Source organism: Polynucleobacter sp. AM-25C3 (assembly GCF_018882335.1).
Taxonomy (GTDB): domain Bacteria; phylum Pseudomonadota; class Gammaproteobacteria; order Burkholderiales; family Burkholderiaceae; genus Polynucleobacter.
In genome coordinates this window covers 1-57,671 of sequence record NZ_JACVOS010000011.1, presented here as the reverse complement: position 1 = coordinate 57,671, position 57,671 = coordinate 1, and the positions used below count along the sequence as shown (strand labels likewise).

Genomic DNA, 57,671 nt, shown 5'->3' with positions numbered 1-57,671 from the left:
AAAAGAGATTATTTCTGAGTGGATTTCTTTTAGGGTCGGGACTGTTACACGCCGTACTCAGCACCGCTTAGGAAAAGTAAATGACCGTATGCATATTTTGGAAGGGCGCTTAATCGTTCTTCTGAATATTGATAAGGTCATTAAGATCATTCGCAATAGCGACGAGCCTAAGGCAGACCTCATTAAAGAGTTCAAGCTGAGTGATCGTCAAGCGGAAGATATTTTAGATATTCGCTTGCGTCAGTTGGCCCGCCTAGAAGGCATCAAGATTGAGCAAGAGTTGAAAGAACTCAAAACTGAGCGTGATGACCTTGAGGGTTTGTTGCAAAGCGATGCCGTTCTTCGTAAACGCATCATCAAAGAAATTGAATCCGATATGAAGGATTTTGGCGATGACCGCCGTACCTTGATTCAGGAAGATAAGCGCGCCGTTGCAGAAACTAAAGTATTGGATGAACCAGTAACGGTCATCGTGTCTCAAAAAGGGTGGGTGCGCGTTCGCCAAGGCCACGAGCATGATGCAACCCAGTTTGGCTTCAAGGCCGGTGATGCGCTGTACGGTACATTTGAATGCCGCACGGTAGATGTCATACAGGGCTTCGGTAGCGATGGTCGTGTCTATACCGTGCCGGTAAGCGAATTACCTGGCGCCCGTGGTGATGGTTCACCTTTAACTAGTTTTGTGAATCTAGCGGCAGGTTCGCAAATGGTTGCGTATTACGCTGGTCAGTCTGATGATTTAGTCTTGATTTCCACTAGATCAGGCAATGGTTTCCTGGCAAACGTGGCCGATATGACTACCCGCAACAAGGCAGGTAAGTCATTCGTTGGTATTGATAGCAAATTCCCAGGTGGCGATGCGCCCCTCGGTGCTGCAAAGGTCACTGCTGGCATGAAACAAGTGGCCTGCCTCTCCGAAGGTTCTAAGTTATTGGTATTCCCATTAGATGAACTCAAACGTCTGCCTACTGGCGGTAAGGGTGTGATCTTGATGGGCTTGGACGATAAAGAGAAGCTTGCATCTGCCATTGCGGTTAGTGCTGAGGGTGCTACGTATTCTGGTGCTGGTCGTGCAGGTAAACCAACGGAACTAAGTCTCGATGCCAAGACCTTAAAGTCGTTTGCTGGCAATCGCGCTCGCAAGGGTCACTTTGTTGAGCCACGACTCAAAGATGGCAAGCTCAAAGCGAATTAACTAACTCGCTGTAGATGTAGTAATAAGGCAAACAAAAAACCCGATCGGTAACTTGATCGGGTTTTTCTTTATCTAGCTTTTCTTGGGGACGGGAACGCCGTACTTAACAGCGATGACTTCTGCCAAGATCGATATGGCGATTTCAGGTGGGGTCAAAGCCCCGATAAATAAGCCAACAGGACCATGCAGTCGATCCACTTGTTCTTGCGTCACATCAAAAGCAAGCAAGCGGGATTTGCGTTTCTGAGTATTTGCTCTGCTTCCCAATGCGCCGACATAAAAAGCGGGGGACTTTAATGCCTCCATGAGTGCCATGTCATCGAGTTTGGGGTCATGGGTCAAAGCAAGCACTGCCGTATGAGAATCTACGCCAATTTCCAAAAGCACGTCATCTGGCATGCCTTTGATGAACTGAATATGCTCACGATTAATGCCTTCGGCATATTCTTCTCGTGGATCAATCACAATCACCTCAAAGTCTGATGCCAGCGCAAAGTCAGCCGTATAAAGCGATAGTTGTCCCGCGCCAATAATCACCATGCGCCAACGCGGACCATAAGTGGTTTTCATGAACTGATCATCACAAATAAAAGCTGCATTACGGCTACCGGACTCCAGCGTCGATTTTCCGGTACTTAAACTCACTGTACGGGAGCTTATTTGGTGATTGGTGATGGAGCTCAGAATCGCTTCTAAGATAGTTAACTCGGGTTTGGGTTCGACCAGCAAGCGCAAGGTTCCACCACAAGGTAAGCCAAAGCGAGCTGCCTCTTGTTGACTCACACCATATACCACCATCTCTGGCGTATTTTGAATCAGGATTTCAGTTCTCACTCGCCGTATCAGATCGTCCTCAACACATCCGCCCGAAACAGACCCCGTTACCTGTCCATCACCCCGAATCGCCAACCAAGAACCTATAGGTCGTGGTGCGGAGCCCCATGTTTGGACTACGGTAGCGATCGCCACTTGATGGCCGGCTTTGAGCCAATCTACCGCAGCTTTTAAGACGCTTAAATCAGTGCTATTCATTTCTTGTCTTCGATATTTTTGTATTTATTATTTTTTTAGTGCCAATGTAATTATTATCACTCTAATGACCAGTTCCAGCCCATCAACTGAAATCTCGAAATTACGCCTAGCTGTTTTATTGCTGGCTGCGGGTGAAGGCAGTCGCCTAGGTTCGCAACCCAAAGCCTTGCTTCATAAAGATGGCCTGTCTCTTTTAGAGCGATTTTCAAAGGCAATCCAAAGATTTAGCCCCGTTGAATGTCTGGCTGTAACGGGTTTTCATGCGGTGGCAATTGAGTCTGAGATTGAGGCAATCAACACCTCTTTAGCTTACCCCATCAAATCAGCTCGGAATTTAACTCCAGAAGTGGGGCAAACCTCATCAGTTCGCTTGGGTCTTGAGTCACTTCAGTCGGAATTTGATGTTTTATTGGTGGCGCTATCCGATCAGCCTGAGATTGGCGCACAAGAGATCCAAGAATTACTAGAAGAGTTTTCTATTCGAAATTCTGGTGAAGAAATTATCTTGCCGATCGTGAGTGGCCAGCGTGGTAACCCTGTATTGTTTTCAAAAAAAGCGGTACAAGAGGTTTTGCTTATACCCAGAATGGTTTGCCGTGCCTACATGGATGCCCACCCGGAAAAGGTGCGAAGCATGAATACCGCCAATCAGGCATTTGTCTTGGATGTCGATACGCCGGAGGACATCCAAAAATACAAATTAAGCTGGGGCTAGATTCTTAAATTTCTGCAATAAGCTCGATTTCAACGCAGGCGCCTAAGGGTATTTGCGCAACGCCAAATGCACTTCTGGCATGCATGCCAGCCTCGCCAAATACCTCAAACAGTAATTCTGAACAGCCGTTAACGACCAAGTGTTGTTCGGTAAATTCAGCAGTGGAGTTGACTAAGCCCATGACTTTGACGATGCGCTTTACTTTATCGAGCGAGCCTAAGTGATTCTGTAGTGTGGCAATCAAATCAATCGCGATGGACTTTGCAGCGGCCTTACCTGTTTCTGTATCCATATCTAAACCCAGCTTACCTACCCAAGGTTTACCATCTTTTTTTGCAATATGGCCAGATAGAAAAACGGTATTGCCAGTAGTAGCGGCCATAACATACGCAGCGGCAGGGGGACCTGGTAGAGGCAAATCAATTCCAAGGGTTTTCAGACGATCGCAAATATGGTTTGTCATAGTGTTTAAATTAAAAAGGATTGAAGTGGAATAAAAATATTGAGGATGAGTAAATCTTACTTTATTACTTTGAAAGTTGACGCATAGCGTTCTCGAGGCCATTCAAAGTCACAGGGTACATACGGTCTTTCATCAAACCCTGCATGATGTCAATTGATTGGCGATATTGCCAAATTGATTCAGGCTCTGGGTTTAGCCATACAAAGTGAGGGAAGTGCTCAATGAGGCGATTAATCCAAGAGGCCCCAGTCTCGCGGTTGTTGTACTCAACCGATCCATTGGTGCTGAGAATTTCATATGGAGACATGGTGGCGTCTCCAATGAAAATCAGCTTGTAGTCGGACCCATACTTATTGATGATGTCTTGGGTTGCGGTGACTTGATCTCGCCGGCGGCGATTGCTTTGCCACAAGTGCTCATAAACACAGTTATGAAAGTAGTAATACTCAAGATGCTTGAATTCTGTTTTGACGGCAGTAAACAGCTCGGAGATACGTTGAATGTGATCATCCATCGACCCACCTACATCCATTAATAGCAGGACCTTCACTTGATTATGGCGCTCAGGTCGCATTTGAATATCGAGCATGCCGGCATTGGCAGCAGTGGAGTGGATGGTCTTATCTAGATCTAACTCCAAGCTAGAACCCTCTCTAGCAAAACGACGCAAACGACGTAACGCTATTTTGATATTGCGTGTTCCTAGGCTGAGATCGCTGTCATAGTCTTTAAATTCCCGAGCTTCCCACACTTTAATGGCTGTTCGATTGCCGGCACTCTCGCCACCAATCCGAATACCTTCTGGGTGGTAGCCACTGTGACCGAATGGCGATGAGCCGCCAGCGCCAATCCATTTATTACCTCCGCCATGCCATTCTTTTTGCTCCTTCATGAGCTCTTGCAGACGTTTTTGCAATTCCTGGGGTCCACCCAATTTCTTGAGTGCCGCCTTTTCCTCGTCGGTTAATACGCGCTGCAACTTTTTTTCGAGCCAATCAAGCGGGATGTCTGGTGCGAGGGCGATGATTTGTTCAACGCCCTTGAAATAAGCGCCAAAGACCTGATCGAAGCGATCAAAGTGCTGCTCATCCTTTACTAGGGTCATGCGGGCCAATTGGTAGAACTCATCTATCGAAGGCTCAATGACGCCTTCTTTTAATGCTTCGAGCAAAGTTAAAAATTCCCGTACCGATACAGGAACTTTTGCTTCTTTTAAATTAAGGAAGAATTGAATCAGCATGACTCAGTCTTTATCGCTTGAGATCAGCGGTGATTGCGATTCATCATGACTAAGCGTTCAAATAAGTGAATATCTTGTTCATTCTTTAGAAGCGCGCCATGCAATGGCGGAATGGATATTTTTTCTTCACCGCTGTAGAGTGTCTCAGCGGGAATATCCTCGGCTAACAATAGCTTTAACCAATCAATTAATTCAGAAGTGGATGGTTTCTTCTTTAGCCCAGGCAATGATCTGATTTGGTAAAAGGACTTGAGAGCAGCTTCGAGCAATTCGTGTTTGATATTGGGGTGATGAACATCAACAATACTTTGCATGGTTCCTGCATCAGGAAATGAGATGTAATGAAAAAAGCAACGACGCAAGAATGCATCTGGTAATTCTTTTTCATTATTGGAGGTAATGATCACGAGAGGGCGATGCTTGGCTTTGATGAGCTCTCTTGTTTCATATACGTAGAATTCCATGCGATCAATTTCTCGCAAGAGGTCATTCGGAAATTCAATATCCGCTTTATCAATTTCATCAATTAATAGCACTACGGGTTCATCAGCCTCAAATGCTTGCCAAAGAACACCTTTAACAATGTAATTACGAATGTCATTTACTTTGGCGTCACCTAACTGGGAGTCTCTTAAGCGACTCACGGCATCGTATTCATAAAGACCTTGTTGAGCTTTGGTGGTCGACTTAATATGCCATTGCATTAAAGGCATATTCAGGGCTGCGGCCACTTCTTCGGCCAGCATGGTTTTGCCAGTTCCAGGCTCGCCTTTAATCAACAAAGGGCGCTGGAGTTGAATCGCGGCATTGACTGCGAGTTTGAGGTCGTCTGTGGCTACATAGCTCTGTGAGCCATCAAAACGGGATTTAGTCTTTGTCATCGGTGCGAGCAATCAATTTGTCATTAAATAGCGTTCAAGTATAGGTAAAAGGGCTGGTATTTTCAGTGTTTTCACTGATTTCAGCGTCTGAAGTGGAGGATCTCTGCCTGTCTCCGCTATACTCTCTCCAAATTGATCTAAATCAAACTCGTTAATGATGATTTCCATGAAAAAACACCTCATTCTTTCCCAAATGGCTCTTTGTGCTACTTTGGCTTTTGCTGGTTTTGCCGCTCAAGCTCAAGATGTCAAAGGCTCTGCTCAGGCTGGACAAGGCAAGGTATGGCTTTGCATTGGTTGCCATTCCATTCCTGACTACCGTGCTGACTATCCTTTAGTTTATAAAGTGCCGATGTTGGGTGGCCAGAACGCCGCTTACATCGCTAGCTCTTTAGCCGCTTACAAGAAGGGCGAAAGAAAGCATCCAACGATGCGTTCAATTGCTGCCAGCTTGTCTGATCAAGACATGGCTGATCTTGGCGAATACTATGCTGTGCAAACTGCCAGCTCACCAAATAACCCATTGAAGTGATATTTAGAGGCATGTTTATGAAATTCGCACTAATTACCGCCATTTTGTTATCTAGCATCGGCGTAGCTCATGCTGCTAGCGCTGATAAAGGTCAGGCACTTGTTGAGAAGGCTAATTGCGCTTCTTGCCATGGAGCAGGCTTAAATACCCCAATCTTGCCCGCTTATCCAAAATTAGCTGGTCAGTATTCTGATTACCTCTACTACGCTCTGAAGGCATATAAGGTAGGCAATGGAAATGCGCAATACGGCCGCAATAATGCTGTGATGGGCTCCCAAGTTCAGACATTCACCGATGCTGATATGCACGATATCGCTGCTTATATCGCAACTTTGCCAGGAAATTTCGTAGTTAAGAAGTAATTTCAACTACCTTAAACTATTGCATTAAAGGCTTAGCTTAATCAGCTAAGCCTTTGTTTTTTATGGATTATCAGTTAATCCGCTGATTACTTAACTGCTTCAAGCCCGCGAGCTAGGTGCTTTCGCATAGCAGTCTCAGCTGCCAGGGGATCTCTTTTCAGGATGGCCTGGAGAATCTCCCGATGCTCAATAAGTGAGCTCAATAATCGTCCACCCCGACTTAATGAATCGCGTCTTTGGAGCTTTAATACCTTGCGTAAGTCAGCAATCACGCCATTCATCCATTTATTACCGGCGATTTCTTGTATCAAATCATGAAATTTGACATTAATTTCAAAGAATTGCTCTGTATCGCGGTCTGCAGCAGCCTTTTCTAGGCGGTGGTGCAGGTTATCTAATAGCGTTAACTGCGCCTCAGTTGCCTTCAGGGCGGTTTCTTTGGCTGCTTGTCCTTCTAGGAGGGAGAGTACGGTAAAGATTTGCTCTAAATCCCGTCTATCTACCTCAGTAACATAGGCGCCTTTATTCATTTTGGTCGTTACTAGGCCCTCAGAGGCCAAAACCTTGATGGCTTCCCGCATGGGCGTACGGCTAATACCAAAGGCAATAGCCAGATTTTGTTCATCTAGCCAGCTACCTGGAGCCAATTCATGGGAAAAGATTTGCTCACGCAGTCGTTCTGCAACGTCTTCGTATAGAGGTCTGTTAATTAGTTTTGCATTCATAATTATGTATACAGTATCTAGACAAATAAAAAAAAGTCAAGCAAAATGATCCTACAAATTTAGTAACAATGTAATAAAGCCAACCGGGAGTGCTTTATGAGTACAAGTGAAAAGAAGTCTGCATCGAATTCATCTAATACTTGGCCTAATGTGCCAGACAGTAATTTAGATGCATGGAAAAAATCAGCCCAAAAGTCGGCGCCCAATGGCGATGTCGATAAATTAGGTTGGAAAACACCCGATGGAATTCATATTAAGGCTTTGTATACCGCCGAAGATATTGAAGGTCTGCAATACACACATTCGTTGCCGGGCTTTGAGCCATTTGTACGTGGACCGCAAGCAACAATGTATTCAGTGCGCCCATGGACCATTCGTCAGTACGCAGGTTTTTCAACTGCAGAAGAATCGAACGCCTTTTATCGCAAAGCACTTGATGCAGGCGGTCAAGGGGTGTCTGTTGCATTCGACTTAGCAACGCATCGCGGCTATGACTCTGATCATCCGCGTGTTACTGGTGACGTTGGTAAAGCTGGTGTCGCAATTGATTCAGTAGAAGATATGAAAATTTTGTTCGATGGCATTCCATTGGATAAAGTCTCTGTATCGATGACGATGAATGGTGCAGTGTTGCCAGTATTGGCTGGATACATTGTTGCTGGTGAAGAGCAGGGCGTGAAACAAGAGTTGTTATCAGGAACTATTCAGAACGATATTCTGAAAGAGTTCATGGTGCGCAATACTTACATCTATCCACCGGAGCCTTCTATGCGCATCATCGGTGACATCATTGAGTACACCGCCAAGCATATGCCGAAATTTAACTCGATCTCGATTTCGGGTTATCACATGCAAGAGGCTGGTGCTAACCAAGTTCTTGAACTGGCATTTACATTGGCTGACGGTAAAGAGTATGTAAAAACTGCCCTTGCTAAAGGCTTGGATGTAGATGGCTTCGCTGGTCGCTTATCTTTCTTCTTTGCAATTGGTATGAACTTCTACTTAGAGGTTGCCAAGCTGCGCGCTGCAAGACTCTTGTGGTGGCGCATCATGAAGTCTTTCGAGCCAAAGAATCCAAAGTCATTGATGTTGCGCACACACTGCCAAACATCAGGCTGGTCTTTAACTGAGCAAGACCCCTATAACAACGTAGTACGAACTACTGTAGAAGCAATGGCCGCGGTATTTGGCGGTACACAATCTTTGCATACGAATTCATTTGATGAGGCAATTGCTTTGCCATCGGAGTTCTCTAGCCGTATTGCCCGTAATACCCAATTGATTTTGCAAGAAGAAACCCATATCACTAGCGTGATCGATCCATGGGCTGGCTCTTACATGATGGAAAACCTCACGCAAGAGATGGCAGATAAAGCTTGGGAAATCATCCAAGAAGTTGATGCTATGGGTGGTATGACCAAGGCTGTTGAAAGTGGTTGGGCTAAGTTAAAGATTGAAGCCGCAGCTGCAGAGAAGCAGGCCAAGATTGACTCTGGTTCTGATGTGATCGTTGGTGTCAATAAATACAAGCTCGGCAAAGAAGATTTGGTCGATGTTTTGATGATTGACAACGATAAGGTTCGCGAGAGCCAAGTTGCTCGCTTGAAAAATATCAAAGCAAAGCGCGACTCTAAAAAAGTAGAAGCTGCGCTAGAGGCATTAACTAAGGCCGCAGAAGACAACACTGGTAATTTGCTAGAGTTAGCTGTTCAAGCGATTCGCTTGCGCGCTACGGTAGGTGAAGTGTCCGATGCATTAGAAAAAGTTTACGGGCGCCATCGCGCCGATACTCAAAAGGTGACCGGTGTGTATGCAGCTGCTTATGACTCAGCAGAAGGCTGGGAGAAATTGAAAGTAGAAATCGCTGATTTTGCAAAAGACTTCGGTCGTCGACCACGCGTGATGATTGCGAAGCTCGGTCAAGATGGCCATGATCGTGGCGCCAAGGTAGTTGCTACTGCTTTTGCCGATTTAGGCTTTGACGTGGATATTGGACCTTTGTTCCAAACTCCGGAAGAGTGCGCTCGCCAAGCAATTGAGAATGACGTTCATGCCTTGGGTATCTCTACATTGGCCGCTGGTCATAAGACTTTGGTGCCAGCCATCATTGCCGAGCTGAAGAAACAGGGTTCTGACGACATCATCGTATTCGTTGGCGGAGTTATTCCAAGACAAGATTACGACTTCTTGTATGAGGCTGGTGTAAAGGGCATTTATGGCCCAGGTACACCGATCCCGGCTTCTGCAAAGGATGTACTTGAGCAGATTCGCAAGTCTGCTAAGCCTCAGTAATTAGAGAACAAGCGAAGAGCCCATCAGCATGCTGAACTCCGTAGACCAAGCTTTGGTGAATGATTTAACTGGTGCGCCCTCATCGGCGCAGCGGCGTGCTTTAGCCAAGATCATTACCTTGCTCGAATCTACGCGTATGGATCATCGTAAGCGTGCAGATGAGGTGCTCAATACCTTATTGCCAAAGACAGGTAAATCCTTTCGTCTTGGGATTTCTGGAGTGCCTGGTGTTGGTAAATCCACTTTAATTGAAACCCTTGGCCTAGATCTCATTGAAAAAGGCCATCGTGTTGCTGTTCTCGCGATCGATCCATCTTCCAGTCTGTCTGGCGGCTCCATTCTGGGTGACAAGACTCGCATGGAGAGGTTATCGGTATTGGATAACGCATTTATTCGACCAAGCCCATCATCCTGCACCTTGGGTGGCGTAGCTGAGAAAACGCGAGAAGCCATGTTGGTTGCTGAAGCCGCTGGGTTTGACATTGTGATCGTCGAAACGGTTGGCGTTGGTCAAAGCGAAATTGCGGTTGCCGGTATGACAGATATGTTCTTGCTGTTGCAGTTGCCCAATGCTGGCGATGATCTTCAGGCGATTAAAAAAGGCGTCATGGAAATCGCTGATCTGATTGTTATTAACAAAGTGGATATCGATCCTGATGCCGCGTTGCGAGCACAATTATTTATCACGAGTTCACTACGATTATTGGGCTTCCAAGGAAATCCTGATCACGCTTCGCACGATCAAGAGTATTGGCATCCCACCGTCATGACTTTAAGTGCATTAGAGGGTAATGGCGTACCTGAGTTGTGGGAAAAAATCCTGCATTTTCAAAAACTACAAAATGCCAATGGCAAATTACAAGCTCGCCGTAAGCAGCAATCGGGTGCTTGGATGTGGGATCGAATTGATGCAGGCCTTAAAAATGCTTTTCAGAATCACCCAGCAGTACAAACACTTTTACCCGGCTTAAGTTACGAGGTAAATCAAGGAACCATGGCCGCTTCTGTTGCTGCGAGACGTTTGCTCGAGGCAATGGGGCACGAATTTTTCTAAGGGAGTAGTTATGAAGGAAATCATTCAACAGCTTGAAGCAAAGCGTGAACTTGCCAGATTAGGTGGCGGGCAAAAGCGTATTGCTGCTCAGCATTCCAAAGGCAAGTTGACCGCACGTGAGCGTATTGAGCTCTTGTTAGATGCGGGCACTTTTGAAGAGTGGGATATGTTTGTAGAGCATCGCTGCCACGACTTTGGCATGGCTGATCAAACAGTCCCGGGCGATGGCGTGGTTACTGGTTACGGCATGATTAACGGCCGTTTGGTGTTTGTATTTTCACAAGACTTTACTGTCTTAGGCGGCTCACTTTCCGAAGCGCATGCTGAGAAGATTTGCAAGATCATGGATCAAGCGCTCAAAGTAGGTGCTCCTGTTATTGGTCTGAATGACTCCGGTGGTGCACGTATTCAAGAGGGCGTAGCCTCTTTGGGCGGCTATGCAGAAATCTTCCAGCGCAATGTGACTGCGTCTGGTGTGATTCCGCAGATTTCTTTGATCATGGGACCATCAGCTGGTGGTGCCGTGTATTCACCGGCGCTCACGGACTTCATTTTCATGGTGAAAGATAGTTCATACATGTTTGTGACCGGACCAGAAGTGGTGAAGACCGTGACTCATGAAGATGTGACGGCTGAAGAGTTGGGTGGCGCTGTAACTCATTCCACTATCTCAGGCGTTTGTGATTTGGCTTTTGATAACGATGTAGATGCCATCATGATGCTCCGTCGTTTCTTTAACTACCTCCCCTTATCGAATCGCGAGAAACCGCCGATGATTAATGGGGCGATGCGTACTGAAGAGCCGGATTTCTCATTAGATACCTTGGTTCCAAGCAATCCCAATCAACCTTACGATATGAAAGAGTTGATTGAGAAGATTGTGGATGATGGCGAGTTCTTTGAGTTGCAACCTGACTACGCTAAAAACATCCTTATTGGTTTTGCAAGGATGGAAGGTCGCTCGATTGGTATCGTAGCCAATCAGCCATTGATTTTGGCGGGTTGCTTGGATATCAAGGCATCAATTAAAGCTGCACGTTTCGTTCGATTCTGTGATGCCTTCAATATCCCTGTCGTTACCTTAGTTGATGTGCCTGGATTTATGCCTGGCACCTCACAAGAGTACGGCGGCATCATTAAGCATGGTGCGAAGTTGCTCTACGCCTATGCGGATTGCACTGTACCTAAGGTGACGCTGATTACTCGTAAAGCCTACGGTGGAGCTTATGACGTGATGGCTTCTAAGCATTTACGTGGTGACGTGAACTTTGCTTGGCCTTCAGCAGAAATCGCTGTAATGGGGCCTAAGGGTGCTGTTGAAATTATCTTCCGCGAAGAGAAATCTGATCCAGAGAAAATCACTGCGCGTGAAGCGGAGTACAAGGCTAAATTTGCGAACCCGTTTGTGGCAGGTCGTCGCGGCTACATTGACGATGTTATCTTGCCACATGAAACCCGCAAGCGCATCTCACGCTCTTTGGCAATGCTCAAAGATAAAGAGCTCACAAACCCACCGCGTAAACACGGCAATATTCCCCTTTAAGGCGCCGACAAATCATGACTACGAAAATGTTTAAGAAAATTTTGATTGCTAACCGCGGCGAGATTGCTTGCCGTGTAATGAAAACAGCCAAGAAGATGGGCATCAAGACGGTTGCCGTCTATTCTGAGGCCGATAAAGAAGCGCGTCATGTGCAGATGGCTGATGAAGCAGTTTGCATCGGGCCTGCACCATCACGTGAATCCTATTTAGTAATGGATCGCATCATTCAGGCCTGTAAAGATACTGGCGCTGAGGCTGTCCATCCAGGATATGGTTTCTTATCTGAGAATGAGCAGTTTGCACGTCGTTGCGAAGAAGAAGGCATTACCTTCATCGGACCTAAGCATCAATCGATTGCTGCGATGGGCGATAAGATTGCCTCCAAGAAATTGGCTTTAGAGGCAAAGGTCAATACGATCCCTGGATTTAATGAAGCTATTGACAAGGCTGAAGAAGCTGTCAAGATTGCGCAGGGCATTGGTTACCCAGTCATGATTAAGGCATCCGCAGGCGGTGGCGGTAAAGGTCTACGTGTGGCCTTTAATGATAAAGAGGCTTTTGAAGGATTTACTGCTTGCCGGACTGAAGCTCTCAATAGCTTTGGTGATGACCGCGTCTTTATTGAAAAGTTTGTTGAAGGCCCGCGCCATATTGAGATCCAAGTATTGGGTGACTCACATGGCAATGTCGTGTATTTGGGTGAGCGTGATTGCTCAATTCAGCGTCGCCATCAAAAGGTGATTGAAGAAGCGCCATCTCCATTTATCGATCCCGCAACCCGTAAGGCCATGGGCGAACAAGCAGTTGCATTGGCAAAAGCCGTTAACTACCAATCTGCCGGTACGGTTGAGTTTGTAGTTGGTAAAGACAAGTCCTTCTACTTCCTTGAGATGAATACCCGCTTGCAGGTTGAGCATCCGGTTACCGAAGGGATTACCGGTCTTGATTTAGTGGAGCAGATGATTCGTGTGGCTGCTGGCGAAAAGTTAGCATTTAAGCAAGAAGACATCAAACTAGATGGTTGGTCAATGGAATGCCGTATTAATGCGGACGATCCTTTCCGTAACTTTTTACCATCCACTGGTCGCTTAGTGAAATATCGCCCACCAGAGGAACTTGATGGTGTGCGTGTAGATACTGGTGTCTACGAGGGCGGTGAAATTCCGATGCACTACGACTCCATGATTGCTAAGTTAATCGTGCATGGCAAGGATCGTACTGAAGCAATTGAAAAGATGCGTGCTGCACTCAATGATTTCGTGATCCGCGGTATTCATTCGAACATTCCGTTCCAAGCAGCTTTGCTACAGCATCCACGCTTTGTATCTGGTGATTTCACTACCGGCTTTATTGCTGAAGAGTATCCAGATGGATTCAAAAAGGATTCTGTTCAGCCAGCCGATCCGAAGCGCTTGGCAGCACTAGCAGCATTCATGCGCTATCGCTACCTTGAGCACATCAAGATGATTGATGGTCAATTGGCCGGTCATGAGATGACGATTGCCAAGAAGTTTGTTGTGGTTACTGGCTCTCGCGTCGGCTCGAATGAAGATATCCAAGAGATTCCAATTCGGGTTGAACTCAAAGAGGGTGTGTACTCTGTCTATATTGAGGAAGCGGGTGACGTTAGTCGCTACAACATCGTTAGCAATTGGCGTCCAGGTGAGCTTTGCTTACGCGCAACGATTAATGGCACCCATAAGATCACTGCGCAAGTGGAGCGTAAGGGTGTTAAGTATGTCCTCGTTCTGGATGGCGCTCATTACGAATGCATGGTTCTGAGCCCGCTAGGTGCTGAGCTACAGCGTCGCATGTTAGTAAAAGTGCCGCCAGACACTTCGAAGCTAGTGATGTCTCCAATGCCAGGCCTGTTGACCAACATCTCCGTTAAAGTGGGTGAGGCAGTAACTGCCGGCCAGAAATTAGCCGCGATTGAAGCGATGAAGATGGAGAACACCTTGGTTGCCGCTCAAGATGGCGTAGTTGCTGAAATCTGTGCGAATGTAGGCGAAAGCTTGGCGGTTGATCAATTGATCATTCGTTTTGAATAGGGCTCGTCATGACTAAACCATTCAAGATATTGGGTATTCAGCAAATCGCTATTGGTGGTGAGAATAAAGATCGCCTCCGCAAGCTTTGGGTTGAGTTATTGGGTTTTGAATACAAAAGCACTTTTGTTTCTGAGCGTGAAAACGTAGACGAAGATATTTGTGCGATTGGTAAAGGCGCTCATGAGATTGAAGTGGATCTCATGCAGCCGTTCGACATTGACAAGAAACCTGCCGTTCATCAGACGCCACTAAACCATATTGGTTTATGGGTTGACGACCTCCCTAAGGCAGTTGAGTGGTTATCTGCACAAGGCCTGCGCTTTGCCCCAGGTGGCATTCGTAAGGGTGCGGCTGGTTATGACATTACCTTTGTACACCCCAAGGGAAATGAAGAATTTCCATTTTGTGGCGAAGGTGTCTTAATTGAGCTTGTTCAGGCTCCACCAGATATCATTGCAGGTCTGAGTTCATAAGCAAATCAAGAGAGTCCCAATTGACCCGTATCTTGGCCATCGACACCTCCTCAGCGTGGTGTTCGGTGGCTTTATCTTTAGATGAAGCAGCGCCTTTAGTTCGCCACCAAAAAGTGTCGGCTGGCGCTAGCCAGCTCTTATTGCCCTGGATTGAGGAATTGCTTGCTGAGAAATCCAGCAAGCTTTCTTCTCTGGATGCTATCGCCGTTGGCATTGGTCCTGGTGCCTTTACAGGGGTTCGCTTAGGTGTTGCTGTTGTCCAGGGTCTAGCGATAGCAGCCAAGCTCCCCGTGCTTCCTGTGGCCAGTCTGGATGCCATTGCTAGCCAATTGGTTTTGAAGCCTAGTTTTATAGCCTGTGGTGCCAAGACATTTGTTGTTGCTGTGGATGCCCGTATGGATGAAGTCTATTGGGCAAACTATCGAGTCGTCCCAAATCAATTGCCACAGCGTCAAGGTGACATTCATTTAACTGCCCCTGAATTAGTAGAACTTCACGGTGTTGAGTATTTTGCGGGTAGCGCCATTACCGAATTCGGTGAGCGCCTATTTGCTTCTAGTTCGAAACAATTTCCTGCGACACATCTAGATGCACAGATTAGTGTGGATGCCCAAGGCGTTTTAGCTTGCGCACAGGATATGTGGCGCCAAGGTTTGCAACAAGATATTCATTTATTAGAGCCGCTTTATATTCGCAATAAAGTGGCTTTTACTTCCGCTGAGCGCAGTCAACAACATGGCTGATACGATCAATTCATTGGAGTCCAATACCGAAGGCGTATCAGAGCTTTCTTTTTTGCCGATGACAACTGCGGATTTAGATTCCGTCTTAGCCATTGAATCTGTTTCTCATATTCACCCGTGGACCAAAGGCAACTTCTCGGACTCACTGGCAGCAGGGCATTGGGCTTATTGCATACGACCCCAATTGGAAGATGCCGTAAAAGGGGGCTATCTGGATCCAGCAATTCTTTGGGCTTATTGCATATTATTTCCAGCGGTTGATGAACTGCACCTCTTAAATATCACTGTATCGCCAAAATTACGTCGTTTTGGTATTGGCAACAAAATGATGCAGGCGATTGAAGGGGTGGCAGCCCAGCAAAAAATGCCTCGAATCATTTTGGAAGTCAGGCCAGGCAATACAAGTGCGCTACAACTCTACCAAGGGCTGGGGTATGAACAAATCGGACTACGCAAAAACTATTACCCCGCAGATAGCAGCAGTGGATTGCGTGAAGATGCATTGGTTCTTGCTAAATCGATTAAGCTGGAGGCATGAATATGAGTACAAATTCTGCTTTCCTTAAAGAAATGGGCATTACCGAGTGGATTTCAAGAGATTCTGCCTCTGAAGCTGTTCAAGCGACAGTTGCGGTTGAGGTAAGCAGTCATCAGCCTGTGGTCGCGGAGCCCAAAGAAAGACCGGCTGGAGGAACTTGGTGGTTTTTTGGCAATAAGCCCCAAGGTGATGCAGATGCACTTTTTCAAAACATCATTCGTGTATTGGGATTAACTCCACAAGAATGGTCTTGGAAGAATCCCGCAGAAAAAATTAATTTAGAGGAGTTGCCTCGGAATGGATCACCGATAGTGGCGCTCGCTTTTGGTGGTGTGGCAGCACAAAAGTTGTCTGGTGAATGCGATGCGCTCCCAGAACTTCGTGAAACCGTTTTAGCTATGCAAGCCGATGGGGTAGAAGAACTACCCTTGATTGCCACTTTTGAATTAAATCAATTGATTGCTAGTCCGAAGCACAGGGCCTTATTTTGGCAAGATCTACTGCTAGCTAAGTCGGTACTGCAAAACAGCTAAGGGGCGAGCTTAGTGCTTGTGTTCGCCAATCAGGTGCATTGAGTCATATTCAGCTTGGTTAGCGGCATGTCGCTTAATGACAAGCCACATGATCAAGCTCACTGCAATACCAAAGCCGATGATCACGGCCTGAACTGGTGCATCCAACCAAATTAATCCAGAGTAGATGGATAACATCATCAATACAGAAATATTCTCATTGAAGTTTTGCACTGCAATGGAGTGTCCGGCAGACATGAGAACGTGTCCACGATGCTGAAGTAGTGCATTCATGGGCACTACAAAAAACCCGGCTAACCAGCCAACTAGGATTAGCAAGAAATACGCTGGCAATAAATTGAGTGAAATCTCAAACTTGCCAATAGTCCAGATGGTCGTATTAGGCAACATATCGGAGTTATAGAGCGCCAAGATACAAACCACCAGACCCATTGCAATGCCGTATGGAAGTACTTTGAGTGAATCGCGAAGAGGTACCCGCCAAGCAGCCCAAATAGCACCCCCAGCCACCCCAAATGCCGAGATTGCCTGAAGAATGGCGCCCTGAGACAGGGTCATGTGCAAAGCCACCTGAGCCCACTTAATCACAATAAATTGCAAAGTAGCACCCGCACCCCAAAATAGGGTTGTTACTGCCAATGAAATCTGGCCGAGCCGGTCATCCCAGAGGGTTTTAAAGCAGATAGCAAAGTCTTTTACTAACTCAATCGGATTGGTCTTTTGTGAGACATAGCGCGCCCCAGTATCTGGAATCCGTAGATTAATCAGGGCTGCCAGCACATAAATCATCATGATGATGAGAATGGCGGATTCTGCAGCCGTATCAATACTGGTCTCTACGACTGGCATATCCAACCCCAGAAGGCTCTGGGAAGCGGTTTTACTAATGAGTACACCACCAAGCACGGTACCCAGGATGATGGAGCCAACGGTTAAGCCCTCAATCCAGCCATTTGCTGCTACCAGCTTTTCAGGCGGGAGTAACTCTGTCAGGATCCCGTACTTAGCGGGAGAGTAGGCGGCGGCGCCAAGCCCAACAATGGCGTAGGCCAGCAAAGGGTGGCTACCAAAGAGCATGACTACACAGCCAATAAATTTAATCGTATTGGTAATGAACATGACATTGCCCTTGGGGCGGGAGTCCGCAAAGGCTCCAACAAAGGCTGCCAGCACTACATAAGAGAGAACGAAGAATAATTTGAGTAAAGGGGTCAGCCAGGCCGGAGCGTTAAGCTGGACCAAGAGGGCGATTGCTGCGATCAGCAATGCGTTATCAGCAAGCGACGAAAAAAATTGCGCCGCCATAATGATGTAAAAACTACGGTTCATTCGTACAATCTAGTCATTAATGTAATTAAAACATGAAAGGAGGGGTGGATATGAGCTCATCGGCTAATCGCTTGATTAATAGGCCAATTTTGGCAACTATACACACTGATGCCTTTCGCCATAATTTAAGCCGTATTCGTGAACTCGCTCCAGCATCCAAAATCTGGTCCGTGGTCAAGGCTAAAGCCTATGGTCATACCCTCGAGGCCGTATTGAAGGGGCTAGAGTCTACTGATGGTTTTGCGCTTCTGGATATTGCCGATGCACAATGGCTAAGAGACCATGCTTGGGGTGGGCGCATCCTCCTTTTAGAGGGGCTCTTTAGCCAAGAAGAGCTTGAGTTGGCAGTTAAGCTCAAGTGCGACTTAGTTGTCCATAGTGAGAAACAAGTCGACTGGCTCGAGGCCTATCAAAATCATTCTGGACACCAGATCAATATCTTTTTGAAATTGAACTCTGGGATGAACCGACTTGGTTTGAAGCCCGCTCATTACCGTACAGCTTTTCATCGTTTGCATGCTGCGGGATATCACCTGCATCACATGACCCATTTTGCCAATGCCGATCAAGTTGAGCGTTCCCCATCTGTTGGTGAACAATTGGAGTGTTTTGAGCAAGCTATTGAGGGCTTGCAAGCCCCAACTTCCTTAGCTAATTCAGCGGCAATCCTTTGGCACCGAAATGCATTGGGTGATTGGATTCGCCCCGGAATCATGTTGTATGGCGTTTCACCAACCGGAGTTCATGCAGACATTGTTCGATCCGAACTTCAGGCCGTCATGCAATTGCGTAGTGAAATCATTGATATCCAGGAATTAAAAAAGGGTGATCACATTGGTTATGGTGGGCGCTATCAATCTCCGGAAGATATGCGCATTGGTGTGATTGCTTGTGGCTATGCAGATGGCTATCCCCGTCATGCTGAAGATGGCACACCTGTTTGGGTTGATGCTGCTGATACCCATGGTAATGGCGCGATTTGCCCTATTGTTGGTCAGGTATCCATGGATATGTTGACTATTGATTTGCGCGAAGCGCCTCATGCAAAAATCGGCAGCGTCGTAGAGCTTTGGGGTAGCGAAGTGCCGGTAGATGATGTGGCGCAGATGAGCGGTACGATCGGCTACGAACTCATTTGTGCATTAGCGCCAAGGGTGTCAGTAGTAATCAAGTAGCGCGCTGCGCAACTTGATTACATCTACCTTATTTGATTTTATTTATTCCAGATCTGCCACCAGCGACGCTCTTTTTGAACGCGTTGACCAGTCAATAACATTTGGCTATCAGGGAAATTCAGTTTAAAGACGCGTGCTGCGTCATTGCTTAGATCCGTCATGCCAAGCTTCTCATAAGACTTGGTAAGAAGGTAGAGCGCTTCTTCAACAGCAGGTGCGCGATCGTAATCACGAATCACCAGTTGAGCTCTATTAGCAGAGGCTAGATAGGCGCCACGTTGATAGTAGAAACGCGCAACAATCACATCAGCCTCAGCCAATGAGTTCACGATGTAGCGCATACGATCCAAAGAGTCCGGTGCATATTTACTATCAGGGAAGCGCTCAACAACTACCTTGAAGGATTCAAAGGCTTCTTTAGCTGCCTTAGGATCGCGCTCACTCAGATCTTGCCCAGTAAACTTACCAAGCCAACCTAAATCATCATTAAAGCTAATGAGTCCTTTAAGGTAGTAGCCGTAATCTAAATTAGGACTGCCTTGATGAAGCTTAATAAAGCGATCGATAGCAACTTGAGCCTGAGCTTGTTCTTGAGCTTTCCAATAACAATAGGCTGCATTAATTTGTGCTTGTTGTGAATATGGCCCAAAAGGGAATCGACCTTCCAACTTATCAAAGTACTTACCGCACTTTGCATAATCAGCGTCGTTCAACTTGGCGGTTGCCTCTGAGTACAGCTTCGTCTCAGACCAAATATCGGTATCGTCTTTTTGGCCATCACTACCAGCGCACCCACTTAATAAAAGACAAGCAGCGCTAGCGCCAACAAAGAGTGACAGAATGGATTTTCTGGAAGATGACCCAACAATGGCAGCAAGCCTTAAACTGGCGTCTGTAATAACGTCCGACATAACTAAAAGGCTCTTTAAGCGTGGCATTGCCGCATACTCCCGATTCGAATCCCATTGATTATATCGATGAAGAGGATTTCATTGCCCTAGAAGTTCCCCAAGAAGTGAGCGGGGAGCGTTTGGATAAATTTCTTGGTGGTGCTTTACCTGATTATTCACGGAATCGGCTGCAGGCCTGGGTTGAGGCTGGAGCCGTTACTGTGGACGGAAAAGTCACGAAAGTCCGCCATTTGCTACGTGGGAGCGAGAGTATTAAGGTATTTCCCCAAGAAATGCCTGAGCAGTTCGCTTTTGCCCCTGAAAACATCCCCCTAGACGTGGTCTACGAGGATGACACCATCATTGTGGTCAATAAGCCTGCCGGGCTAGTGGTTCATCCAGCCGCTGGCAATTGGACCGGAACATTGCTCAATGCCTTGTTATATCGCTTTCCAGAGCTAAAGCAGTTGCCTAGGGCCGGGATTGTGCACCGCCTAGATAAAGACACTTCTGGGCTGATGGTGGTTGCCCGCACCGATATCGCCCAAACATCGCTAGTCAGACAGCTTCAAGAGCGCACTGTAGGCCGTCGTTACCTGTCTTGGGTATGGGGTGACGCTCCATCTCAAGGCAAAGTTCTGGCAACGGTCGGTCGCGATCAACGTGATCGCCTCAAAATGGCGGCTGGATCCGCTCAAGGCAAACCTGCCGCCACCTTATTCCGCCGCCTAGCCAAAGGCCTGTTTTACGAAAGCCCGGTTGCCTTACTGGAATGCCGCCTAGAAACGGGGCGCACCCACCAAATTCGGGTGCACTTGGAGTCATTGGGCTTTCCTTTGCTAGGTGACCCCGTCTACCGCAAAAGGACTCCTGGGGTGGCCAAATCCCTGCCTTTTCAGCGTCAAGCATTGCATGCTTACGCCCTGAGTTTGCAACATCCAACAAGCCAAGAAACCATGACCTGGTTTCGATTGCCTCCCCAAGATTTACTCGATTTACTGCCATTGGTGGGCATGAGTGAATCAGATCTCCCGAAGGAGGAGGCTTTATTGGCCTCTATTAAAAATGATCAGCGCCAATAAGAGAATTGAGCCGAACTGGGTTGCTCCTCCATCCATCAAGGCTTTTTGCAGCACTAGAGCTGGTGGGGTTAGCAAGTCACCATTTGACAGTCTTAATCTTGGATTGAATGCCGGGGATGATCCTCATGCCGTCTTGCAAAACCGGGATATCTTACGAGCCAGCATTCCAGCCGATCCAGTTTGGCTCAAACAGATTCATGGCAGCACTGTCAGTACTCCAGTCTCAAGGCAAGCGCTCGGAATGGGGCCTTTTGAGGCGGATGCCTCCGTTAGCAATATCCCTAACGAAGTATTGGCTGTGCTGACGGCGGACTGCATGCCGGTTTTATTTACCAGCAATAGCGGCAACGTTATTGGAGCTGCGCATGCTGGCTGGCGGGGCCTTAGTGCTGGGGTTTTGGAAAATACTGTCCAAGCAATGTGTGCGCTATCTGCCGGCCTTAGTCCGCAGGATATTTCAGCATGGATGGGTCCAGCTATCGGACCGGCTGCGTTTGAGGTCGGCGAGGATGTGTTGCAAGCTTTTGTAGGACATAGTCAATCACTCCGCTCGAAAGCATTTACACCAATCATTGGGCGGTCAGGCAAATATTGGGCCAATCTTTACCTTCTCGCTCGAGATCGCTTGAGCTCCTTGGGTGTTACTCAAATTACTGGCGGAGATTTTTGCACCTTCACCGATCAAGAGAAATTCTTTTCATACCGACGTGATAAAGAAACGGGGCGTTTTGCTTCTTTGATTTGGATTACTCCCGACGTGTGATCTTGGGGTTATCACTAGCTTAGCTCTAGGGCTAGGGTTAGTGCGTATAACCCTTCCAGCCTGATAGATGGAGAATGGTCACAATAACTTTACGAGATCATTATGTTTGCAGGCATGAATACAGGTGTTGCGCCATCTCTGGCCCCTCATCACATGGCATTAATTCCCCCAGAGCGTTTAACAGAAATTCAAAAAGAATATTTCACTGAAATTGCTCATCTCGCAACCAATCCAGAAGCAATTGAAGTAAAGGATCGTCGCTTCTCTGGAAAGGCATGGCATTCGTCTTGGAGCAAGATGATTGCGGCAACCTATCTATTGAACTCCAAGCATTTGCTTGAGCTTGCTAAAGCAGTGGAGGCAGATGAAAAGACGAAGATCAAAATTCTGTTTACAACAGAGCAAATGATTGATGCCTTGTCACCATCGAACTTTATTGCGACCAATCCCGAAGTTCTTGAAAATATTATTAGCTCTCAGGGCCAGTCAATTCAAAACGGTATCGTCAACTTATTAGGCGACTTGAAAAAAGGCAAAGTATCTCAAACAGACGAAAGCGCTTTTGAGGTTGGTAAAAATATTGCCACCACTGAAGGCCAGGTTGTCTTTCGCAGCGATCTGTTTGAATTAATTCAATACACGCCCTTAACGGAAACGGTATTTGAGCGTCCGTATTTAATGGTGCCACCTTGCATCAACAAGTATTACATTTTGGATCTACAGCCAGATAACTCAGTCGTGCGCTACATGGTCGAGCAGGGTCATACCGTTTTCCTAGTTTCTTGGAAAAACCCAGACGCCACGATGTCCAAGGTAACTTGGGATGATTATGTGGGCGACGGTGTCATCAAGGCTATTGAAGTCGTTAAGGACATTGGCGGCACAGAGCAAATTAATGTGCTCGGGTTTTGTGTTGGCGGAACTTTAACTTCCACAGCATTAGCTGTATTAGCAGCGCGCAAAAAAGATTATGTTGCTAGCCTGACATTACTCACGACTTTATTGGACTTCAGTGACACCGGCATCCTCGATGTTTTCATTGACGAAGGCATGGTCAAGTTACGTGAGTCAACAATAGGCGGCGAGGGTGGGCATTTCGGCATGATGTCAGGCTTAGACTTGGGTAATACGTTTTCATTCCTGCGTCCGAATGATTTGGTGTGGAACTACGTTGTAGAGAACTACTTGAAGGGTAATTCACCGCCACCGTTTGATCTCCTATATTGGAATGGTGACTCGACCAATCTACCTGGCCCAATGTATTGCTGGTATTTGCGTCATACCTATTTACAAAACGAATTGATCAAACCAGGCAAGCTTACTGTTTGCGGCGAGAAGGTAGATCTTGGCAAGATCACAGTGCCAGCCTATATCTATGCTTCACATGACGATCACATTGTTCCTTGGAAATCGGCTTTTGAATCTACTCATATCCTGAAGGGTAAGAATCGATTTGTCTTGGGCGCATCTGGTCATATTGCTGGCGTGATTAATCCACCGGCAAAAAATAAGCGTCACTATTTTGAAAATAATAAGTTAGCTAAGACAGCGGATGAGTGGTTGGCTGCAGCTAAAGATATCAAAGGTAGTTGGTGGCCCAACTACGCGAAATGGTTAGAACAATTTGGTGGCGAGAAAATTCAAGCTAGCAAAACGTTTGGTAATGCACGGTACAAAAAACTAGAAGCGGCGCCTGGTAAGTACGTGAAAGAAAAAGTAAACGCAGCTGCTCAATAATATTTTCATAAGGGGAACTACATGTCTCAAAAGATTGCATACGTAACTGGTGGTATGGGTGGAATTGGTACCGCTATTTGTCAGCGTCTCGCCAAGGATGGCTTCAAAGTCATCGCTGGTTGCGGCCCGAATTCCCCGCGCAAAGATCGCTGGATTGGCGAACAAAAAGCTTTGGGTTATGACTTCATCGCTTCTGAGGGTAATGTTTCCGATTGGGAGAGCACGGTTGCTGCCTTCGAAAAGGTGAGGGCTGAAGTAGGGCGTGTTGATGTGCTCGTTAACAATGCCGGCATTACTAAGGACAGCGTATTCCGCAAAATGACCCCTGATCAGTGGAAAGCGGTCATTGATACCAACCTGAATTCTTTATTCAATGTGACTAAGCAAGTGGTTGATGGCATGGCTGATAACGGCTGGGGTCGAATCATCAACATTTCTTCAGTAAACGGTCAAAAAGGTCAGTTTGGTCAATCCAACTACTCGACAGCAAAAGCAGGCTTGCACGGCTTTACGATGGCTTTGTCTCAAGAATTGGCTGCTAAGGGTGTCACGGTGAATACTGTTTCTCCTGGCTATATCGGCACTGACATGGTTAAAGCTATCCGTGAAGACGTTCTTGAGAAGATTGTTGCTGGCGTTCCAGTTAAGCGCCTGGGAACCCCTGAAGAGATCGCTTCTATTTGCTGCTGGATTGCTTCTGATGATGGTGGTTATGCCACTGGCGCAGACTTTTCATTGAATGGCGGTCTACATACGGGCTAAACCCCTTAAAACATTCTTTTTTAGATGTGTGCTCATCGGCATATTTACCTTTAGGTCAAACTAGGGATAAACTATGCCGATGTTGCATTGCAGTACCGAGAGTTAGGAAAAATACATGGCCACACGTTCCAAAAAAGCCGGCGACAGCCGCTTAATCAAGAAATACCCAAATCGTCGTTTATACGATACCCAAACTAGTACTTATGTCACGCTAGTTGATATCAAAAATTTGGTCATGGCTGGCGATGCATTTAGTGTCGTTGACGCAAAAACCGAAGATGATCTGACTCGCAATATTTTGCTGCAGATTATTTTGGAAGAAGAAGCCGGCGGAGCGCCGGTATTTTCGACCCAGATGCTTTCTCAAATTATTCGCTTTTATGGCAACTCGATGCAAGGTCTCATGGGCAGCTATCTTGAGAAGACCATGCAATCGTTTGTGGATATTCACAATAAATTAGGTGATCAAACCCAGGGTCTGAATTCAGGAAGCACTCCAGAGGCATGGGCAAAAATGCTCAATCTTCAAAACCCGATGATGCAAGGTTTGATGGGTAATTACATGGAGCAAAGTAAAGATCTGTTTGTGAAGATGCAAGAACAAATGCAAAAATCTCCAACGATATTTACTGGTTTTCCATTTCCGGCGCAAGCCAATAAAACAGAAAAAGAATAGTTGTGGCTGGAAAAGTGGGTTTTGTTTCCTTGGGATGCCCCAAGGCATTAGTAGATTCTGAGTTAATTCTGACACAATTAAGTGCCGAAGGATACGAGACAGCCAAGGATTACGCTGGCGCAGATCTCGTGGTGGTCAATACCTGCGGCTTTATTGATTCCGCTGTTCAAGAGAGTCTGGCAGCTATTGGTGAAGCTTTGTCGGCAAACGGCAAGGTGATTGTTACGGGTTGCCTTGGCGCACGTAAAAATGCGGATGGCAGTGATCTGATCCAGAGCATTCATCCTAAAGTCCTTGCTGTGACAGGCCCGCATGCTACTGAAGAGGCGATGCAGGCTATTCATCTGCACCTCCCAAAACCACATGATCCCTTTACTGATTTACTTCCACCGATTGGTGTGAAGCTCACGCCAAAGCATTATGCGTACCTAAAGATCTCTGAGGGGTGTAATCACCGTTGCACTTTCTGCATCATCCCAAGTCTGCGTGGAGACCTTGTTTCTCGTCCGATTGGTGAGGTGCTGCTGGAGGCTAAAAGATTATTTGAGTCAGGCGTTAAAGAATTATTAGTTGTTTCTCAAGACACCAGCGCCTATGGTGTTGATATTCAATATCGCACTGGCTTTTGGGATGGCAAGCCTGTCAAGACGCGCATGTTTGATCTTGTCAATGCTCTCAATCAAATTGCTAGAGAGCATCAAGCATGGGTGCGCCTCCATTACGTTTATCCCTATCCCCATGTGGACGACATCTTGCCTTTGATGGCAGAGTTTGCTGATCATGGCTTCGGGGTTCTGCCGTATTTAGATATCCCGTTGCAGCATGCTCATCCAGATGTTCTCAAGCGGATGAAGCGCCCAGCGAGTGGTGAGAAAAATTTGGAGCGTATCCAGGCGTGGCGTGAGGCCTGTCCAGGATTAGTGATACGTAGCACCTTTATTGCTGGTTTTCCTGGTGAGACTGAAGAAGAGTTTCAATATCTATTGGATTTCCTTGATGAGGCTCAAATTGATCGTGCCGGCTGTTTTGCCTACTCCCCGGTGGATGGTGCAACTGCAAATGAGATAGAGAATCCCGTTCCGGAAGCAATTCGCGAGGAACGCCGTACTCGCTTCATGGCTAAGGCAGAAGATATCTCGATCAAGCGACTTGCTAAAAAAATAGGCAAACGTATTCAGGTCCTAATTGATAGGGTCGACGAATCCGGTGGAATCGGTCGAACTATCGGTGATGCCCCTGAAATCGATGGTTTGGTACGGGTTTTACCCCCAAGCAAGCCATCCAAACGCTACCGCGCCGGTGAAATCATCAAAGCGACGGTAATTAGCTCCCAAGGGCATGACCTAATAGCCGAAACTTGACTATTGGAATAAAAATAGAGTTTGGGTCTGAAGTTAGGGCCATTAATTTGCCTCAAAAGGCACAGCTAAGGGGATTTTTATGAGTCGCGATGTCGTCGTATTAAGTGCTGTACGTTCTGCAATTGGTACATTCAATGGATCATTGAGTAGCCTTGAGCCGTGTGAGCTGGGCGGTATTGTGATGAAAGAAGCGGTTGCCCGCTCTGGGGTAGATCCTGCATTGATTAATTACGTCACTGTTGGCAACACTATTCCTACGGATAGCCGTTATGCCTATGTTGCTCGTGTAGCCTCTATTCAAGCTGGCCTGCCAATGGAATCTGTTGCAATGGCGCTGAACCGCTTATGTAGCTCTGGATTACAGGCAATTGTTACGACATCTCAAGCCATTATGTTGGGTGACTGCGATTACGGTATTGGTGGTGGCGTTGAAGTCATGTCTCGCGGCATGTACGGCTCACCAGCTATGCGTAGTGGTGCTCGCATGGGCGACACCAAAATGCTCGACTTGATGGTTTCTGTGTTGACTGATCCATTTGGTGTTGGTCATATGGGCGTTACTGCTGAGAACTTAGTTGAAAAATGGAAGTTCACACGCGAAGATCAAGATGCTCTTGCGGTTGAATCTCATCGTCGCGCAGCACATGCGATCAAAGAAGGCCGTTTCAAGTCACAAATCGTTCCAATCACTATCAAGACTCGTAAGGGTGATGTTGTGTTTGATACGGATGAGCATTGCAAGCCTGAAACCACAATGGAAACTTTGGCGAAGATGAAGGGTGTCTTCAAGAAAGAAGGCGGTAGCGTTACCGCAGGTAATGCTTCAGGCATCAATGACGGCGCAGCATTCTTTGTATTGGCAGAGGCTGAAGCGGCTAAGAAAGCCGGCCACAAGCCAATCGCCCGTTTAGTGTCTTACGCGATTGCTGGTGTTCCTAATCACATCATGGGTGAAGGTCCGATTCCGGCAACGAAGATTGCTTTAGAGCGCGCTGGTCTGAAATTGGATCAAATCGATGTGATCGAATCTAACGAAGCATTTGCTGCTCAAGCATTGGCTGTGACCAAAGGTTTGGGCTTGGATCCAGCCAAGACAAACGTAAATGGTGGTGCGATTGCATTGGGTCACCCAATTGGTTGCTCAGGTGCAGCAATTGCTACTAAAGCGATCCATGAGCTACATCGTGTGCAAGGCAAATACGCTTTGGTCACAATGTGTATTGGTGGTGGTCAAGGTATTGCTACGATTTTCGAACGTCTTTAAGAGGCGCTCGTCACTACTGATTGCTTGATTTGTTTTTTAGGTAATCAGTAGCAAGGCAGCATCCAAGCCGACTCGGTCAAAAGCCGCGCCGGCTTTTTCTTTAACAATCGGTTTTGCCCGATAGGCAATGCTAATTCCGGAGCCATGCATCATGGGCAAATCATTGGATCCGTCACCCATGGTGATGGAGTTGCTCTTATGGCAATTCATCAGAGCACAAGCTCCTTCAAGATAAGCCGCTTTAGCAGCGCCATCCACAATCTCACCAATGACTTTGCCGGTGAGTTTGCCGTCAATGATCTCAAGGGTATTGGCTTGCGTTTGTTTAAAGCCGAGCTCTTGTTGCAGTTTCTCGGTGAAGAAGGTAAAGCCACCAGATACTAGCAATGTGTGGAGCCCCCTAGCATTTGCTGCAGCAAGCAATTCAGAGGCTCCCGGGTTAGGGCGCAAACGTTCGCGATAAACCGATTCCAACACATCAGCAGATACACCAGCCAAGAGTGCTACGCGTCTACGTAAACTTTCTTTAAAGTCTTTAATCTCGCCACGCATAGTAGCTTCCGTAATCTCGGATACCGCTGCTTTCTTGCCGGTGAAGTCCGCGATTTCATCTATGCACTCAATATTAATCAAGGTGGAGTCCATATCCATTGCCAAGACTTTCACTTCACCCGGCTTAAATCCTGGAGATAAAAAGGCTAAATCAGTATTATGTGCTGCAGCGATATCGCGCATCGCAACTCGTGCCTCAGGCATTAAGACTTGAGTGCAGGTCCAGCGGCTAGTGAAATATTTCGAGTGGGAAAGCACTCTCTCATCAATAGCAATTTGAATACCCAAGACTTTGGCGTGCTCAATCAATGCCGTATTTAATTGTGCAGGAATTGGCGTATTTGCGAGAGCTACAAGAGTAAGGTGCTTAGACATAGAGAGTAGGTGATGGCGAATTAATTGGCTTGAGCAGTGTTGAGCATGGCAGATTCATTGAGGCTTCTGAGTACCTTGCGAATATGGTCTAGACGCTGCTCTAGTTTCTCAAAATCTTTCTCTTTCTGGGGAAGAATTTTTAGCTTATCTTGCCCATTAAGTTGAATGAACTTGGATGACTGAATCAATTGAATGATCTTCATCGGGTCAATCGGTGGATTGGGGATGAACTGAATCTGAATGGATGCCGGGGAAGCATCAATCTTTTTAATGCCAAAACCAGACATCTCCAAGCGCAAGCGATGGGTTTCATAAAGTGATTTAGCTTGGTCAGGCAAGTCACCATAGCGATCTACCAACTCCTCACGCAATCCCATGAGTTCTGAGAAGTCATTTGTGCCGGCAAAGCGCTTGTACATCGAGAGTCGCTCATGGACATCGGGGCAATAGTCATTCGGGAAGAGGGCGGGTACACCTAAATTGACATCGGTTGTTGCCTGTAGTGGCGACAGGAGGTCGGGCTCTTTACCGCTGCGCAAGGATTTAACAGCTCGGTTAAGCATCTCAGTGTAGAGCTGAAAACCAATTTCATGAATTTCACCAGACTGTTTATCACCCAACACCTCACCAGCACCACGAATTTCTAGATCATGCATCGCCAAGTAGAAACCAGAGCCCAATTCTTCCATAGCCTGAATCGCATTTAAGCGCAATTGCGCCTGTTTGCTCAGTGCCTCTGGATCGGGTACCAATAAGTAGGCGTAAGCCTGATGGTGAGAGCGCCCAACACGACCGCGTAATTGATGTAGCTGAGCTAGGCCAAACTTATCAGCACGATGCATGATGATGGTATTAGCTGTTGGTACGTCAATACCAGTTTCAATAATAGTGGTGCATAACAAGATATTGGTACGCTGCGTTACAAACTCGCGCATGACTGATTCCAGCTCACGCTCATGCATCTGTCCATGAGCAACACTAATGCTGGCTTCTGGGATGAGTTCTTGTAATGCATGCTTGCGGTTCTGAATGGTTTCGACTTCGTTGTGCAGAAAATAGACTTGGCCACCACGCTTGATTTCACGCAACACCGCTTCACGTATGACGCCATCACCTTCACGTCGCACAAATGTTTTAATGGCTAAACGCTTTTGTGGTGCCGTTGCGATGATGGAGAATTCGCGCAGGCCTTCCATTGCCATACCCAAAGTTCTTGGAATAGGCGTTGCAGTTAAGGTTAGGATATCGACTTCAGCACGCAATGCTTTGAGCGCATCCTTTTGGCGTACACCAAAGCGATGTTCTTCATCTACGATCACCAATCCTAAGTTGGCAAACTGGGTTTCTTTGGACAGAAGCTTATGAGTTCCAATAATGATGTCAGCTTCGCCTTTAGCTATCGCTTCTAGGGCGGCATTAATTTCTTTAGTGGTTTTAAAGCGGGAGAGTTCAACAATACGAACCGGCCAATCAGCGAAGCGATCTTTCCAGGTAGCCACATGTTGTTCGGCAAGTAGGGTGGTCGGAGCCAAAATAGCTACTTGTTTGCCGCCCATCACAGCAACAAAACTGGCGCGCAGGGCAACCTCAGTCTTACCAAAACCCACATCACCGCACACAAGGCGATCCATTGGTGTGCCACTAGTCATGTCGCCGATGACTGCAGCAATTGCATTGGCTTGATCCGGTGTTTCCTCAAATCCAAAGCTTTCAGCAAAAGCAGCGTAATCGTGGGCGGAGAATTCAAAGGCATGACCCTTGCGGATCGCTCTTGCGGCATACAGACTTAAGAGTTCAGCAGCAGTGTCCCGAATTTGTTGTGCGGCCTTGCGTCTCGCCTTGTCCCATTGGCCTGAGCCTAATTGATGCAATGGGGCGGAGTCAGGATCAGAGCCTGCATAGCGCGTCACCATTTGTAATTGCTGCACCGGGACATAAAGCGTTGCATCTTTGGCGTAGGCCAAATGCAAAAACTCTTCAAAAATAGGCTCTTCTTTAGGCGGCGCTAAATTCAGTAGTACTAAACCTTGATAGCGCCCAATGCCATGGTCTGAATGCACAACTGGATCGCCGATTTTGAGTTCAGATAAATCTTTGAAGAGCATGTCCGGATCAGCGCTCTCACTTGCTTTGCCTTTACGCCTCTGCCGCGCAGTCGTAGTGAAGAGTTCTGCCTCGGTAACCACGATGAGGTTTTCAGCAGGCCAGTTGAAGCCATTAAAGAGTTGGGCAGTAACCAGGCCAAACAAAGCATTACTTTTAATAAAGTCAGCAACACCCTCAAAGCCTTCAGGCTTTAATGGGTAGAGTGGCTTGCCATTCTGACCAGCAACCGAATTACTTTCTTCAAATAACTGGCGAATAGATTCCTTGCGACCATTGCTATCACTGCAAATTAGTACCCGCACTTTTTCTTCTGAAACCAGCGCTCGTAATCGATTGATGGGGTCTGCATCACGACGATGAACTGCAAGATCGGGAACCGCTAAAAATTGTGGCGCCTCTTTTGTTTCCTTTTCCAGCACCAAGCGCGCATTGGGTTTGGCTGCAGTAAAGAATTGATCTACATCGAGAAACAATTCGGCAGGCGGAAGAATGGGGCGATCAAGATCGTGTTTTAAGAATTCATATCTTGACAGCGTATCTTTCCAAAAACCCTTAATAGATTCTTCAATATCACCAGTACTCACAATCCATACGGGATCGCCTGAGCGAGGGAAGTAATCAAATACGCTGGAAGACTCTGCAAAGAAGAGGGGCAGATAGGATTCAATGCCGGCGCTCGGAATTCCTAGGTTGGCATCTTTATAAATTGAGCAGCGTGTTGGGTCACCTTCAAACACTTCACGCCAGCGACCGCGGAAGGCCGTACGTGAAGCATCATCGAATGGAAACTCATGCCCTGGTAGTAAGCGCACTTCTTTAACGGGGTACAGGCTACGCTGGGTATCGGGATCAAAAGCCCGAATTTGTTCAATCTCATCACCAAAGAGATCGAGACGATAGGGCAAGCTTGAGCCCATTGGGAAAAGATCAATCAAACCACCGCGAATACTGTATTCACCAGGGCGCATCACCGCGCTCACAGGATCGTATCCAGCTTGTTGTAACTGAAGCTTTAGCGCTGCTTCATTGAGCTTGTCGCCTTGCCTAAAGAAAAAGGTATGTCCCGATAAAAAGTTTGGGGGGCCTAGTTTTTGTAGTGCAGTGGTGATTGGCACCAAGACAATGTCACAACTGCCGTTCAGTAATTCATACAGAGTGGCAAGGCGCTCAGAGACCAAATCTTGATGCGGGGAAAAATGGTCATATGGGAGAATTTCCCAATCAGGCAATAGGCGCGTTTTGAGTTGCGGTGCAAATGCTGGGATTTCTTCTAAAAGGCGCTGCGCTTCTTGAGCCTGAGCGCAAAAAATCACCATGACGGAGAAGTTAGAGCGATAACGAAGGGCTGATTGGGCGATTAATGCGGCATCTGCAGAGCCAACTAGGCCTGAAAAGGTAAAGCGCTGCCCAGCCCGCGGTGCAGGTATAGGGGGTGCAAGTTTTAATGCATCAGACATCTAGGCTCATTATAGAATCAGGTATGCACGCTGGAAATCAATCTTCGCAGTCTTTGCCACAATGTCACGCCTTGCTACCTACAGCCGGGACGGGATCCAGACTTGGCGGCGCCTTACCCAAGCAGTTTCAGGAGTTAGCCGGCAAGCCTATGCTGGCATATGCATTGGAGGCGTTTATCAACACCCCCGAGATTACCTCCATTTGGGTGGGTGTGAGCCCGGGTTTTATTGATAATCCAATCTTAAGTACGCTTTCCGCTAACTCTTCCTCGGTCCGATTTCTTCCAAGTGGCGGACCGACGCGCCAAGAGACTGTCAGAAATACTTTGGCAGCCATGCTCAAAGCTGGCATTCCGGAAAATGATTGGATCCTAGTGCATGATGCGGCCCGCCCAGGAATTTCACCTGAGCTCATTCAAAAACTGATCGGTGCAGTGAGTCAATCTGGCGAGGGCGGTTTATTAGCCATGCCCTTAGCGGATACTTTAAAAATGGCCGATGCGAATTCCGCAATCGCTGGCAACCCTACAAGAGCGCTCAAGACTATTTCCCGTGATCACCTTTGGCAAGCCCAAACACCGCAAATGTTTGGCCTAAAACGGCTTCATGATGCAATCGCAGAGGGCATTCGCTTAGAGGCCGACATTACTGATGAAGCCAGTGCCATGGAGCTTGCCGGTACAAGCCCATTACTCATTGAAGGGGCAACGCGCAATTTCAAAGTTACGCATCCTGCGGACTGGGAATTGATGCAAGCCATTTTGCAAACCTCAGTGAAGTAATCCCCTTAAGAACATATCACTCCAACCAATGACCTCAAACGCTCCTCACATCCCTCAATTTAGAATCGGTCAAGGCTATGACGTACACGCCTTGGTTGCAGATCGGAAATTGATCTTGGGTGGCGTTCACGTTCCCAATGAAAAAGGTCTATTAGGTCACTCCGATGCCGATGCCTTGCTACATGCTTTGACGGATGCCTTGTTAGGGGCGGCAGGCCTAAACGATATTGGCCAGCTTTTTCCAGATACCGACCCCCAGTTTAAGGACATGGACAGCCGTATTTTGCTCAGAGCAGCCTTGCAAAAAGTGCAGGCTGCTGGCTTTCAGGTGGGTAATGTGGATGCAACCATCATTTGCCAAAAGCCTAAATTAGCTGCTTTTTTGCCGGATATGGTTCGTAATATTGCAGCGGATTTGGCTGTCACACCCAGCCATGTCAACCTCAAAGCCAAGACAAACGAATCCTTAGGGCATCTGGGCCGAGGCGAGGGCGTTGCCGTCCATGCCGTGGCTTTGCTGTACAAGGCTTAAATATCCTCCAAAACCGCCAAGCATTGTAGAATTACGCTCTTTAGAGTGAAGTTCTAGCTCGGTAGCGTTTGCGGAATTCGCGCGAGGATGGCGAAATTGGTAGACGCACCAGGTTTAGGTCCTGACGCCAGCAATGGTGTGGGGGTTCGAGTCCCCCTCCTCGCACCACAAGATAGCTACTTGGCTTGGGCTTCACATATTCCGATTTTCAATAAAGAGACGAGAATGGCTGTGCAGATAGAAAATTTAGGTCAGTTAGACCGCAAAGTGACCTTAGAGTTCGCTCGTGCCGATTTGGCTAAGGCAAGAGAAGCCCGTTTGGCTAAATTGGGTAAGACCATGAAAGCCGCCGGCTTCCGCCCAGGCAAAGTGCCAAAGGCCATGGTTGAAAAACAGTACGGCATGCAAGTGGATTTTGAACTTCAGTTCGACAAAGCCTCAGAGTTGTTCTATGAGCTCGCTCAAAATGAAAAAATCTTATTGGCCGGTCAACCACGCCTTGACCCTAAGAGCGAACTAGAAGCAGACAAGATTGTGTTTGATGCTTACTTTGAAGTGTTGCCAGAAGTGAAAATTGGTGATTTCAGCAAAGCTGAAGTCACTAAGTACACAACCGATATTTCTGATGCAGAGATCGATCGCGCTTTAGACGTATTGCGTAAGCAGCAAGTGCATTACCATCCACGCGGCGATGCTGGTACGCATGGTGATGGTGGTGCAAATACGGCCGCTCAAGCTGGCGATCAAGTTGTGATCGACTTCGTTGGCAAGATTGATGGCGTTGAGTTTACTGGCGGTAAAGCGGAAAACTTTGAATTCGTTCTTGGCGAAGGCCGCATGCTCCCTGAATTTGAAGCTGCGACTTTGGGCCTCAAAGCAGGTGAGAGCAAGACTTTCCCATTAAGCTTCCCAGCCGATTACCACGGTAAAGATGTTGCTGGCAAAACTGCTGACTTCACCATCACCGTGAAGTCAGTGAACTGGGCGCACCTTCCTGCAGTTGACGATGCATTTGCATTGTCTTTAGGCGTTACCGAAGGTGGCGTTGCAAAGATGCGTGAAGAAGTGAAAGAGAATTTGGATCGCGAAACAAAACGTCGCATTACATCGCTGTTAAAAGGTGAAGTAATGGAAAAACTCAATAGCATTTGCGAACTTGATGCACCTAAATCTTTGGTTGCTCAGGAGCAAGAACGTTTGGTTGAGTCTGCACGTCAAGACTTGATGCAACGTGGCATTCCAAATGCCAAGGATGCACCCATTCCTGCTGAAATGTTTGCTGAGCAAGCTCTCAAACGTGTTCGCCTCGGCTTAATTTTGAGCGACTTAGTCAAACAGCAAAACTTGGCTGCTACTGCAGATCAAATTAAAGCTGAGATTGATGAGCAAGCTGCTACTTACGAAGATCCAAAAGAAGTGGTTCGTTGGTTCTATAGCAATCCAAGCCGCCTCAAAGATATCGAGAACTTGGTATTGGAAGATAACGTTATCAAGTATTTCACTTCGCAAGCTAAAGTGATTGATAAAGCCGTTACTTTCGAAGAACTCAGCAAACTTAACTAAGTTCAACTAAGCTTAAGCATCCATTAAATAAAGGCCTGATCACATGAACCAGAATCATTTCCAGTCTGAGAATTTAGAACCCAAAGGTTTGGGTTTAGTTCCAATGGTGATTGAAACCTCTGGTCGAGGCGAGAGGGCCTATGACATTTACTCCCGCTTACTTAGAGAGCGCGTTGTTTTCTTGGTTGGCGAAGTAAATGATCAAACCGCAAACTTGGTCATTGCCCAGCTCTTATTCCTCGAGAGCGAAAACCCAGATAAAGAAATTTCTCTGTACATCAACTCTCCCGGTGGTTCTGTATCTGCTGGTTTAGCAATCTACGACACGATGCAATTCATCAAGCCACACGTCAGTACTTTATGTATGGGCATGGCTGCGAGCATGGGTGCATTCTTATTGTGCGCTGGTGAGAACGGCAAGCGTTATGCATTGCCGAACTCACGTGTGATGATTCATCAGCCATTAGGTGGTGCACGTGGCCAGGCTTCTGATATCGAAATCCAAGCCCGTGAAATTTTGTATTTGCGTGAGCGCTTGAACAAAATTTTGGCTGACCGTACAGGTCAATCGATTGAAACCATTGCTAAAGATACTGATCGCGATAACTTCATGTCTGCAGAACAGGCCCAGCAATATGGCTTGATCGACAAAGTGATCGACAAGCGTCCTTAAACAGCACTAATATCTAGAATCTACCTTGAGCGATAAAGACAACTCCAATAGCGCAGACAAAGTTCTGTATTGCTCCTTCTGCGGCAAGAGCCAGCATGAAGTAAAGAAGCTCATTGCTGGCCCATCCGTATTCATTTGTGATGAGTGCATCGACTTATGTACGGACATCATTCAAGAAGAGCTTGCAAAACTACCTAAAGCTGATGGCGATGATTCTTTGCCGACACCACATCAGATTCGTGAGAATCTAGATCAGTATGTGATTGGTCAGGACCATGCGAAGAAGACTTTAGCGGTAGCGGTGTACAACCACTACAAGCGCTTACAGTATTTGCCTAAGCCTAAAAAAGAGAAGTTGGATAAAGACGGCAAGCCAGAAGTGGCTAGCGAAAAGACGACGGATAAGAAAGAATCTAAAGTTCCTGCTAAGGCAATGGTTGATGGCGTTGAGCTTGCTAAGAGCAACATCCTGCTGATTGGCCCAACGGGTTCCGGTAAAACATTGTTGGCTCAGACTTTAGCGCGCATGCTAGATGTGCCTTTTGTCATGGCTGATGCAACGACATTGACTGAAGCGGGTTATGTTGGTGAAGACGTCGAAAATATTATTCAAAAGTTGTTGCAAGCTTGCGACTACAACGTAGAAAAAGCCCAACGCGGTATTGTTTATATTGATGAGATCGATAAGATTTCTCGTAAGTCAGATAACCCTTCAATTACCCGTGATGTATCGGGTGAGGGCGTTCAACAAGCTTTGCTAAAGCTGGTCGAAGGTACGATGGCTTCAGTTCCACCACAAGGTGGTCGTAAGCATCCAAATCAAGATTTCTTGCAAGTTGATACAACCAATATCTTATTTATTTGTGGTGGTGCTTTTGATGGTCTTGAGAAGGTCATTCAACAGCGTACAGCGAAGACGGGCATCGGATTTAATGCAACGGTACCTGGCAAGGATGATCGTGGTGTCAGCGACCTCTTAATCGAAGTAGAGCCAGAAGATTTAATCAAGTTTGGTTTGATTCCTGAATTAATTGGCCGTCTTCCAGTGGTTGCTACCCTGGCACAACTAGATGAGGCTAGCCTGATTCAGATCTTGACTGAGCCTAAGAATGCTTTGGTTAAGCAATATCAGGCGCTGTTGACGATGGAAGGCTCTGAATTGGAAGTTCGCCCAGCAGCTTTGTCAGCCATTGCCAAAAAGGCCATTGCACGCAAAACGGGCGCTCGTGGCCTACGCTCCATCCTCGAAGGTTCTCTTATGGATGTCATGTATGACTTGCCATCCCTGAAGAATGTGCAAAAGGTAGTAATCGACGAAAGTACGATTGCTGATGGTGGAAAACCCATTTTGGTCTACAAGCAGGGTGACGAATCTACGGAAATGAGCAAAAAAGCCTAATTTTTGTCTTTTTTTGCTGTTTTCACAGGGTTTTCGCTCACTTTTTGCATATTTCCCCCTTGTTTTTCACTTGGTGGCACCCATATAGGTAGTATCCTATTCCTAATTATGTCCGTATCTAGTGGTACGGCATTTTTAGAGTTTTTTACGGAATGACTATTTTGGAGGAATTGCCCCATGCCTGGCCACTTATTACTACCCTCTGAACCCATTCAACTGCCATTGCTCCCTTTAAGGGATGTCGTGGTGTTTCCACATATGGTGATCCCCTTGTTTGTGGGTCGACCAAAATCAATTAAAGCCTTAGAAGCCGCCATGGAAACTGGCAAAAATGTCCTTTTGGTAGCCCAAAAGACAGCCGCTAAGGATGAGCCAGGTGTTGAGGACCTCTATGAGGTCGGTTGCATCGCCAATATCCTGCAAATGCTAAAACTTCCCGATGGCACTGTTAAGGTGCTGGTGGAGGGTGTTCAACGCGCTGAAGTGAGTCAAGTTGAAGATAGCCAAGGCTATTTTGGCTGTGAAGCGACTCCCACATCAATGTCCTCTTTAGATGCTCATGAGACAGAAGCTTTGCGCCGCGCCATCATGGCTCAGTTTGACCAGTACGTAAAGCTGAACAAAAAAGTTCCACAAGAAATCCTGTCTTCACTTGGCGGTATTGATGATCCAAGCCGCTTAGCCGATACGATTTGCGCTCATCTGCCTGTCAAGCTTGAGCAGAAGCAACGCTTGCTTGAAATGACTGACGTAGTACAGCGCTTAGAAAGTTTGTTGGCTGATCTCGAGAGTGAGATTGATATCTTGCAAGTAGAAAAGCGCATCCGTGGACGTGTAAAACGTCAGATGGAAAAGAGTCAGCGCGAATACTACCTAAACGAACAAGTCAAAGCCATTCAAAAAGAATTGGGTGAAGGCGAAGAGGGTGCTGATCTCGAGGAGCTCGAGAAACGCATCAAGGCTGCTCGCATGCCCAAGGAAGCATTGAAAAAGGCAGAGTCTGAGTTGAAAAAACTCAAACTCATGTCACCAATGTCTGCCGAAGCGACAGTGATCCGTAACTTTATTGATACTTTGGTCAATCTTCCTTGGAAGAAAAAAACCAAGATTAACAACGATTTGACCAATGCTGAAAAAGTATTAGATGAAGACCACTATGGTCTTGATAAAGTTAAAGAACGCATCTTGGAATATCTTGCGGTTCAGCAACGCGTTGATCGCGTCAAGGCTCCAATCCTGTGTTTAGTTGGTCCTCCCGGCGTTGGTAAAACTTCCTTAGGTCAATCGATTGCTCGCGCAACGAACCGCAAGTTTGTGCGCATGGCATTAGGTGGTGTGCGTGATGAATCTGAAATTCGGGGACATCGCCGTACTTATATTGGTTCGATGCCTGGAAAGATTCTTTCTAGCTTGACTAAAGTGGGCGTGCGCAATCCTTTATTCCTCTTGGATGAAGTAGACAAGATGGGCATGGACTTCCGTGGCGATCCTGCAAGCGCATTGCTTGAGGTGTTAGATCCAGAGCAAAACCACACCTTCCAAGATCACTATGTTGAAGTGGACTTTGATCTGTCAGATGTGATGTTCGTTGCCACTTCAAATTCTTTGAATATTCCCGGTCCATTGTTAGATCGCTTGGAGATTATTCGTCTGGCTGGTTACACAGAAGATGAAAAGACCAGTATTGCTACCAACTATTTAATTCCTAAACAGATTAAAAATAATGGCCTCAAGAAGGATGAATTAAAGATTGAGGAAAGCGCTGTACGCAGCATGATTCGTTACTACACGCGCGAAGCTGGTGTTCGTTCTTTAGAGCGAGAAATCAGCAAAATCTGCCGCAAGGTAGTGAAGTTGCTTCTCCTCAAGAAAGAAGCTGCGCCAGTGACTGTCGATGCGGATAATTTAGAGAAGTTTCTCTCTGTGAAGATGTATGACTTTGGTCTGGCTGCGAAAGAGAATCAAGTTGGCCAGGTCACTGGTTTGGCTTGGACTGAGGTTGGCGGCGATCTATTAACGATCGAGGCGGCGGTAATGCCTGGTAAGGGCGTGATTACTCGTACTGGCTCGATTGGCGATGTAATGAAAGAGTCTGTTGAGGCTGCAAAAACAGTCGTTCGCTCCAGAGCAAGAGCGCTAGGAATTGCTGATGAAGCCTTTGAGAAGAAAGATATTCATATCCACTTCCCAGATGGTGCAACTCCGAAAGATGGTCCATCTGCCGGCATCGCAATCACGACGGCCCTAGTGTCTGTATTTACAGGCATTCCGATTCGCTCAGATGTAGCAATGACGGGTGAAATCACTTTGCGTGGAGAGGTGCTACCAATCGGCGGTTTAAAAGAGAAGTTGCTGGCAGCGCATCGCGGCGGAATTAAGTTGGCCTTGATTCCAGAGGAAAACGTCAAGGATTTGATTGATATTCCTGATAACGTCAAGAATGCGATTGAAATCGTACCGGTTCGCTGGATTGATAAAGTGTTGGAGCTTGCCTTAGAGCGCAAACCAGTTGCTTTGCCAGATCCAACTCCGGAAGAGCTTGCGAAAAAGGCTGCTGAAGCTAGTAAAGCTACTGAAAAGATTTCGTCTGGAGAGGCCTTGAAGCATTGATGTCTGGGGATATTTGAGGGGTTTTGAGTCGGATTGAACTATAAATTAAAGTCCATTTTGATGAAGAATCTCTCTTTTATTCCCACACTGGGTTACAATCTCGTCTGTATTAATTTGGGGCGCTTAGCTCAGATGGTAGAGCGTCTGCCTTACACGCAGAATGTCGGCGGTTCGATCCCGTCAGCGCCCACCAGTTTCCCAAATCGCATTGGTTTTCATCTTCAAGGCCTTCTAGTTCCTCTAGACCTCACGCCTAGTACACTCCATAATTAACTTCATTTCCTAGCGATTAATTCATGTTTGATTCCGTACGTAAGCACCAAAAAATTCTGCAGCTAGTATTGATGCTGTTTATCGTTCCTTCTTTTGCCTTGTTTGGCATCTCTAGTTATTCCGAATTTATGGATAAAGAGACTGACATTGTTAAAGTTAATGGCAAGCCCATCACAGCACAAGAAGTGGACATGGCTGCAAAACGTCAGGCTGAACGTGTTGGCGGTAATGTACAAATTGCTCAAAGCCTGCCTTTTCGTCAGGCCATTCTCAATGAGTTACTTCAGCAACGCATCTTAGGATTTGCGGTCAGTGACTTACGCTTACAAGTAGGCAAGCAAGAGCTCGTTAATAGCTTGCAAAAGATCCCACAAATACGTGCTTTATATCGCCAAGACGGCACATTTGATGATGCGCGCTTTAAGCAGCTGCTAGCCAGCAATGGCATGAATGAAGAGCAGTTTTATGCAGGCCAAAGTTTTGACCTCAAAATTCAACAGTTAGTCAATTCTGTTGCCCGTACCGAATTGGCCAGTCCAAAGTTGTCTGAGATTATTTCTTCTCTCTATGAAACAGAAAGACAAGTACAGACCCTCCAATTTAATGCTAAAGACTACTTGGCCAAAGTGAATCCTAGCCCAGACGAGCTCCAATCTTTTTATGAGGCTAATGCAAAGCTGTTTGAGCGACCTGAATATATCGATGTTGAATATATTGTTCTTAAGGCAGATCCAAAAGAAGATTCCAAGGCCTTTAATGAAAAGGCAGATCAGTTTGCGAATATCACTTACGATCAAGCTGATAGTCTGAAGCCAGCTGCAGATAAATTGAAGCTCAGCATTCAATCTCAGAAGGGTATTACTCGTGGCGGTGCGCCTGGCGTATCTAAAGATCACCCCCTGGCTAATCCAAAGGTTATCCAGTCCCTGTATGGCGATGAAGCCCTCAAGAACAAGCGCAATATTGAAGCTGTACAAATTTCACCAGGTGTTTTTGTATCTGCACGAGTGGTAATATTGCATCCCGCGCAAATCTTGCCTTACAAAGAAGTTGCGGCTGAAGTAAAGCGTCAGGTTAGCCAACGCGCTGCCGAGAAGCTAGCGATTGCTGCAGCCACTGATAAATTGACCGCCCTGGAGAAAGACCCAAAGAATGCGGCTGGCTTTAGTAGTTCTAGTTGGATTTCACGCAACAAGCCAGGCAATTTGGTGGGGCCTTCTATGGATGAGGTCATGTCTGTTAATGTGGATAAGTTACCGGCCGTAGTTTCTGTTGCCAATCCTGGCGTTGGCACTACGATTTATCGTATTGACCAAGTTCGCCAACCTACATCTGTTGATGCCAAAGCTCACAAAGCGCAAGCACAACAGATTCAGGCATTAGCCGCACAGTCAGAATTTGCGGGCTTTATGAGCTACTGGCGCAATAGTGCCGGCGTTAAGGTAATTAACCCACTCAAATCAGCGAGCTCAGGTAGTGCAGGCAGTTAATTACTGAGGTGATTTCTTGAGTAAGTTACTGTATGGGGCCATTGAGCCCCATACGTTTTTGAAGAGAATACTTTGGGCCTCCACATTGGGGTGCAATCGATCCGCTTGAAATAATTCAGGTTTTAATGCAACGCCTTCCAAGAAAAACGGTAGCAATTCAATACCCTCTTCATTAGCCAGCTTAGAGTAGAGTCCTTTGAATTGCGTGATGTAGGTTTGGCCATAATTTGAGGGGATCTGTATACCAAAGAGCAAAACCCGTGCACCCGATTGCTTGCTCATCTGAATCATCTTGCGTAGGTTCGATTCAGTTTGAATTATCGGAAGGCCGCGCAAGGCATCATTCGCCCCAAGCTCAATCATGACAAGCCCTGGTTTTTTTTGAATCAAGAGCTTGGGCAATCGCGTCAGTCCGCCTGAGCTGGTCTCACCGCTAATGCTGGCATTAAATACAGTCCAAGGACTGTTGTCTTTCTGAAGTTGCCTCTCCAGAAGATTAACCCAGCCGGTTCCCCGTGGAAGACCATATTCAGCTGAGAGGCTGTCTCCCAATACCAAGATCACTGGGTTTGTTTGAGCCCAGGAGCAAATACTCATTAAGAGGCAAAATAGGCCTGTAATTAATTTATTGGCTATTAATGGCTGAATCTGCATTTTTCAATTCTAGAAAATTTCTCACATGAACAACCAGTCTAAATCTATTGCTGCCAAACAGGTGGGCAAGCTAGTTAATACGTCGGACGGTGACCTAGTTATTTTGCACGACATTAGCTTTCAGATTGAGCAAGGTGAAAGTGTGGCAATTGTCGGAGCATCTGGTTCTGGAAAAAGCACCTTATTGAGCCTATTGGCCGGCTTAGACCTTCCAACACAAGGACAAATTGATTTGATGGGTCAAAACCTCAATCTATTGGATGAGGATGGCAGAGCTCGTTTACGCGGCAAGTCTGTTGGCTTTGTATTTCAATCATTCCAATTGCTGCCCCATCTAACGGCCTTGGAGAATGCGATGCTGCCACTGGAAATTGCAGGGCTTTCCCAGGCAGAGGCAAAACAGTCTGCTGGCCAATGGCTTGAAAAGGTTGGCTTAACTGACAGAGCAAATCATTTCCCTAAAACTCTCTCTGGGGGCGAGCAGCAGCGCGTTGCTTTGGCTCGTGCCTTTATTAATAGACCTGCCATCCTTTTTGCAGACGAGCCTACCGGAAGCCTTGATGAGGCCAGTGGCAATAGGGTAATTGAGCTACTTTTTGAGCTAAATCGGGAGAATTCTTCTACCCTAGTTTTGGTGACCCATGATCCAGCCTTGGCTGCGCGGTGCGGACGTCAATTGAGCCTTCAAGGCGGGCGCTTAGCTTAATCAAAACCTTATAATCTTGGGATGTCATCATTCTGTTGCTTGCCCGGGGCAAATGCCCTCTCAGCCTTCCGCCAACAGCGACTTTTAGCCTCGCTCGCCGCCCAAGGAATTCAACTTGAGTCTATTGAGGCTCAATACCTTCATTTCATTTGGTCTGAGTCTGAACTCAATTCCAAAGATAGGGGTGTCCTCGAAAGTCTGCTGACTTACGGACAACCTTTTTTATCTCAGATCAATGTAACCGGCTCCTTATTTAGCAAGGCTGCTGAAAAACAATCCGCTATTGCGATTCCCCGTTTTGGAACAGTTTCTCCATGGGCAAGCAAAGCAAGCGATATTGCTCGCCAATGTGGTCTTCATGTTTTACGTATTGAGCGCGGAGTTCAATACGGGTGGCAAAGTAAAAAATCCCTCAGCGCACAACAAGAGCAATTGGTATTAGCCGCCTTGCATGATCGAATGACCGAGGCGGTTATTTCTGATGCAAACGAAGCGAGTGCCTTATATCAATCTCTTCCTGATCGAGCCTTTGTCCGAATCGCCGTGCTTACAGAAGGCAGGGCAGCTCTAGATAAAGCCAATCAAGAATTAGGTCTTGCGCTGTCAGAAGATGAAGTGCTTTATTTAGTTGAGAATTTTATCCGCTTAGAGCGTAATCCTAGCGATGTAGAGTTAATCATGTTTGCTCAAGCGAACAGTGAACACTGCCGTCATAAGATATTTAATTCGAGCTGGACTATCGATGGTGATGATCAGGAAAAATCCTTATTTGCGATGATTCGCAATACGCATCAACTACAACCTGAAGGTACGATCGTTGCTTACTCTGACAACTCCGCTGTGATGGTGGGTTGCGAGTCAGAAACCTGGGTTCCAAAAGGTCAAGATCGTCTCTACGAAAAAGATACGCGTTTAGTCCATACCCTGATGAAGGTGGAGACACACAACCATCCAACAGCAATAGCGCCGTTTCCTGGCGCATCTACAGGCGCTGGTGGCGAGATTCGTGATGAAGGTGCCACTGGTGTTGGCGGCCGACCTAAAGCAGGTCTTACGGGCTTCTCAGTATCTAATCTGAATATCCCAGGCACAGATTTGCCATGGGAAAGCGAGAAGTATGGCAAGCCTGAGCGTATTGCTACGCCGCTGCAAATCATGATTGATGGCCCATTGGGTGGCGCCGCATTTAATAATGAATTCGGTCGTCCGATTTTGGGCGGGTATTTCCGCGTATTTGAGCAAACCCTAGAAGGGGTGCGTCGCGGTTATCACAAACCCATCATGATTGCTGGCGGTATCGGTAGCATTGACTCTATTCACACCGCGAAAAAACAAATTAAAGCGGGGCACTTATTTATTCAATTGGGTGGCCCCGGTATGCGCATCGGTATGGGTGGGGCAACCGGTAGTTCTGTTACAACAGGCACCAATACAGCTGATTTGGATTTCGACTCTGTACAACGTGGCAATCCAGAAATGGAACGTCGCGCGCAAGAAGTAATTAATTCTTGTATTGCTATGGGTCAAAATAATCCGATTGTTTCTATTCATGACGTAGGTGCTGGTGGTGTATCTAATGCATTCCCTGAACTTGCGGATGGCGCAGGCTTAGGTGCGCAATTTCAATTACGTAAAGTGCCGCTTGAAGAAAGTGGCATGAGTCCTGCAGAAATCTGGTGTAACGAGTCTCAAGAGCGTTACGTACTCGCAATCGAGGCTAAGGATTTAGATTTATTTCAATCTCTCTGCGAGCGCGAGCGTTGCCCATTTGCCGTAGTTGGTGAGGCCACCACTGAGCGTCAATTACAACTGAGTGATAACAAAGAAGTTGCTGGTAGTGATGCCTCCTTGCCAATTGATATGCCAATGGAAGTATTGCTTGGTAAGCCGCCGCGCATGCACCGCGATGTGAAGCGTGTAGCGCAAAGCTTTGACGAGCTTGATGTGACTGATGCCGATTTAGCTCAATGCATCGCCTGGGTTTTACAACAACCGACTGTTGCTAGTAAATCCTTCTTAATCACTATTGGGGATCGCACTGTTGGCGGTCTGAATGCGCGCGATCCATTTGTAGGGCCCTGGCAGGTGCCGGTTGCTGACTGCGCAGTCACGCTGATGGATTACAAGGGTTATCGCGGTGAAGTCATGACGATGGGTGAGCGTACCCCCTTGGCTGTTATTGATGCGCCTGCTGCTGCCAAGATGGCGGTCGGTGAGGCGATCACCAATTTGCTGGCGGCCGATATTCGTCGTCTTGAAGATGTCAAGTTGTCTGCTAACTGGATGGCGGCATGTGGCGCTCCTGGTGAGGACGCAAAGCTCTATGACTCAGTGCAGGCAATTGGCATGGATTTATGTCCTGCTCTGGGAATTTCAATTCCAGTTGGTAAAGACTCTTTATCCATGGCTACCGCATGGCAAGAAGGCGGCCAGGCTAAGAAGGTAGTTTCACCAGTCTCATTGATTATTTCTGCATTTGCAGCAGTACAAGATGTTCGCAAAACCACAACACCATTACTAAAGCTGAAAGATGAGTCTGGTTCTCCCCTAGAAACTGAATTAATCTTGATTGATTTGGGTCGCGGCAAGAACCGTATGGCTGGAAGCATTCTGGCTCAAGTGCTTAATCAATCCGGTAAATCGGCTCCCAATGTAGATCATCCAGAAGATCTCAAGGCCTTAGCAGCCGCCTTGATTGAGTTACGTAAAGAAGATAAGTTGCTGGCCTATCACGATCGATCAGATGGTGGATTACTTGCCTGCATCGCTGAGATGGCTTTCGCATCTCACACCGGTATCTCGATGAACGTAGACATGATTGCTGTCGATGTTGGACAAGAGGCAGATTGGGGTGATGCAAAGAACTGGGCACAGCAAGTATCTGGACGACGTCACGAGCAAACTTTGCGCGCTTTATTCAATGAAGAACTCGGCGCTGTCATTCAGATTCGTAAAGCAGACCGTGATGCGGTATTCGCGGTTCTGCGTAAGCTGGGTCTTAGCGCCTATAGTCATGTGATTGCGAAGCCCAATACCAATGGCCGCATTGAAATTTGGCGTGATGCTAAAAATATCTTTGCTGAGCCTCGCGAGGTATTGCAGAAGATGTGGGCCAATACCAGCTATCAGATTGCGCGCTTGCGTGACAACCCCGATTGTGCCGATAGTGAATTTTCTTTATTAGATGATATTGCTGATGCTGGCATGTCTCCAAAGCTTAGCTTTGATGTTGCTGAAGATATTTCGGCGCCATTCATTAATCAGAATGCTCGCCCTAAAGTGGCCATCTTGCGCGAGCAGGGCGTTAACTCCCACGTAGAGATGGCTTATGCCATGAACTGGGCTGGTTTTGATAGTTACGACGTTCATATGTCAGACCTGCTTTCTGGAAAAGCGAAGTTAGATGATTTCCGTGGCCTAGTGGCTTGTGGTGGATTTAGTTATGGAGACGTATTGGGTGCGGGCGAGGGCTGGGCAAAGACCATTCTCTTTAACGCCCAATTGCGCGATCAGTTCTCCACATTCTTTAATCGCCAAGATAGCTTTGCGCTAGGCGTCTGTAATGGTTGCCAAATGATGAGCAACTTAGCGGGAATTATTCCTGGTGCTGAGGCTTGGCCTAAATTTACGCGTAATCAGTCTGAGCAATACGAGGCTCGTTTGGTTATGGCTGAAGTAATGGCTTCGCCTTCGATCTTTACGCAAGGCATGACAGGCAGTCAACTGCCAATCGCCATTGCTCACGGTGAAGGCTTTGCCAACTTTAGCCAGCAAGGTAATTTAGACGCGCTACAGAAACTAGGTTTAGCGGCTCTGCGTTTTGTGGATCACAAAGGCAATCCTACTGAAACCTATCCAATGAATCCCAATGGTTCTCCTGGCGGTTTAACAGGGGTGACTACGCCTGATGGTCGCTTTACAGTGATGATGCCGCATCCTGAGCGTGTATTTAGGGCTGTGCAGATGAGTTGGGCGCCTAAGGCGTGGTTGGACACTCCAGATGGTGCCAGCCCTTGGATGCGCCTATTCCGTAACGCTAGAGTCTGGGCTAAATAATTCATGTCAGACTCATCTTTGGCCATGGAGCCGGTCACATTTTCTGAAAGTGGGGGCGTTCGTTATCTCCATTTTGGTAGCGAGCTGATTCAGGGTGCCATGCGCATTCGAGATCCAGATGAAATCTATTTGGAATACAACCAGCAGATGATGGCCTGGCTTCTTTTTCTGGAAACTAAGCCTGGCATGCGGATTGCCCAACTGGGCCTAGGAACTGGTGCGTTAACCAAGTTTGCACATCGTTATTGCCCGGCAGTGAAAACCACTGTAGTAGAGCTAAATCCTGCGGTGATTGTTTCTGCACGCAGTATGTTCTTCACGCCTGATGATGATCGTCGCCTAGAAACCTTGCAGACCGATGCCAAGGCATTCGTACAAAACGCTCATTATCACAATTATTTTGACGCAGTCCAGGTAGATTTATACGATGCCATTTGCGATGGACCCGCTGCCAGCTCTTTAGATTTTTATCAAGGCTGCTATGACATTTTGAAGTCACCCGGCGTTTTGACTGTGAATCTGTTCTCGCGTCATAAGAGTTTTGACCTGAATCTGAATAACATCTGTGAAGCATTTGATAATCGCGTGCTCTTATTTCCGGAATCCCATGATTGCAATGTTGTAGCGATTGCCTTTAAAGGACCGCAACTTGATGTGGAGTGGAAAGAGGTTTCTAAGCGCGCTAAATTGATTCTTGAAAAGACGGGGCTGCCGACCAATACCTGGGCTTCCGGCTTAAACCGTGAGAACGCTCATCAAGAAAATAAACTCAACATCTAAATTATTTGGATAAGAAAAAAGGTGATCAACTGATCGCCTTTTTTGTTTCCCCAAACTTCGGGGATTGATTGATGCTTAAATTGTCACGGTATCAGCAACATCGCTGAATGACTTAATCTTGTCAAAGTTCATGTATTTATAAACTTCGCCAGCTTTGGCATTCAATGATTCCACTTGGTCGAAATATTCCTTCGGAGTAGGTAGGCGACCCAAGAGTGCTGCAACCGCTGAAAGCTCAGCAGAAGCCAAATACACACGAGTATCAATACCTAAGCGGTTCGGGAAGTTACGTGTTGAAGTAGATACTGCAGTAGAGCCTTTACGGATCTGTGCCTGGTTGCCCATACAGAGTGAGCAACCTGGAGTCTCCATACGAGCACCAGTAGCGCCTAGTATTCCGTAGTAGCCTTCCTCAGTCAGAACCATCTGGTCCATCTTGGTTGGAGGAGCTACCCATAAGCGGGTAGGCATATCCTTTTTACCTTGAAGAACTTGACCTGCTGCACGGAAGTGGCCAATGTTAGTCATGCAAGAGCCGATAAATACTTCATCGATTTTCTCGCCAGAAACTTCAGACAAGAACTTCACATCATCTGGGTCATTAGGGCAGGCCAAGATTGGCTCTTTAATCTCGCTCATATCGATTTCAATGATCTCAGCGTAGTCAGCATTGGCATCAGCCTTAAGCAATTCAGGCTTAGCAATCCATGCTTCCATTGCTTTGATACGACGACCTAGGGTGCGCTTGTCTTCGTAGCCGTTTGCAATCATCCACTTCATTAAAGTAATGTTGGAGCGCATGTATTCAATGATTGGCTCTTTGCTTAATTGAACTGCACAACCAGCAGCAGAGCGTTCAGCTGAAGCATCAGACAATTCAAATGCTTGCTCAACTTTCAGATCAGGCAAACCTTCGATCTCTAAGATGCGGCCAGAGAAAATATTTTTCTTGTTTTGTTTTTCAACAGTTAACAAACCTTTTTTGATGGCATACAAAGGAATTGCATTGACTAAATCACGCAAAGTGATGCCAGGCTGCATTTTTCCTTTGAAGCGAGCCAATACAGACTCAGGCATATCCAATGGCATTACGCCAGTAGCAGCAGCAAAAGCAACTAAACCAGAGCCAGCAGGGAATGAGATGCCGATTGGGAAGCGGGTATGACTGTCGCCACCAGTACCGCAGGTATCAGGCAAGAGTAAACGATTTAACCAGCTATGAATCACACCATCACCAGGACGCAATGCAACGCCGCCACGGTTAGTCATAAATGCTGGCAACTCATGGTGAGTGCGAATGTCTACCGGTTTTGGATATGCCGATGTATGACAGAACGATTGCATTACTAAGTCAGCGGAGAAGCCTAAGCAAGCAAGGTCTTTTAACTCATCGCGTGTCATTGGGCCGGTAGTATCTTGTGAGCCGACTGTAGTCATATGTGGCTCGCAATAAGTGTCTGGGCGTACGCCTTGACCTTCTGGGAGACCACAAGCACGACCAACCATCTTCTGCGCCAAGCTGAAACCTTTTTTGTTATCAGGTGGGCTAACAGGGATGCGGAATTCAGTAGAGGCTGGTAGGCCAAGGGCTGCGCGAGCCTTTGCTGTGAGTCCGCGACCTACGATCAAAGGAATACGTCCACCTGCACGAACTTCATCCAAAATCACTGGTGACTTGAGTGAGAAAGCAGCGATTTCTTTGCCGTTTTTAAAGGCTTTACCTTCGTATGGACGCAATTCAATTTCGTCGCCCATATTCATATCGGAAACATCTAGCTCAACTGGCAACGCGCCAGCATCTTCCATGGTGTTGAAGAAGATTGGAGCAATTTTGGTGCCTAAGCAAACACCACCAAAACGTTTGTTCGGAACAAATGGAATATCTTGGCCTGTCCACCACAACACGGAGTTCGTTGCAGATTTACGTGAAGAGCCTGTGCCGACCACGTCACCAACGTAAGCAATTTGATTACCTTTTTTCTGGAGGGCTTCAATTTGCTTCATTGGGCCACGCACACCAGCCTCGTCTGGCTCAATGCCTGGACGTGGGTTTTTCAACATGATAGTTGCGTGCAATGGAATGTCTGGGCGACTCCAGGCATCAGGGGCAGGGGACAAATCGTCCGTATTAGTCTCACCGGTTACTTTGAAGACCGTGAGCTTCATGCTCTCTGGAACAGCAGGACGGCTTGTAAACCACTCGGCATCAGCCCAGCTTTGCAATACTTCCTTAGCCAGTGAGTTCCCTTTTTCCGCTAATTCTTGAACGTCATGGAAATAGTCGAACATCAATAAGGTCTTTTTCAATGCAGCTGCTGCAGTAGCTGCGCACTCAGCATCAGAGAGCAATTCAACTAAAGGCTTAATGTTGTAACCACCAAGCATCGTACCCAAGAGTTCCGTTGCTTTAATACGTGAAATCAATGGGGATTTTTCTGTGCCTTTGGCAACAGCATCCAAAAACTCTGCTTTTACTTTGGCAGCCTCATCAACACCGGCAGGTACCCGGTTCGTAATCAGTTCAACCAACTCCGCCTCTTTGCCTTTAGGAGGATTTTTTAACAAACCAACCAGTTCGGCCGTTTGATCTTTAGTCAGGGGGAGGGCTGGAATTCCAAGGGCTGCGCGTTCTGCAACTTGGGCGTTGTAAGCTTCTAGCATCGTGTTTCCTATTGGGTAAGAGTTATCAACAGTAAGGACTAAGCAGGGTTATTTCCCTATCCAGTCTATTGTAATTGCTAATTCATGTCTTATATAAGACTTAATTACTAAAAATATTCTAAAAATACCCCAAATAGAGGCCTTATTCGGGTTTATTTGGATGGCATGGCAAAGTTCGCATATCACCAACTGTCACAGTAGGGGTATTAGTCGGACTTTTGGCCTGGTCCGGTGAGACTAAAAGGCAGTCAATTTGGCAAAAAATAGCCCGTAAAGGTTGCAGATATTTGCCAGTCTCCTCGCGAGCCCTTGGAGCTATTGAGCAAGCCAAGAATTTTTGCTTCCAGGGTCGCTATCGTTATAATTACTTTTTCCAACAGAGCTTAAGCGATGACCAAATACGTTTTTGTCACTGGTGGTGTGGTTTCTTCTTTAGGGAAAGGAATCGCAGCTGCCTCGCTTGCCGCGATTCTCGAATCCCGCGGCCTGAAAGTCACCCTCCTAAAATTAGACCCTTATATCAACGTTGATCCGGGGACCATGAGTCCACTTCAACATGGCGAAGTCTTCGTGACAGAAGATGGCGCAGAAACTGACCTCGACCTTGGTCACTATGAACGTTTTGTATCCGCCAAAATGCGTAAGAGCAATAACTTCACTACTGGCCAGATTTACGAGTCCGTCATTAGCAAAGAGCGGCGCGGTGAGTACCTTGGGAAAACTGTTCAGGTAATTCCTCACATTACCAATGAAATTCAGGCATTTGTTGAGCGCGGCGCAAAAGCGAGCCATGACGGCAATGCTGATATCGCCATTTGTGAAATTGGTGGAACAGTAGGTGATATTGAATCCCTGCCATTCCTCGAGGCAGCTCGTCAAATGAGTCTCCGCCTTCCAAAGCACAGCTGCGCCTTTGTGCATTTGACTCTAGTTCCCTATATCGCAAGTGCAGGGGAGCTTAAAACCAAGCCAACTCAACACTCAGTACAAAAGTTACGTGAAATCGGCATCATGCCGACGGTACTATTGTGCCGTGCTGATCGCCCGATTCCTGAAGATGAACGCTCTAAGATTTCTTTGTTCTCAAACGTACGCGAAGAAGCAGTGATTTCTGTTTGGGACGTTGACACCATTTACAAGATTCCTGAGATGCTTCAGGCGCAGGGAATGGATGATTTGATCTGTCGTGAATTAGATATCCAAGCTAAACCTGCAGATTTATCCGTTTGGGCAAACTTGGTTTACGAATTAGCTAACCCGCAACACGAAGTCACCATTGGTATGGTCGGCAAGTATGTTGAGTTAACGGAATCCTATAAGTCACTAATCGAAGCCTTGCGTCATGCGGGCATTCACAATCACACTCGCGTCAATATCAACTACATTGATTCTGAAGTGATTGAAAAAGATGGTATCGACTGCCTTCAGAATTTAGATGCAATCCTAGTTCCTGGCGGCTTTGGAAAGCGTGGTACTGAAGGCAAAATTGCCGCCATTCGTTTTGCCCGTGAAAACAATATTCCTTACCTAGGCATCTGTTTAGGTATGCAGTTGGCGGTCATTGAGTTTGCACGACACGTTGCCAATATTGCCCAAGCAAACAGCACCGAGTTTGACCCAGAGACTGAGAGTCCAGTTGTTGCTCTCATTACCGAGTGGGTTGATCGTGAAGGTCGTGTTGAGAAACGCAGCAATGAATCTGATCTTGGCGGAACTATGCGCTTAGGCTCACAACGCTGCCCTGTAAAAGCAGGTACTTTGGCTCATGAAATCTATGGCGCTGAAGTAAACGAGCGGCACCGCCATCGATATGAAGTGAACAATCTTTACGTACCTCGCCTTGAGAAATCGGGCTTAATCATTTCTGCTAGAACTCCTAACGAGTCTTTACCTGAAATGATGGAGTTGCCTAGCTCCATGCATCCTTGGTTCTTTGGTGTGCAGTTTCATCCTGAGTTCACTTCGACTCCACGCGATGGGCACCCATTATTTTCTGCGTTCATTAAGGCGTCACTGCTGCATCAAGAAGCCACTGAAAAGCAAGCAGCCTAGGAGATCGAAATGAGTGCATTTAAGTTATGTGGATTTGATGTTGGTTTAAATCAGCGCTTCTTTTTGATTGCGGGGCCCTGCGTGATTGAGTCAGAGCAGTCGGCATTAGATATTGCTGGCGAGCTCAAAGAAATTACCGGCGCACTGGGCATCCCATTTATCTATAAGTCTTCTTTTGATAAAGCCAATCGTTCATCTGGAACTTCGTTCCGTGGTTTAGGAATGGAGAAGGGTCTTGAGATTCTGGCTCGCGTGAAGCGCGAGATCGGTGTGCCGGTATTAACAGATATCCATGACATTAGCGAGATAGAACCCGTATCTAAAGTGGTCGACGTACTTCAGACTCCAGCTTTCTTATGCAGGCAGACGGATTTCATCAGGGCATGCGCTCAAAGCGGTAAGCCAGTGAATTTTAAGAAAGGTCAGTTCCTTTCCCCTCATGAAATGCTCAACGTCATTGATAAAGCCCGTGCAGCAGCTGCGGAAGTGAATCTTCCAGACCAATTTATGGTTTGCGAACGTGGCGCTTCATTTGGTTACAACAACTTAGTTTCAGATATGCGTAGCTTGGCAATCTTGCGTGAAGCGAAAGCCCCAGTCGTTTTTGATGCGACTCACTCCGTTCAGCTTCCTGGTGGCCAAGGCAATGCAAGCGGTGGACAGCGCGAGTTTGTCCCTGTATTGGCCCGCGCCGCAGTTGCTGTTGGAATTAGTGGCTTATTTATGGAGACCCACCCAGATCCAGCTAAAGCCCTTTCAGATGGCCCAAATGCTGTGCCGTTAAATCGTTTGAAAGAGCTACTGGAGTCATTGGTGGCCATCGACGCTGTAGTTAAAAAGCCTGGTTCTTTTTTAGAAGATAGTTTCAAGTAATAACCCATATTTATTTTTACTTAGGAGAAGGTGCATGAGCGCCATTGTTGACATCATCGGTAGAGAAGTTTTAGATTCACGCGGTAACCCCACTGTGGAGTGTGATGTATTGTTGGAGTCAGGCGTCATGGGACGCGCGGCAGTGCCTTCTGGGGCATCCACGGGATCACGTGAAGCAATTGAGCTTCGTGATGGCGATAAGGCGCGTTACCTAGGTAAGGGCGTTCTCAAGGCCGTTCAAAACATCAATATTGAAATTGCTGAATCCATCCTTGGTCTTGATGCTAGCGAACAAGCTTTTCTGGATCACACCTTGATCGAACTCGATGGCACCCATAACAAAGCCCGCTTAGGTGCTAATGCAACCCTAGCTGTTTCTATGGCTGTGGCACGGGCTGCTGCTGAAGAGGCTGGCTTGCCTTTGTATCGCTACTTCGGTGGCTCTGGCGGTATGCAGCTACCCGTTCCAATGATGAACATCGTCAATGGCGGTGCTCACGCAAATAACAGCTTGGATATTCAAGAATTCATGGTGATGCCGGTGGGGGCGCAAAGCTTCCGCGAAGCCTTACGTTGTGGCGCGGAAATCTTTCACGAACTGAAGAAGATTCTGGGCGCCCAAGGTATGCCAACGACTGTTGGAGATGAGGGTGGCTTTGCCCCTAATTTCAAGAGCAATCAAGAGTGCTTACAAACCATCATGAAGGCAATTGAAGGTGCTGGCTACCAAGCTGGTGAAGATGTCTTGTTGGCCTTAGATTGCGCTGCTAGCGAGTTCTATAAAGATGGCAAGTACCACTTGTCAGGCGAAGGCTTGCAATTGACCTCAAGCGAATTCTCAGACTATCTCGGCAATTTGGCTGATCAGTTCCCGATCGTATCGATTGAAGATGGTATGCATGAGAGTGACTGGGATGGATGGGCTGACATTACACAAAAATTGGGCAAGAAAATCCAGTTGGTTGGTGACGATTTATTTGTGACTAACACTCGCATTCTTAAAGAAGGTATTGAGAAGGGTATTGCTAACTCAATCCTCATTAAGATCAATCAAATAGGCACCTTGACTGAAACCTTTGCCGCCATTGAAATGGCTAAGCGTGCTAATTACACTGCGGTGATTTCTCATCGCTCAGGCGAAACAGAAGACAGCACTATTGCGGATATCGCCGTTGGCACTAACGCTGGGCAGATTAAGACAGGTTCTTTATCTCGCTCTGATCGTATTGCGAAGTACAACCAACTCTTGCGTATTGAAGAAGACTTGGGTGATGTGGCTACCTACCCAGGTAAGTCTGTTTTCTATAACTTAAAACGTTAATACCTAGCAACTCTATTTTTTATGCGGATTGTCATCTACTCTATGCTGCTATTGCTCATCGCAATACAGTACCCACTTTGGTTGGGTAAGGGTGGATGGCTAAAAGTGTATGAGATGGAAAAACAGCTCGAGCTACAGCAGGCCAAAAATAGCCTGCTCAGCTTGCGTAATGCTAAGTTAACCGGCGATGTTAAAGATTTAAAAGACGGCACACGAGCCACCGAAGAGCGGGCCCGAGTTGAACATGGAATGATCAAGGATGGTGAATTCTTTGTCCAGATTTTGCCAGCTGAAAAATCGGCGGCTAATGCTGCTGACGGCGTAAAGCCAGCAACTACCAAGCAATAATCACCGCTACTTAATGCCCGCTAGATGGCGGTCTTGTAGCGTCTGCCAATAAATCAGTTTTAAATACCTGCCTGCAATCTACCGCATCAAAGCGATAGGCTTTTGCACAAAAATCACATTCAGTCTCAACGGCACCTTGCTCAGCCAGAATACTTTCAACTTCTTGCTCTCCAAGCATTCTAAGCACATCCGCAACCTTAGCGCGTGAGCAACGACATGAAAAATGCACGGGGCGGGGTGGAAAACTGCGTACGCCATTTTCTGCAGACTCTTCTAAAAAGAGGCGTCGCAAGATAGTTTCTGGAGGAAGGGTGAGTAACTCTTCATTGGTGATGGTCTCGCCCAAAGTCTGGATGCGTGACCAGCCCTCAGCTGCGAGTTGAGGATCTAAATGCGCATGCCCACCAGAATCCGGCAGGCGTTGCAAAAGGAGGCCGCCTACATGGGTATCGTTTGATGCCAACCAAATGCGGGTGTCAAGCTGTTCGGAATTTTGCATATACAGCGCAATCGCTTCGGCTGCGCTGGTAACTGGCTTAATCACAGTTCCACGATGCTCCTGAAGGGCCACAATACCTTGGTAAGGGGGTTGCCCTGGCTGACGATCAGATGGATCCAGGGTGATAACGAGGCGGCCTGTATTGTCGGCATCTAATAGCTCACCTAGGGTGGCATCCGGATTAATTGTAGATGCATCAACAGACAGTTTTACCGTAGCCCGCATGGTGAGGTCAGACTTGCATTCCACCACGAGAAGCTGAATGGGGCCCTTGCTTTGAGCTTGAATAATCAAGGTTCCGTCAAACTTGAGACTGGCGCTGAGAAGGGTGGCAGCGCCAACAAAATCACCGAGAATGCGCCTAACTACGGGTGGATCGTTGCGACGCTCCAAAACAGCCTGCCAAGCGCTGCTAATGGAAACAATTTCCCCGCGGACTGGGGCGCCATCACATATAAATACAAGTAATTCATTCATAAGTGAAAGTATCCACTTTTTTGAGCATTCGGGTGCTAAATGGCAAAATTCAAAGCTGACCTGAGATAATGTCTTTTATGCATATACGTACACGTTTCGCCCCCAGTCCAACGGGCTTTATCCATTTGGGCAACCTCCGCAGCGCCTTGTATCCATGGGCGTTTGCCCGCCATAACAAAGGTGACTTCATTTTACGAATTGAGGATACCGATTTAGAGCGCTCTACCCAAGAAGCAGTAGATGTCATCATTGAAGGCATGGCATGGCTTGGCTTGGATTTAGACGAAGGCCCGATTTACCAAATGCAACGCATTGATCGCTATCGTGAGGTTGTTAAGCAGATGCTCGATGCTGGCCTTGCCTATCCTTGCTATATGAGCGAAGAGGAGTTGAATCGGCTTCGTGATCAGCAAATGGCTAATAAAGAAAAGCCTCGCTATAACGGCCAATGGCGACCTGAGCCAGGTAAAACACTTCCAGCAATACCAGAGGGTGTTTTACCGGTGATTCGCTTTAAAAACCCAATTGGTGGTTCCGTGATCTGGGATGATGCGGTTAAAGGCAAAATTGAGATTAGCAATGATGAGCTCGATGATTTAGTGATTGCTCGTCCTGACGGCACGCCAACCTACAACTTCTGCGTGGTTGTCGATGATCTGGATATGAACATTACCCACGTTATTCGTGGCGACGATCACGTAAACAATACGCCACGCCAAATCAATATTCTTAAAGCCCTTAGTGGAACTCCGCCGGTATACGCCCATTTGCCAACCGTCCTCAATGACTCTGGTGAAAAGATGAGTAAGCGTAATGGCGCAATGAGTGTGCGTGATTATCAAAAAGCAGGGTACTTGCCTGAGGCAATCTTAAATTACTTAGCGAGACTAGGCTGGTCACATGGTGATGCTGAGATTTTTACCAAAGAGCAGTTTGTAAATTGGTTTGATTTAGATAGTCTAGGAAGGTCACCCGCACAACACAATCCAGAGAAATTGCTTTGGCTCAATCATCAATATATTCAGAATGCCGATCCCGTAGTTTTGGCGGAGGCAACAAAACCATTTGCGCATGAGCTGGGTATTGATACTGAAAACGGCCCTGACTTTATTCAAGTGGTAGCGCTCTTAAAAGATCGAGCCAATACCTTGATTGAAATTGCAGAGGGTGCCAAACTTTTCTATCTCCCAGCGCCTACTCATAACTCCGAACAGATTGCCGCAAACATTCCATCGGAAATTATTCCGGCGCTAAAGGATTTGATCGAAGCAATTCAATCCGCAGAACATACAAAAGCGGCTTATGGAGCAGCTTTTAAAGAAGTATTGGCTAAGCATCAGATCAAAATGCCAGCCTTAGCAATGCCTGTTCGCTACGCATTATTTGCCACCACACAGACACCAGCCATTGATTCTGTCTTGGTTGTTTTGGGTAAGGATGAGGCTGTGGAAAGGCTTTCCAAGGTCGTCTAATGCAGAATTTGCGCTTCCTTACAAAAATAGGATAAAATCTTGGATTGTTGTTTTGAATGTCTTGTAGTTGTTTAGCGAGATTACGGGGGTATAGCTCAGCTGGGAGAGCGCTTGCATGGCATGCAAGAGGTCAGCGGTTCGATCCCGCTTATCTCCACCAAGCATTTAAAATAGAGTAGCACTTAGTTTTAAGTAGTAGTCCAGGTCCCCATCGTCTAGAGGCCTAGGACATCACCCTTTCACGGTGAGTACGGGGGTTCGAATCCCCCTGGGGACGCCAAAATTTTTGGCTAGTTGTGAGTAGTAAGAAGTGACACAAGTAGCAATCGATGTACTTGGAGCGGTAGTTCAGTTGGTTAGAATATCGGCCTGTCACGCCGAGGGTCGCGGGTTCGAGTCCCGTCCGCTCCGCCAAGTAAGTTTGGTACGTACCGGACACATGCTTTACGTCCGGTACCGACCACATGGTTTACACCTTTACCAATCACATCCCCAATACTTTGGGACCAAATGGGTTTTCTAGGGCCTGTACCCGAGAAGACTCCATAT

At 46.9% G+C, this 57,671-nt stretch carries 47 protein-coding genes and 5 tRNA genes (1 of these 52 running past the window's edge); 40 read left to right on the top strand and 12 right to left on the bottom strand.

Going from position 1 to position 57,671, the window contains the following annotated elements; all coding sequences use genetic code 11:
• Positions 1–1,195: the 3' portion of a DNA topoisomerase IV subunit A gene (gene parC, locus ICN12_RS08435; RefSeq protein WP_216862174.1), read on the top strand. The gene continues 1,178 nt to the left of window position 1, outside the view; only the last 1,195 of its 2,373 coding nucleotides appear in the window; the start codon falls outside the window, past its left edge; the stop codon is at positions 1,193–1,195.
• Positions 1,196–1,267: 72 nt separating this feature from the next.
• Here parC and ICN12_RS08430 read toward each other — a convergent pair whose 3' ends face one another.
• Positions 1,268–2,227, bottom strand: coding sequence for an XdhC family protein (locus ICN12_RS08430; RefSeq protein WP_216272058.1), 960 nt, complete (start codon positions 2,225–2,227; stop codon positions 1,268–1,270).
• Positions 2,228–2,291: 64 nt separating this feature from the next.
• Between ICN12_RS08430 and ICN12_RS08425 the strand changes: the two genes are divergently transcribed.
• Positions 2,292–2,942, top strand: coding sequence for a nucleotidyltransferase family protein (locus ICN12_RS08425; RefSeq protein WP_216272057.1), 651 nt, complete (start codon positions 2,292–2,294; stop codon positions 2,940–2,942).
• A gap of 4 nt (positions 2,943–2,946) precedes the next feature.
• Here the strand turns inward: ICN12_RS08425 and ICN12_RS08420 are convergent, their stop codons facing one another.
• The 3 genes from ICN12_RS08420 to ICN12_RS08410 all read right to left on the bottom strand — a co-directional run bounded on the left by ICN12_RS08420 (position 2,947) and on the right by ICN12_RS08410 (position 5,526).
• Positions 2,947–3,405 carry a RidA family protein gene (locus ICN12_RS08420; RefSeq protein WP_216272056.1) on the bottom strand — a complete coding sequence of 153 codons (459 nt, stop codon included), beginning with the start codon at positions 3,403–3,405 and terminating at the stop codon, positions 2,947–2,949.
• Between the two features lie 64 nt (positions 3,406–3,469).
• Positions 3,470–4,645, bottom strand: a complete 1,176-nt coding sequence (locus ICN12_RS08415; protein ID WP_216272055.1) for a vWA domain-containing protein — start codon at positions 4,643–4,645, stop codon at positions 3,470–3,472.
• A 23-nt stretch (positions 4,646–4,668) separates the two neighbouring features.
• Positions 4,669–5,526: an AAA family ATPase gene (locus ICN12_RS08410; RefSeq protein WP_216272054.1), complete on the bottom strand. Its 858-nt coding sequence runs from the start codon at positions 5,524–5,526 to the stop codon at positions 4,669–4,671.
• A 166-nt stretch (positions 5,527–5,692) separates the two neighbouring features.
• Between ICN12_RS08410 and ICN12_RS08405 the strand changes: the two genes are divergently transcribed.
• Together ICN12_RS08405 and ICN12_RS08400 are read left to right on the top strand one after the other, a co-directional pair.
• Positions 5,693–6,058: a c-type cytochrome gene (locus ICN12_RS08405; protein ID WP_216272074.1), complete on the top strand. Its 366-nt coding sequence runs from the start codon at positions 5,693–5,695 to the stop codon at positions 6,056–6,058.
• A 17-nt stretch (positions 6,059–6,075) separates the two neighbouring features.
• Entirely contained in the window at positions 6,076–6,420 is a 345-nt protein-coding gene (locus ICN12_RS08400) for a c-type cytochrome (RefSeq protein ID WP_216272053.1), read from the top strand.
• Between the two features lie 86 nt (positions 6,421–6,506).
• On the opposite strand, the gene ICN12_RS08395 is transcribed toward ICN12_RS08400, so the two are convergent.
• Positions 6,507–7,145: a GntR family transcriptional regulator gene (locus tag ICN12_RS08395; protein WP_216272052.1), complete on the bottom strand. Its 639-nt coding sequence runs from the start codon at positions 7,143–7,145 to the stop codon at positions 6,507–6,509.
• 96 nt (positions 7,146–7,241) lie between these two features.
• Between ICN12_RS08395 and scpA the strand changes: the two genes are divergently transcribed.
• Genes scpA through ICN12_RS08355 form a run of 8 tightly spaced genes read left to right on the top strand, consistent with a single transcriptional unit; the run spans position 7,242 to position 16,372 of the window.
• A complete protein-coding gene (gene scpA, locus ICN12_RS08390) occupies positions 7,242–9,437 on the top strand; it encodes a methylmalonyl-CoA mutase (protein WP_216862170.1) in 2,196 nt (731 codons plus the stop codon).
• Positions 9,438–9,465: 28 nt separating this feature from the next.
• The gene (gene meaB, locus ICN12_RS08385; RefSeq protein WP_216272051.1) at positions 9,466–10,491 is read left to right on the top strand and encodes a methylmalonyl Co-A mutase-associated GTPase MeaB; all 1,026 of its coding nucleotides are present in this window, start codon (positions 9,466–9,468) and stop codon (positions 10,489–10,491) included.
• A 10-nt stretch (positions 10,492–10,501) separates the two neighbouring features.
• Entirely contained in the window at positions 10,502–12,034 is a 1,533-nt protein-coding gene (locus tag ICN12_RS08380) for an acyl-CoA carboxylase subunit beta (RefSeq protein WP_216272050.1), read from the top strand.
• A 26-nt stretch (positions 12,035–12,060) separates the two neighbouring features.
• Entirely contained in the window at positions 12,061–14,085 is a 2,025-nt protein-coding gene (gene accC / locus ICN12_RS08375; protein ID WP_216272072.1) for an acetyl-CoA carboxylase biotin carboxylase subunit, read from the top strand.
• Between the two features lie 8 nt (positions 14,086–14,093).
• On the top strand, positions 14,094–14,558 hold the full coding sequence (locus ICN12_RS08370; protein WP_216272049.1) for a VOC family protein: 465 nt from the start codon (positions 14,094–14,096) through the stop codon (positions 14,556–14,558).
• A 20-nt stretch (positions 14,559–14,578) separates the two neighbouring features.
• Entirely contained in the window at positions 14,579–15,301 is a 723-nt protein-coding gene (tsaB, locus tag ICN12_RS08365) for a tRNA (adenosine(37)-N6)-threonylcarbamoyltransferase complex dimerization subunit type 1 TsaB (RefSeq protein WP_255537768.1), read from the top strand.
• Positions 15,294–15,839: a GNAT family N-acetyltransferase gene (locus ICN12_RS08360; protein WP_216272048.1), complete on the top strand. Its 546-nt coding sequence runs from the start codon at positions 15,294–15,296 to the stop codon at positions 15,837–15,839. Before tsaB ends, ICN12_RS08360 begins: the two co-directional genes overlap by 8 nt.
• Positions 15,840–15,841: 2 nt before the next feature.
• Positions 15,842–16,372, top strand: a complete 531-nt coding sequence (locus tag ICN12_RS08355; RefSeq protein ID WP_216272047.1) for a DNA polymerase III subunit psi — start codon at positions 15,842–15,844, stop codon at positions 16,370–16,372.
• A gap of 9 nt (positions 16,373–16,381) precedes the next feature.
• On the opposite strand, the gene lplT is transcribed toward ICN12_RS08355, so the two are convergent.
• On the bottom strand, positions 16,382–17,701 hold the full coding sequence (lplT, locus tag ICN12_RS08350) for a lysophospholipid transporter LplT (RefSeq protein ID WP_216272046.1): 1,320 nt from the start codon (positions 17,699–17,701) through the stop codon (positions 16,382–16,384).
• A gap of 50 nt (positions 17,702–17,751) precedes the next feature.
• Between lplT and alr the strand changes: the two genes are divergently transcribed.
• Positions 17,752–18,876 carry an alanine racemase gene (gene alr / locus ICN12_RS08345; protein WP_216862169.1) on the top strand — a complete coding sequence of 375 codons (1,125 nt, stop codon included), beginning with the start codon at positions 17,752–17,754 and terminating at the stop codon, positions 18,874–18,876.
• Positions 18,877–18,914: 38 nt separating this feature from the next.
• Here the strand turns inward: alr and ICN12_RS08340 are convergent, their stop codons facing one another.
• Positions 18,915–19,787 carry an outer membrane protein assembly factor BamD gene (locus ICN12_RS08340; RefSeq protein ID WP_216272045.1) on the bottom strand — a complete coding sequence of 291 codons (873 nt, stop codon included), beginning with the start codon at positions 19,785–19,787 and terminating at the stop codon, positions 18,915–18,917.
• Positions 19,788–19,807: 20 nt separating this feature from the next.
• Between ICN12_RS08340 and ICN12_RS08335 the strand changes: the two genes are divergently transcribed.
• The 7 genes from ICN12_RS08335 to ICN12_RS08305 all read left to right on the top strand — a co-directional run bounded on the left by ICN12_RS08335 (position 19,808) and on the right by ICN12_RS08305 (position 27,411).
• The gene (locus tag ICN12_RS08335; protein ID WP_216272044.1) at positions 19,808–20,848 is read left to right on the top strand and encodes an RluA family pseudouridine synthase; all 1,041 of its coding nucleotides are present in this window, start codon (positions 19,808–19,810) and stop codon (positions 20,846–20,848) included.
• Positions 20,832–21,611 carry a peptidoglycan editing factor PgeF gene (pgeF, locus tag ICN12_RS08330; protein ID WP_216272043.1) on the top strand — a complete coding sequence of 260 codons (780 nt, stop codon included), beginning with the start codon at positions 20,832–20,834 and terminating at the stop codon, positions 21,609–21,611. The genes ICN12_RS08335 and pgeF overlap by 17 nt, the downstream gene beginning before the upstream one ends.
• A gap of 102 nt (positions 21,612–21,713) precedes the next feature.
• Entirely contained in the window at positions 21,714–23,348 is a 1,635-nt protein-coding gene (phaC, locus tag ICN12_RS08325; protein WP_216272042.1) for a class I poly(R)-hydroxyalkanoic acid synthase, read from the top strand.
• A gap of 21 nt (positions 23,349–23,369) precedes the next feature.
• A complete protein-coding gene (locus ICN12_RS08320) occupies positions 23,370–24,110 on the top strand; it encodes a 3-ketoacyl-ACP reductase (protein ID WP_216272041.1) in 741 nt (246 codons plus the stop codon).
• Positions 24,111–24,225: 115 nt separating this feature from the next.
• On the top strand, positions 24,226–24,786 hold the full coding sequence (gene phaR / locus ICN12_RS08315; RefSeq protein WP_216272040.1) for a polyhydroxyalkanoate synthesis repressor PhaR: 561 nt from the start codon (positions 24,226–24,228) through the stop codon (positions 24,784–24,786).
• 2 nt (positions 24,787–24,788) lie between these two features.
• Positions 24,789–26,147 carry a 30S ribosomal protein S12 methylthiotransferase RimO gene (gene rimO / locus ICN12_RS08310; RefSeq protein WP_216272039.1) on the top strand — a complete coding sequence of 453 codons (1,359 nt, stop codon included), beginning with the start codon at positions 24,789–24,791 and terminating at the stop codon, positions 26,145–26,147.
• Positions 26,148–26,226: 79 nt separating this feature from the next.
• Positions 26,227–27,411 (top strand): acetyl-CoA C-acyltransferase family protein, encoded by a 1,185-nt coding sequence (locus tag ICN12_RS08305; protein ID WP_216272038.1) that lies wholly within the window; start codon positions 26,227–26,229, stop codon positions 27,409–27,411.
• Between the two features lie 36 nt (positions 27,412–27,447).
• Here the strand turns inward: ICN12_RS08305 and serB are convergent, their stop codons facing one another.
• The gene (gene serB, locus ICN12_RS08300) at positions 27,448–28,338 is read right to left on the bottom strand and encodes a phosphoserine phosphatase SerB (protein ID WP_216272037.1); all 891 of its coding nucleotides are present in this window, start codon (positions 28,336–28,338) and stop codon (positions 27,448–27,450) included.
• Between the two features lie 20 nt (positions 28,339–28,358).
• The gene (mfd, locus tag ICN12_RS08295; protein ID WP_216272036.1) at positions 28,359–31,901 is read right to left on the bottom strand and encodes a transcription-repair coupling factor; all 3,543 of its coding nucleotides are present in this window, start codon (positions 31,899–31,901) and stop codon (positions 28,359–28,361) included.
• A 23-nt stretch (positions 31,902–31,924) separates the two neighbouring features.
• Between mfd and ispD the strand changes: the two genes are divergently transcribed.
• The 9 genes from ispD to ICN12_RS08250 all read left to right on the top strand — a co-directional run bounded on the left by ispD (position 31,925) and on the right by ICN12_RS08250 (position 41,223).
• A complete protein-coding gene (gene ispD / locus ICN12_RS08290; RefSeq protein WP_216272035.1) occupies positions 31,925–32,683 on the top strand; it encodes a 2-C-methyl-D-erythritol 4-phosphate cytidylyltransferase in 759 nt (252 codons plus the stop codon).
• A gap of 28 nt (positions 32,684–32,711) precedes the next feature.
• Positions 32,712–33,215: a 2-C-methyl-D-erythritol 2,4-cyclodiphosphate synthase gene (gene ispF, locus ICN12_RS08285; RefSeq protein ID WP_216272034.1), complete on the top strand. Its 504-nt coding sequence runs from the start codon at positions 32,712–32,714 to the stop codon at positions 33,213–33,215.
• 81 nt (positions 33,216–33,296) lie between these two features.
• A tRNA-Leu gene (locus tag ICN12_RS08280) sits at positions 33,297–33,383 on the top strand.
• A gap of 57 nt (positions 33,384–33,440) precedes the next feature.
• Entirely contained in the window at positions 33,441–34,778 is a 1,338-nt protein-coding gene (gene tig, locus ICN12_RS08275) for a trigger factor (RefSeq protein WP_216272033.1), read from the top strand.
• A gap of 43 nt (positions 34,779–34,821) precedes the next feature.
• The gene (clpP, locus tag ICN12_RS08270) at positions 34,822–35,451 is read left to right on the top strand and encodes an ATP-dependent Clp endopeptidase proteolytic subunit ClpP (RefSeq protein WP_216272032.1); all 630 of its coding nucleotides are present in this window, start codon (positions 34,822–34,824) and stop codon (positions 35,449–35,451) included.
• Positions 35,452–35,476: 25 nt separating this feature from the next.
• On the top strand, positions 35,477–36,850 hold the full coding sequence (gene clpX / locus ICN12_RS08265; protein ID WP_216272031.1) for an ATP-dependent Clp protease ATP-binding subunit ClpX: 1,374 nt from the start codon (positions 35,477–35,479) through the stop codon (positions 36,848–36,850).
• A 177-nt stretch (positions 36,851–37,027) separates the two neighbouring features.
• Positions 37,028–39,460 carry an endopeptidase La gene (lon, locus tag ICN12_RS08260; protein WP_216272030.1) on the top strand — a complete coding sequence of 811 codons (2,433 nt, stop codon included), beginning with the start codon at positions 37,028–37,030 and terminating at the stop codon, positions 39,458–39,460.
• A 117-nt stretch (positions 39,461–39,577) separates the two neighbouring features.
• Positions 39,578–39,653: transfer RNA gene (locus tag ICN12_RS08255), tRNA-Val, on the top strand.
• 103 nt (positions 39,654–39,756) lie between these two features.
• On the top strand, positions 39,757–41,223 hold the full coding sequence (locus ICN12_RS08250) for a peptidylprolyl isomerase (protein WP_216272029.1): 1,467 nt from the start codon (positions 39,757–39,759) through the stop codon (positions 41,221–41,223).
• Here ICN12_RS08250 and ICN12_RS08245 read toward each other — a convergent pair whose 3' ends face one another.
• Entirely contained in the window at positions 41,224–41,877 is a 654-nt protein-coding gene (locus ICN12_RS08245; protein ID WP_216272028.1) for an arylesterase, read from the bottom strand.
• Positions 41,878–41,902: 25 nt separating this feature from the next.
• On the opposite strand from ICN12_RS08245, the gene ICN12_RS08240 reads away from it, so the two are divergent.
• From ICN12_RS08240 to ICN12_RS08230, 3 genes are read left to right on the top strand one after another with little or no spacing between them, the layout of a single operon-like run.
• The gene (locus tag ICN12_RS08240) at positions 41,903–42,583 is read left to right on the top strand and encodes an ABC transporter ATP-binding protein (RefSeq protein WP_216272027.1); all 681 of its coding nucleotides are present in this window, start codon (positions 41,903–41,905) and stop codon (positions 42,581–42,583) included.
• A gap of 21 nt (positions 42,584–42,604) precedes the next feature.
• Positions 42,605–46,639 carry a phosphoribosylformylglycinamidine synthase gene (gene purL / locus ICN12_RS08235; protein ID WP_216272026.1) on the top strand — a complete coding sequence of 1,345 codons (4,035 nt, stop codon included), beginning with the start codon at positions 42,605–42,607 and terminating at the stop codon, positions 46,637–46,639.
• 3 nt (positions 46,640–46,642) lie between these two features.
• Entirely contained in the window at positions 46,643–47,419 is a 777-nt protein-coding gene (locus ICN12_RS08230; protein WP_255537767.1) for a spermine/spermidine synthase domain-containing protein, read from the top strand.
• A 75-nt stretch (positions 47,420–47,494) separates the two neighbouring features.
• Here the strand turns inward: ICN12_RS08230 and ICN12_RS08225 are convergent, their stop codons facing one another.
• Positions 47,495–50,080, bottom strand: a complete 2,586-nt coding sequence (locus ICN12_RS08225; protein WP_216272025.1) for a bifunctional aconitate hydratase 2/2-methylisocitrate dehydratase — start codon at positions 50,078–50,080, stop codon at positions 47,495–47,497.
• 390 nt (positions 50,081–50,470) lie between these two features.
• Between ICN12_RS08225 and pyrG the strand changes: the two genes are divergently transcribed.
• Genes pyrG through ftsB form a run of 4 tightly spaced genes read left to right on the top strand, consistent with a single transcriptional unit; the run spans position 50,471 to position 54,674 of the window.
• Complete coding sequence (gene pyrG / locus ICN12_RS08220; protein ID WP_216272024.1) at positions 50,471–52,132, top strand: CTP synthase; 1,662 nt, start codon at positions 50,471–50,473, stop codon at positions 52,130–52,132.
• Positions 52,133–52,141: 9 nt separating this feature from the next.
• Positions 52,142–53,005 (top strand): 3-deoxy-8-phosphooctulonate synthase, encoded by an 864-nt coding sequence (kdsA, locus tag ICN12_RS08215; protein WP_216272023.1) that lies wholly within the window; start codon positions 52,142–52,144, stop codon positions 53,003–53,005.
• Positions 53,006–53,039: 34 nt separating this feature from the next.
• Positions 53,040–54,326, top strand: coding sequence for a phosphopyruvate hydratase (eno, locus tag ICN12_RS08210; protein WP_216272022.1), 1,287 nt, complete (start codon positions 53,040–53,042; stop codon positions 54,324–54,326).
• 21 nt (positions 54,327–54,347) lie between these two features.
• Positions 54,348–54,674 (top strand): cell division protein FtsB, encoded by a 327-nt coding sequence (gene ftsB, locus ICN12_RS08205; protein ID WP_216272021.1) that lies wholly within the window; start codon positions 54,348–54,350, stop codon positions 54,672–54,674.
• Between the two features lie 10 nt (positions 54,675–54,684).
• Here ftsB and hslO read toward each other — a convergent pair whose 3' ends face one another.
• The gene (hslO, locus tag ICN12_RS08200; RefSeq protein WP_216272020.1) at positions 54,685–55,650 is read right to left on the bottom strand and encodes an Hsp33 family molecular chaperone HslO; all 966 of its coding nucleotides are present in this window, start codon (positions 55,648–55,650) and stop codon (positions 54,685–54,687) included.
• Positions 55,651–55,718: 68 nt separating this feature from the next.
• Here hslO and gltX point away from each other — a divergent pair, with 68 nt between their 5' ends.
• The 4 genes from gltX (at position 55,719) to ICN12_RS08180 (ending at position 57,536) form a co-directional block, all read left to right on the top strand.
• Positions 55,719–57,122 (top strand): glutamate--tRNA ligase, encoded by a 1,404-nt coding sequence (gene gltX / locus ICN12_RS08195; protein WP_216272019.1) that lies wholly within the window; start codon positions 55,719–55,721, stop codon positions 57,120–57,122.
• An 84-nt stretch (positions 57,123–57,206) separates the two neighbouring features.
• A tRNA-Ala gene (locus ICN12_RS08190) sits at positions 57,207–57,282 on the top strand.
• 44 nt (positions 57,283–57,326) lie between these two features.
• A tRNA-Glu gene (locus ICN12_RS08185) sits at positions 57,327–57,402 on the top strand.
• Positions 57,403–57,459: 57 nt separating this feature from the next.
• Positions 57,460–57,536: transfer RNA gene (locus ICN12_RS08180), tRNA-Asp, on the top strand.
• Positions 57,537–57,671: the final 135 nt, after the last annotated feature.

Excerpts from the sequence above, each read along its gene's own strand:
- ICN12_RS08340 (WP_216272045.1), bottom strand. The coding sequence starts at position 19,787 with ATGTCGGACGTTATTACAGACGCCAGTTTAAGGCTTGCTGCCATTGTT.
- ICN12_RS08380 (WP_216272050.1), top strand. The coding sequence starts at position 10,502 with ATGAAGGAAATCATTCAACAGCTTGAAGCAAAGCGTGAACTTGCCAGA.
- ICN12_RS08305 (WP_216272038.1), top strand. The coding sequence starts at position 26,227 with ATGAGTCGCGATGTCGTCGTATTAAGTGCTGTACGTTCTGCAATTGGT.
- ispF (WP_216272034.1), top strand. The coding sequence starts at position 32,712 with ATGACCTCAAACGCTCCTCACATCCCTCAATTTAGAATCGGTCAAGGC.
- ICN12_RS08430 (WP_216272058.1), bottom strand. The coding sequence starts at position 2,227 with ATGAATAGCACTGATTTAAGCGTCTTAAAAGCTGCGGTAGATTGGCTC.
- gltX (WP_216272019.1), top strand. The coding sequence starts at position 55,719 with ATGTCTTTTATGCATATACGTACACGTTTCGCCCCCAGTCCAACGGGC.
- ICN12_RS08370 (WP_216272049.1), top strand. The coding sequence starts at position 14,094 with ATGACTAAACCATTCAAGATATTGGGTATTCAGCAAATCGCTATTGGT.
- pgeF (WP_216272043.1), top strand. The coding sequence starts at position 20,832 with ATGATCAGCGCCAATAAGAGAATTGAGCCGAACTGGGTTGCTCCTCCA.
- ICN12_RS08405 (WP_216272074.1), top strand. The coding sequence starts at position 5,693 with ATGAAAAAACACCTCATTCTTTCCCAAATGGCTCTTTGTGCTACTTTG.
- phaC (WP_216272042.1), top strand. The coding sequence starts at position 21,714 with ATGTTTGCAGGCATGAATACAGGTGTTGCGCCATCTCTGGCCCCTCAT.
- ispD (WP_216272035.1), top strand. The coding sequence starts at position 31,925 with ATGCACGCTGGAAATCAATCTTCGCAGTCTTTGCCACAATGTCACGCC.
- ICN12_RS08250 (WP_216272029.1), top strand. The coding sequence starts at position 39,757 with ATGTTTGATTCCGTACGTAAGCACCAAAAAATTCTGCAGCTAGTATTG.
- ICN12_RS08240 (WP_216272027.1), top strand. The coding sequence starts at position 41,903 with ATGAACAACCAGTCTAAATCTATTGCTGCCAAACAGGTGGGCAAGCTA.
- eno (WP_216272022.1), top strand. The coding sequence starts at position 53,040 with ATGAGCGCCATTGTTGACATCATCGGTAGAGAAGTTTTAGATTCACGC.
- ICN12_RS08360 (WP_216272048.1), top strand. The coding sequence starts at position 15,294 with ATGGCTGATACGATCAATTCATTGGAGTCCAATACCGAAGGCGTATCA.
- mfd (WP_216272036.1), bottom strand. The coding sequence starts at position 31,901 with ATGTCTGATGCATTAAAACTTGCACCCCCTATACCTGCACCGCGGGCT.
- ICN12_RS08355 (WP_216272047.1), top strand. The coding sequence starts at position 15,842 with ATGAGTACAAATTCTGCTTTCCTTAAAGAAATGGGCATTACCGAGTGG.
- ICN12_RS08245 (WP_216272028.1), bottom strand. The coding sequence starts at position 41,877 with ATGCAGATTCAGCCATTAATAGCCAATAAATTAATTACAGGCCTATTT.
- serB (WP_216272037.1), bottom strand. The coding sequence starts at position 28,338 with ATGTCTAAGCACCTTACTCTTGTAGCTCTCGCAAATACGCCAATTCCT.
- lplT (WP_216272046.1), bottom strand. The coding sequence starts at position 17,701 with ATGAACCGTAGTTTTTACATCATTATGGCGGCGCAATTTTTTTCGTCG.
- ICN12_RS08395 (WP_216272052.1), bottom strand. The coding sequence starts at position 7,145 with ATGAATGCAAAACTAATTAACAGACCTCTATACGAAGACGTTGCAGAA.
- scpA (WP_216862170.1), top strand. The coding sequence starts at position 7,242 with ATGAGTACAAGTGAAAAGAAGTCTGCATCGAATTCATCTAATACTTGG.
- tig (WP_216272033.1), top strand. The coding sequence starts at position 33,441 with ATGGCTGTGCAGATAGAAAATTTAGGTCAGTTAGACCGCAAAGTGACC.
- purL (WP_216272026.1), top strand. The coding sequence starts at position 42,605 with ATGTCATCATTCTGTTGCTTGCCCGGGGCAAATGCCCTCTCAGCCTTC.
- ICN12_RS08415 (WP_216272055.1), bottom strand. The coding sequence starts at position 4,645 with ATGCTGATTCAATTCTTCCTTAATTTAAAAGAAGCAAAAGTTCCTGTA.
- pyrG (WP_216272024.1), top strand. The coding sequence starts at position 50,471 with ATGACCAAATACGTTTTTGTCACTGGTGGTGTGGTTTCTTCTTTAGGG.
- phaR (WP_216272040.1), top strand. The coding sequence starts at position 24,226 with ATGGCCACACGTTCCAAAAAAGCCGGCGACAGCCGCTTAATCAAGAAA.
- ICN12_RS08425 (WP_216272057.1), top strand. The coding sequence starts at position 2,292 with ATGACCAGTTCCAGCCCATCAACTGAAATCTCGAAATTACGCCTAGCT.
- ICN12_RS08400 (WP_216272053.1), top strand. The coding sequence starts at position 6,076 with ATGAAATTCGCACTAATTACCGCCATTTTGTTATCTAGCATCGGCGTA.
- ICN12_RS08420 (WP_216272056.1), bottom strand. The coding sequence starts at position 3,405 with ATGACAAACCATATTTGCGATCGTCTGAAAACCCTTGGAATTGATTTG.
- lon (WP_216272030.1), top strand. The coding sequence starts at position 37,028 with ATGCCTGGCCACTTATTACTACCCTCTGAACCCATTCAACTGCCATTG.
- kdsA (WP_216272023.1), top strand. The coding sequence starts at position 52,142 with ATGAGTGCATTTAAGTTATGTGGATTTGATGTTGGTTTAAATCAGCGC.
- ICN12_RS08230 (WP_255537767.1), top strand. The coding sequence starts at position 46,643 with ATGTCAGACTCATCTTTGGCCATGGAGCCGGTCACATTTTCTGAAAGT.
- alr (WP_216862169.1), top strand. The coding sequence starts at position 17,752 with ATGAGCTCATCGGCTAATCGCTTGATTAATAGGCCAATTTTGGCAACT.
- accC (WP_216272072.1), top strand. The coding sequence starts at position 12,061 with ATGTTTAAGAAAATTTTGATTGCTAACCGCGGCGAGATTGCTTGCCGT.
- hslO (WP_216272020.1), bottom strand. The coding sequence starts at position 55,650 with ATGAATGAATTACTTGTATTTATATGTGATGGCGCCCCAGTCCGCGGG.
- ICN12_RS08225 (WP_216272025.1), bottom strand. The coding sequence starts at position 50,080 with ATGCTAGAAGCTTACAACGCCCAAGTTGCAGAACGCGCAGCCCTTGGA.
- ICN12_RS08320 (WP_216272041.1), top strand. The coding sequence starts at position 23,370 with ATGTCTCAAAAGATTGCATACGTAACTGGTGGTATGGGTGGAATTGGT.
- clpP (WP_216272032.1), top strand. The coding sequence starts at position 34,822 with ATGAACCAGAATCATTTCCAGTCTGAGAATTTAGAACCCAAAGGTTTG.
- meaB (WP_216272051.1), top strand. The coding sequence starts at position 9,466 with ATGCTGAACTCCGTAGACCAAGCTTTGGTGAATGATTTAACTGGTGCG.
- ftsB (WP_216272021.1), top strand. The coding sequence starts at position 54,348 with ATGCGGATTGTCATCTACTCTATGCTGCTATTGCTCATCGCAATACAG.
- ICN12_RS08410 (WP_216272054.1), bottom strand. The coding sequence starts at position 5,526 with ATGACAAAGACTAAATCCCGTTTTGATGGCTCACAGAGCTATGTAGCC.